General features: G+C 67.2%; 58 protein-coding genes, 1 tRNA gene and 2 riboswitches (1 of these 61 only partly in view). Of the genes, 14 read left to right on the top strand and 45 right to left on the bottom strand.

The genetic code is table 11. From position 1 onward, the window contains the following. From GLS40_RS14455 to GLS40_RS14435, 5 genes are all read right to left on the bottom strand, one after another. A protein-coding gene (locus tag GLS40_RS14455) for an SRPBCC domain-containing protein (protein ID WP_160383454.1) crosses the window boundary here: on the bottom strand, positions 1–269 show its 5' portion. The gene continues 211 nt to the left of window position 1, outside the view; only the first 269 of its 480 coding nucleotides appear in the window; the start codon lies at positions 267–269; the stop codon falls past the left edge of the window. Between the two features lie 16 nt (positions 270–285). Further along, a complete protein-coding gene (locus GLS40_RS14450) occupies positions 286–642 on the bottom strand; it encodes a VOC family protein (protein WP_160383453.1) in 357 nt (118 codons plus the stop codon). Positions 643–649: 7 nt separating this feature from the next. Next, a complete protein-coding gene (gcvH, locus tag GLS40_RS14445; RefSeq protein WP_160383452.1) occupies positions 650–1,009 on the bottom strand; it encodes a glycine cleavage system protein GcvH in 360 nt (119 codons plus the stop codon). A gap of 17 nt (positions 1,010–1,026) precedes the next feature. Next, positions 1,027–2,151 (bottom strand): glycine cleavage system aminomethyltransferase GcvT, encoded by a 1,125-nt coding sequence (gene gcvT, locus GLS40_RS14440; protein WP_160383451.1) that lies wholly within the window; start codon positions 2,149–2,151, stop codon positions 1,027–1,029. Between the two features lie 152 nt (positions 2,152–2,303). After that, positions 2,304–2,391: riboswitch (glycine riboswitch) on the bottom strand. 59 nt (positions 2,392–2,450) lie between these two features. Further along, positions 2,451–2,897 (bottom strand): RrF2 family transcriptional regulator, encoded by a 447-nt coding sequence (locus GLS40_RS14435; protein WP_160383450.1) that lies wholly within the window; start codon positions 2,895–2,897, stop codon positions 2,451–2,453. An 86-nt stretch (positions 2,898–2,983) separates the two neighbouring features. Here GLS40_RS14435 and GLS40_RS14430 point away from each other — a divergent pair, with 86 nt between their 5' ends. Beyond that, positions 2,984–3,547, top strand: coding sequence for a gamma-glutamylcyclotransferase family protein (locus tag GLS40_RS14430; RefSeq protein ID WP_160383449.1), 564 nt, complete (start codon positions 2,984–2,986; stop codon positions 3,545–3,547). An 11-nt stretch (positions 3,548–3,558) separates the two neighbouring features. On the opposite strand, the gene GLS40_RS14425 is transcribed toward GLS40_RS14430, so the two are convergent. The 13 genes from GLS40_RS14425 to trmB form a co-directional block, all read right to left on the bottom strand. Then, positions 3,559–4,008: a GNAT family N-acetyltransferase gene (locus GLS40_RS14425; protein WP_160383448.1), complete on the bottom strand. Its 450-nt coding sequence runs from the start codon at positions 4,006–4,008 to the stop codon at positions 3,559–3,561. After that, positions 3,999–4,643: a phosphoribosylanthranilate isomerase gene (locus GLS40_RS14420; RefSeq protein ID WP_160383447.1), complete on the bottom strand. Its 645-nt coding sequence runs from the start codon at positions 4,641–4,643 to the stop codon at positions 3,999–4,001. Before GLS40_RS14420 ends, GLS40_RS14425 begins: the two co-directional genes overlap by 10 nt. A 54-nt stretch (positions 4,644–4,697) precedes the next feature. Beyond that, positions 4,698–5,039: a LapA family protein gene (locus GLS40_RS14415; protein ID WP_160383446.1), complete on the bottom strand. Its 342-nt coding sequence runs from the start codon at positions 5,037–5,039 to the stop codon at positions 4,698–4,700. Positions 5,040–5,043: 4 nt separating this feature from the next. Continuing rightward, positions 5,044–5,325: an integration host factor subunit beta gene (ihfB, locus tag GLS40_RS14410; RefSeq protein ID WP_160383445.1), complete on the bottom strand. Its 282-nt coding sequence runs from the start codon at positions 5,323–5,325 to the stop codon at positions 5,044–5,046. Positions 5,326–5,674: 349 nt separating this feature from the next. Beyond that, a complete protein-coding gene (rpsA, locus tag GLS40_RS14405) occupies positions 5,675–7,363 on the bottom strand; it encodes a 30S ribosomal protein S1 (protein ID WP_328598913.1) in 1,689 nt (562 codons plus the stop codon). 235 nt (positions 7,364–7,598) lie between these two features. After that, a complete protein-coding gene (locus GLS40_RS14400; protein WP_160383443.1) occupies positions 7,599–7,760 on the bottom strand; it encodes a hypothetical protein in 162 nt (53 codons plus the stop codon). A 137-nt stretch (positions 7,761–7,897) separates the two neighbouring features. Beyond that, positions 7,898–8,632 (bottom strand): SDR family oxidoreductase, encoded by a 735-nt coding sequence (locus GLS40_RS14395; protein ID WP_160383442.1) that lies wholly within the window; start codon positions 8,630–8,632, stop codon positions 7,898–7,900. Continuing rightward, positions 8,629–9,951: an FAD-binding oxidoreductase gene (locus GLS40_RS14390; RefSeq protein WP_160383441.1), complete on the bottom strand. Its 1,323-nt coding sequence runs from the start codon at positions 9,949–9,951 to the stop codon at positions 8,629–8,631. Before GLS40_RS14390 ends, GLS40_RS14395 begins: the two co-directional genes overlap by 4 nt. Then, complete coding sequence (locus GLS40_RS14385; protein ID WP_160383440.1) at positions 9,948–10,361, bottom strand: GtrA family protein; 414 nt, start codon at positions 10,359–10,361, stop codon at positions 9,948–9,950. Before GLS40_RS14385 ends, GLS40_RS14390 begins: the two co-directional genes overlap by 4 nt. Then, positions 10,358–11,842, bottom strand: coding sequence for a UbiA family prenyltransferase (locus GLS40_RS14380; protein ID WP_160383439.1), 1,485 nt, complete (start codon positions 11,840–11,842; stop codon positions 10,358–10,360). Before GLS40_RS14380 ends, GLS40_RS14385 begins: the two co-directional genes overlap by 4 nt. Before the next feature lie 164 nt (positions 11,843–12,006). Continuing rightward, positions 12,007–12,621, bottom strand: a complete 615-nt coding sequence (locus tag GLS40_RS14375; RefSeq protein WP_160383438.1) for a (d)CMP kinase — start codon at positions 12,619–12,621, stop codon at positions 12,007–12,009. An 18-nt stretch (positions 12,622–12,639) separates the two neighbouring features. Continuing rightward, entirely contained in the window at positions 12,640–13,992 is a 1,353-nt protein-coding gene (aroA, locus tag GLS40_RS14370; protein WP_160383437.1) for a 3-phosphoshikimate 1-carboxyvinyltransferase, read from the bottom strand. A gap of 187 nt (positions 13,993–14,179) precedes the next feature. Next, entirely contained in the window at positions 14,180–14,893 is a 714-nt protein-coding gene (trmB, locus tag GLS40_RS14365) for a tRNA (guanine(46)-N(7))-methyltransferase TrmB (RefSeq protein ID WP_160383436.1), read from the bottom strand. A 167-nt stretch (positions 14,894–15,060) separates the two neighbouring features. On the opposite strand from trmB, the gene GLS40_RS14360 reads away from it, so the two are divergent. Beyond that, a complete protein-coding gene (locus GLS40_RS14360) occupies positions 15,061–15,480 on the top strand; it encodes a DoxX family protein (protein WP_160383435.1) in 420 nt (139 codons plus the stop codon). Between the two features lie 180 nt (positions 15,481–15,660). Here GLS40_RS14360 and metK read toward each other — a convergent pair whose 3' ends face one another. The 9 genes from metK to miaB form a co-directional block, all read right to left on the bottom strand. Next, positions 15,661–16,842 carry a methionine adenosyltransferase gene (gene metK / locus GLS40_RS14355; RefSeq protein WP_160383434.1) on the bottom strand — a complete coding sequence of 394 codons (1,182 nt, stop codon included), beginning with the start codon at positions 16,840–16,842 and terminating at the stop codon, positions 15,661–15,663. A 6-nt stretch (positions 16,843–16,848) separates the two neighbouring features. Further along, positions 16,849–16,897, bottom strand: a riboswitch (SAM-SAH riboswitch). Positions 16,898–16,929: 32 nt separating this feature from the next. Next, a complete protein-coding gene (gene lnt, locus GLS40_RS14350; RefSeq protein ID WP_160383433.1) occupies positions 16,930–18,486 on the bottom strand; it encodes an apolipoprotein N-acyltransferase in 1,557 nt (518 codons plus the stop codon). Then, entirely contained in the window at positions 18,479–19,399 is a 921-nt protein-coding gene (locus GLS40_RS14345; RefSeq protein WP_160383432.1) for a hemolysin family protein, read from the bottom strand. Before GLS40_RS14345 ends, lnt begins: the two co-directional genes overlap by 8 nt. A gap of 24 nt (positions 19,400–19,423) precedes the next feature. Further along, positions 19,424–19,948, bottom strand: a complete 525-nt coding sequence (gene ybeY / locus GLS40_RS14340; RefSeq protein WP_160383431.1) for an rRNA maturation RNase YbeY — start codon at positions 19,946–19,948, stop codon at positions 19,424–19,426. A 220-nt stretch (positions 19,949–20,168) separates the two neighbouring features. Then, positions 20,169–21,155, bottom strand: coding sequence for a PhoH family protein (locus GLS40_RS14335; RefSeq protein ID WP_160383534.1), 987 nt, complete (start codon positions 21,153–21,155; stop codon positions 20,169–20,171). A gap of 185 nt (positions 21,156–21,340) precedes the next feature. Then, positions 21,341–21,673, bottom strand: a complete 333-nt coding sequence (locus GLS40_RS14330) for a hypothetical protein (protein ID WP_160383430.1) — start codon at positions 21,671–21,673, stop codon at positions 21,341–21,343. Positions 21,674–21,687: 14 nt separating this feature from the next. Further along, entirely contained in the window at positions 21,688–22,155 is a 468-nt protein-coding gene (locus GLS40_RS14325) for an OmpA family protein (protein ID WP_160383533.1), read from the bottom strand. Positions 22,156–22,708: 553 nt separating this feature from the next. After that, positions 22,709–23,026: a hypothetical protein gene (locus tag GLS40_RS14320; RefSeq protein ID WP_160383429.1), complete on the bottom strand. Its 318-nt coding sequence runs from the start codon at positions 23,024–23,026 to the stop codon at positions 22,709–22,711. Between the two features lie 333 nt (positions 23,027–23,359). Then, positions 23,360–24,679, bottom strand: a complete 1,320-nt coding sequence (miaB, locus tag GLS40_RS14315) for a tRNA (N6-isopentenyl adenosine(37)-C2)-methylthiotransferase MiaB (protein ID WP_160383428.1) — start codon at positions 24,677–24,679, stop codon at positions 23,360–23,362. Between the two features lie 115 nt (positions 24,680–24,794). Between miaB and GLS40_RS14310 the strand changes: the two genes are divergently transcribed. Then, positions 24,795–25,664 (top strand): hypothetical protein, encoded by an 870-nt coding sequence (locus GLS40_RS14310; protein WP_160383427.1) that lies wholly within the window; start codon positions 24,795–24,797, stop codon positions 25,662–25,664. A 281-nt stretch (positions 25,665–25,945) separates the two neighbouring features. Here the strand turns inward: GLS40_RS14310 and GLS40_RS14305 are convergent, their stop codons facing one another. From GLS40_RS14305 to fabA, 3 genes are read right to left on the bottom strand one after another with little or no spacing between them, the layout of a single operon-like run. Beyond that, positions 25,946–26,734, bottom strand: coding sequence for an enoyl-ACP reductase FabI (locus GLS40_RS14305; protein WP_160383426.1), 789 nt, complete (start codon positions 26,732–26,734; stop codon positions 25,946–25,948). A gap of 10 nt (positions 26,735–26,744) precedes the next feature. Then, positions 26,745–27,974: a beta-ketoacyl-ACP synthase I gene (gene fabB, locus GLS40_RS14300; protein ID WP_160383425.1), complete on the bottom strand. Its 1,230-nt coding sequence runs from the start codon at positions 27,972–27,974 to the stop codon at positions 26,745–26,747. A gap of 37 nt (positions 27,975–28,011) precedes the next feature. After that, positions 28,012–28,521 (bottom strand): bifunctional 3-hydroxydecanoyl-ACP dehydratase/trans-2-decenoyl-ACP isomerase, encoded by a 510-nt coding sequence (gene fabA / locus GLS40_RS14295; protein WP_160383424.1) that lies wholly within the window; start codon positions 28,519–28,521, stop codon positions 28,012–28,014. A 202-nt stretch (positions 28,522–28,723) separates the two neighbouring features. On the opposite strand from fabA, the gene irr reads away from it, so the two are divergent. The 3 genes from irr (at position 28,724) to GLS40_RS14280 (ending at position 30,302) form a co-directional block, all read left to right on the top strand. Then, positions 28,724–29,140, top strand: a complete 417-nt coding sequence (gene irr, locus GLS40_RS14290; RefSeq protein ID WP_160383423.1) for a Fur family transcriptional regulator Irr — start codon at positions 28,724–28,726, stop codon at positions 29,138–29,140. Positions 29,141–29,145: 5 nt separating this feature from the next. After that, the gene (locus GLS40_RS14285; RefSeq protein WP_160383422.1) at positions 29,146–29,913 is read left to right on the top strand and encodes an autoinducer binding domain-containing protein; all 768 of its coding nucleotides are present in this window, start codon (positions 29,146–29,148) and stop codon (positions 29,911–29,913) included. Between the two features lie 161 nt (positions 29,914–30,074). Further along, on the top strand, positions 30,075–30,302 hold the full coding sequence (locus GLS40_RS14280) for a LuxR C-terminal-related transcriptional regulator (protein ID WP_235905944.1): 228 nt from the start codon (positions 30,075–30,077) through the stop codon (positions 30,300–30,302). A gap of 64 nt (positions 30,303–30,366) precedes the next feature. On the opposite strand, the gene clpB is transcribed toward GLS40_RS14280, so the two are convergent. Then, positions 30,367–32,985 (bottom strand): ATP-dependent chaperone ClpB, encoded by a 2,619-nt coding sequence (gene clpB / locus GLS40_RS14275; RefSeq protein ID WP_160383420.1) that lies wholly within the window; start codon positions 32,983–32,985, stop codon positions 30,367–30,369. A 206-nt stretch (positions 32,986–33,191) separates the two neighbouring features. Here clpB and GLS40_RS14270 point away from each other — a divergent pair, with 206 nt between their 5' ends. Both GLS40_RS14270 and pyrF read left to right on the top strand, forming a co-directional pair. Then, positions 33,192–33,509 (top strand): hypothetical protein, encoded by a 318-nt coding sequence (locus tag GLS40_RS14270; RefSeq protein WP_160383419.1) that lies wholly within the window; start codon positions 33,192–33,194, stop codon positions 33,507–33,509. A 107-nt stretch (positions 33,510–33,616) separates the two neighbouring features. Then, positions 33,617–34,336, top strand: coding sequence for an orotidine-5'-phosphate decarboxylase (gene pyrF / locus GLS40_RS14265; RefSeq protein ID WP_160383418.1), 720 nt, complete (start codon positions 33,617–33,619; stop codon positions 34,334–34,336). A 9-nt stretch (positions 34,337–34,345) separates the two neighbouring features. Here the strand turns inward: pyrF and GLS40_RS14260 are convergent, their stop codons facing one another. Continuing rightward, entirely contained in the window at positions 34,346–34,765 is a 420-nt protein-coding gene (locus tag GLS40_RS14260) for an NUDIX domain-containing protein (protein WP_160383417.1), read from the bottom strand. Between the two features lie 49 nt (positions 34,766–34,814). On the opposite strand from GLS40_RS14260, the gene GLS40_RS14255 reads away from it, so the two are divergent. Further along, a complete protein-coding gene (locus GLS40_RS14255) occupies positions 34,815–36,068 on the top strand; it encodes a DNA polymerase IV (protein WP_160383416.1) in 1,254 nt (417 codons plus the stop codon). A 203-nt stretch (positions 36,069–36,271) separates the two neighbouring features. On the opposite strand, the gene GLS40_RS14250 is transcribed toward GLS40_RS14255, so the two are convergent. Further along, entirely contained in the window at positions 36,272–37,135 is an 864-nt protein-coding gene (locus GLS40_RS14250; RefSeq protein ID WP_160383415.1) for an N-formylglutamate amidohydrolase, read from the bottom strand. Between the two features lie 159 nt (positions 37,136–37,294). Between GLS40_RS14250 and GLS40_RS14245 the strand changes: the two genes are divergently transcribed. Then, a tRNA-Val gene (locus tag GLS40_RS14245) sits at positions 37,295–37,369 on the top strand. 73 nt (positions 37,370–37,442) lie between these two features. Continuing rightward, positions 37,443–37,568, top strand: a complete 126-nt coding sequence (ykgO, locus tag GLS40_RS14240) for a type B 50S ribosomal protein L36 (RefSeq protein WP_075784404.1) — start codon at positions 37,443–37,445, stop codon at positions 37,566–37,568. Between the two features lie 343 nt (positions 37,569–37,911). On the opposite strand, the gene GLS40_RS14235 is transcribed toward ykgO, so the two are convergent. The 12 genes from GLS40_RS14235 to GLS40_RS14180 form a co-directional block, all read right to left on the bottom strand. Beyond that, on the bottom strand, positions 37,912–39,582 hold the full coding sequence (locus tag GLS40_RS14235; protein ID WP_160383414.1) for a peptidoglycan-binding protein: 1,671 nt from the start codon (positions 39,580–39,582) through the stop codon (positions 37,912–37,914). A gap of 38 nt (positions 39,583–39,620) precedes the next feature. Beyond that, positions 39,621–40,838, bottom strand: coding sequence for a phenylacetate--CoA ligase family protein (locus GLS40_RS14230; protein WP_160383413.1), 1,218 nt, complete (start codon positions 40,836–40,838; stop codon positions 39,621–39,623). 120 nt (positions 40,839–40,958) lie between these two features. After that, positions 40,959–41,816: an ABC transporter ATP-binding protein gene (locus GLS40_RS14225; RefSeq protein WP_160383412.1), complete on the bottom strand. Its 858-nt coding sequence runs from the start codon at positions 41,814–41,816 to the stop codon at positions 40,959–40,961. 84 nt (positions 41,817–41,900) lie between these two features. Next, on the bottom strand, positions 41,901–43,175 hold the full coding sequence (locus tag GLS40_RS14220; RefSeq protein ID WP_160383411.1) for an ABC transporter substrate-binding protein: 1,275 nt from the start codon (positions 43,173–43,175) through the stop codon (positions 41,901–41,903). 89 nt (positions 43,176–43,264) lie between these two features. Further along, a complete protein-coding gene (locus GLS40_RS14215) occupies positions 43,265–44,341 on the bottom strand; it encodes a branched-chain amino acid ABC transporter permease (RefSeq protein WP_160383410.1) in 1,077 nt (358 codons plus the stop codon). Beyond that, on the bottom strand, positions 44,341–44,592 hold the full coding sequence (locus GLS40_RS14210; RefSeq protein WP_160383409.1) for a hypothetical protein: 252 nt from the start codon (positions 44,590–44,592) through the stop codon (positions 44,341–44,343). The genes GLS40_RS14215 and GLS40_RS14210 overlap by 1 nt, the downstream gene beginning before the upstream one ends. Before the next feature lie 16 nt (positions 44,593–44,608). Beyond that, positions 44,609–44,863, bottom strand: coding sequence for a hypothetical protein (locus tag GLS40_RS14205; protein ID WP_160383408.1), 255 nt, complete (start codon positions 44,861–44,863; stop codon positions 44,609–44,611). 67 nt (positions 44,864–44,930) lie between these two features. Beyond that, entirely contained in the window at positions 44,931–45,917 is a 987-nt protein-coding gene (locus GLS40_RS14200; protein WP_160383407.1) for a branched-chain amino acid ABC transporter permease, read from the bottom strand. Continuing rightward, on the bottom strand, positions 45,917–46,504 hold the full coding sequence (locus tag GLS40_RS14195) for a hypothetical protein (protein ID WP_160383406.1): 588 nt from the start codon (positions 46,502–46,504) through the stop codon (positions 45,917–45,919). The genes GLS40_RS14200 and GLS40_RS14195 overlap by 1 nt, the downstream gene beginning before the upstream one ends. After that, positions 46,497–47,315 (bottom strand): ABC transporter ATP-binding protein, encoded by an 819-nt coding sequence (locus tag GLS40_RS14190; RefSeq protein ID WP_160383532.1) that lies wholly within the window; start codon positions 47,313–47,315, stop codon positions 46,497–46,499. Before GLS40_RS14190 ends, GLS40_RS14195 begins: the two co-directional genes overlap by 8 nt. 20 nt (positions 47,316–47,335) lie before the next feature. Next, positions 47,336–49,357, bottom strand: a complete 2,022-nt coding sequence (locus tag GLS40_RS14185; protein WP_160383405.1) for an AMP-binding protein — start codon at positions 49,355–49,357, stop codon at positions 47,336–47,338. A gap of 219 nt (positions 49,358–49,576) precedes the next feature. Continuing rightward, complete coding sequence (locus tag GLS40_RS14180) at positions 49,577–50,797, bottom strand: UbiH/UbiF/VisC/COQ6 family ubiquinone biosynthesis hydroxylase (protein WP_160383404.1); 1,221 nt, start codon at positions 50,795–50,797, stop codon at positions 49,577–49,579. A 115-nt stretch (positions 50,798–50,912) separates the two neighbouring features. Between GLS40_RS14180 and GLS40_RS14175 the strand changes: the two genes are divergently transcribed. From GLS40_RS14175 to GLS40_RS14165, 3 genes are all read left to right on the top strand, one after another. Then, positions 50,913–52,241 carry an amidase gene (locus GLS40_RS14175; RefSeq protein WP_160383403.1) on the top strand — a complete coding sequence of 443 codons (1,329 nt, stop codon included), beginning with the start codon at positions 50,913–50,915 and terminating at the stop codon, positions 52,239–52,241. A gap of 109 nt (positions 52,242–52,350) precedes the next feature. Continuing rightward, positions 52,351–53,532, top strand: coding sequence for an aminotransferase class I/II-fold pyridoxal phosphate-dependent enzyme (locus tag GLS40_RS14170; RefSeq protein ID WP_160383402.1), 1,182 nt, complete (start codon positions 52,351–52,353; stop codon positions 53,530–53,532). A 13-nt stretch (positions 53,533–53,545) separates the two neighbouring features. Next, a partial coding sequence (locus tag GLS40_RS14165) for a DNA translocase FtsK 4TM domain-containing protein (protein ID WP_202076190.1) occupies positions 53,546–54,285 on the top strand: 740 nt, incomplete at its 3' end.

The raw sequence follows: 54,285 nt of genomic DNA, 5'->3' as shown, positions 1-54,285 counted from the left end.
GCCAGCGTGCCGGGCCGGTCGAGCGTGACAAAGATGCCGTCGACCACATCGCTGTCCGCGGTCGATTTTCCGCCCCCCTCAGCGCCGTCCACATGGGTCAGCACGATGGTGAAGGCGCCCCCGGGGCGCGCCTCAAGCCGGCGCACCTCGCCCCGCAGGCCGTCGGGCGGCAGCCACAGGGCCAGGGCCGCCGGGTCGGTCCAGGCGTCGAAACAGGCCTCGGGCGGGGCGGCGATGGCGCGTTCGGCGCGGTGCGTCTGGGTGGTCAACTGGCGGCTCCCTGCCTCAGGTCACGTGGCTCAGCACGTTGATCAGATGTCCCGCCGGATCGCGGATGAATATCCGGCGCACGTTCCAGGGCTCGTCGACCGGGCCGTATTCGATCGGGATCGACTTCAGCCGCGCCCGGGCGATCACCCGTTCGATATCGTCCACCTCGATCGAGATGGCCGGCACCGGCGTACCGCCCCCGCCCTCCGAGGCAAAGGAGACCTGCGGCTGCTGCCGCCGGCCCGGCTCGTTCATCGTGACGATGAATCCCATCGACATCGCCACGTCGAGCCCGAAGAGGTTGCGGTAGAATGCCGCCAGCGCCTCGGGGTCGTCGCAGGCCAGGTTGGGAACGATGCGCAGGACCTTCATGCGGGCGTCATGAGATAAGGTCGTTATACTCTTCCTCGGACATGTAGTCGTCCATCTGGCTGGCGTCCGAGGGCTTGATCTTGAAGAACCAGGCATCCCCGGTCGGGTCGTCGTTGACCATGCCGGGGTTGTCGACCAGCGCCTCGTTCACCTCGACGATCTCGCCGTCGATGGGCGCCAGGATGTCCGAAGCGGCCTTGACGCTCTCGATCACCACGACCTCGTCGTCCTTGGTCACCTCGGTGCCCACCTCGGGCAGCTCGACAAAGACGATGTCGCCCAGCTGCTCGGCGGCATGTTCGGTGATGCCCACGACGATCACGTCGTCCTCGGGGCGCAGCCACTCGTGTTCTTCGGTGTATTTCATCGGCAGTTCTCCGGTTGTCATCGCTTGAAATTGGCCGGGACGAAGGGCAGCGCCGCAACCCGGGCGGGCAGACGTTTGCCGCGCACTTCGCCAGATAGTTCGGTGCCCGGCGCGGCAAGGGCGCGCGGAACATAGCCCATCGACATGGGCGCGCCCAGCGTCGGGCCAAAGGCGCCCGAGGTCACGGTGCCCAGGCCCTCGCCCCCCTCGGCCGCGGCAAAGAGCGGCGTGCCCTCGCGCATCGGCGCCCGCCCTTCGGGCAGCAGGCCCACGCGCAGGCGCGACGGCCCCTCGGCCAGCTCGGCCAGGATCCGGTCGGCACCGGGAAAGCCGCCCGCGCGGGCGCCGCCGGTGCGGCGGACCTTCTGGATCGCCCAGTTGAGCCCGGCCTCCACCGGGCTGGTGGTGGTGTCGATGTCATGGCCGTAAAGGCACAGCCCCGCCTCCAGCCGCAGGCTGTCGCGGGCGCCAAGGCCGATGGATTCGACCCGTTCGTCATCCAGCAGGGCGCGGGCCAGCACCTCGGCCTTTTCGGCGGGGACCGATATCTCGAACCCGTCCTCGCCGGTATAGCCCGACCGGGAAATCCAGCAGGGCACGCCCAGCAGGTCGGTGGTGATCACATCCATGAACCGCATCGTCGCGGTGGCGGGGGCGAAGCCTTCCAGCACCTCGCCGGCAGCGGGGCCCTGCAGGGCCAGCAGGGCGCGGTCGGTGACCTCACTCACCGTCACGCCGGGCAGGTTCGCGGTCATATTGGCGATATCGGCGGCCTTGCAGGCGGCGTTGACCACCATGAACAGGTGATCGCCCCGGTTCGCCAGCATCAGGTCGTCCAGCAGCCCGCCGTCAGGCGCGGTGAAGAAGCCATAGCGCTGCCGCCCCAGGCCCAGCCCGGCGACATCCACCGGCACCAGCGATTCCACCGCCAGCGCCACCGCCTCGTAGCTGTCGCCGCGCAGGATCACCTGACCCATATGGCTGACATCGAACAGACCGGCCGCCGTGCGGGTGTGCAGATGCTCCTTCATCACGCCAAGGGCGAACTGCACCGGCATCTCGTAACCGGCAAAGGGCACCATGCGGGCACCCAGTTCCTGATGCAAAGCGTGTAGCGGCGTTTTCTTCAGCGCGTCGGCCATCGTCCCTCCGGGTCCGTTGCCGAGCTGAGGAGTCTCATGCCGGCATCACATACGCGGACGGGCTCCCGTCCGCAGCAATGCCCCCTCTGTCCGTTCGCCTGAGATCGCTATCCCTTCGGCGGGCGCCGTCCGGCGCCTCTCTCCAGAGTTTCAGTACAGGGACGGTCCAGTGGCCTGAGAGTTTCCGGGGCGGTTGCTCCTTCGGCACCGGCACGTGGCCGGTTCTCCCGATCCTGTGCCCCGATGTTTATCAACGGCCCCGGATGTTGCAAGCGAAACCGCTCCACGAAGCGTCGCAATCAGGCGCGACAGGCCTCGGGTGTCAGCATTTCGATCAGCCGGTGATTGCCGCAGACCAGCTGATCCAGCGAAACCTCGTCCATCCGCCGGTAAAACGCCTCGATCGCATCGGCGATCGCGGGGCGCAGCAGACAGGCATCGATCAGCGGGCAGGTGTTTTCGTCATCGGCAAAGCACTCGGTCACCGGCACGCCGGTCTCGATGGCGCGAAACACGTCGCCAACCCGGATGTCGCGGCTGTCGCGCCCCAGGGTCAGCCCCCCGTTGCGGCCGCGTTGCGTCTGGACAAAGCCCAGTTGCCCAAGCCTGTTGATCACCTGCGCCAGGTGATTTTCCGAGGTGTTGCACCGCTCGGCGATTTCGGATTTGGTAACCAGACGCCCCATGTTCGCCGCGCAGTACATAAGGACGCGCATCGAGATGTTCGTTCGCTTCGTTAACCGCATGTTTCTGACCCTTGCATTTATGTAAGTGACATATACAAAAATGCATCTGCATACATGATCCAGATCAAATCTTTTTTCTCCAATTCATGATTGCGCCCTGTTTCTTCGGCTACGGCAGCCTGGTGAACCGCGCCACGCACAGCTATCCGGACGCGGTTCCGGCCACCGCGCGGGGCTGGCGCAGGCTGTGGCGGCACACCGCCGGACGGCGTACCGCGATCCTGACCGCGGTGCCCTGCCCGGGCTGCGATATCCAGGGGCTTGTCGCCTCGGTTCCCGGTGCCGACTGGGCCGCGCTGGACCGGCGCGAGGCCGCCTATGACCGGGTCGACGCCACGGCGGATGTGGTCCACGGGCGCGGCAAAGCCGAGGTGGCGATCTACACCATCCCGGCGGACAAACACCCGGCAGCCGACGCGCCGGGCCTGATCCTGCTGAGCTATCTCGACGTTGTCGTGCAGGGCTACATGGCCGAGTTCGGCACCGAGGGCGTGCTGAATTTCTTTGCCACAACAGATGGTTGGGACGCGCCGGTGCTGAACGACAGGGGCAATCCGGTCTACCCCCGGCACCAGATCCTGACCGCCGAGGAGCGCGGTCTGACCGATGCCGCCCTTGCAGAACGGGGCGCGCGGATCGTCACCGACTGACCCGCCGGGCCTCAGCCCAACGGCTTCTTGAAGCCCAGATGCGAGGGTTTGTAGCCCAGCCGTTCATAAAAGGCATGGGCCCGCAGGCGGGAGCTGTCGGTGGTCAGCTGCATCAGATCGCAGCCCGCGTCACGCGCCCGCGACTCGGCATCCGCCATCAACTGCGCCCCGATTCCGGAGCTGCGGAGCTCTGCATCGACCCGCACACTTTCGATCTGGCCGCGCCGCGCGGCGCTGAGCGACACGCCGTGAATCACCGCCAGCTGATAGGTCGCCACAACCCTGTCGCCCGCGACCCCGACAAAGAGGCGATTCGTACAGTTTTTTTGCATGTTTTCCCAGGAGCGCTGGAAAAGGGCCATGTCGTCAGAGGAAATCGTCACGTTCCGGGCGTCCTGGCGGATCAGCCGGATCACTTCCGGCAGATCATCGGCCGTCGCTTCGCGAAAGATCACGCGCATTTGGCCAGCGCCTCGGCAAAGGCCTGCATCAGCGCGTGATCCTTGACCCCGCGCGTGCTTTCGATACCGCTCGACAAATCGACCTGCCGCGCGCCGGTCAGGCGCACCGCCTCGGCCACGTTGTCCGCCGTCAGGCCGCCGGCCAGCAGCCAGGGCACCGGCCAGCGGCGCCCGGCGATCAGGCGCCAGTCAAAGGCCAGCCCGTTGCCGCCCGGCAGCTCGCCCCCCGGGGCGGGCTTGGCGTCCACCAGCAGCATGTCGGCCACCTTGCCGAAATCGTCCAGCGCGGTCAGGTCGGCCTCGCCCGCGACGCCGATCGCCTTCATCACCGGCAGGCCGAAACGCTGGCGCACCTCGGCCACGCGGTCGGGGCTTTCGCTGCCGTGCAACTGCAGGATGTCCAGCGGCACCTCGTCCAGCAGGGACTCAAGCTCGGCATCCGTGGCATTCACCGTCAGCGCCACCTTGGCCACACCCGGGGGCACCTCAAGCGCCAGCGCCCGCGCGGTGGCGGGCGAGATGTAGCGCGGCGATTTCGGGAAGAAGACAAACCCGACATAGGCGGCGCGCGCCGCAACGGCGGCGGCCACATCGGACGGGCGGCCAAGGCCGCAGAACTTGATGCGCACGGTCATGCAGATCGTCTAGGCCAGACGGGGACGAAAGAAAAGCGCCCCCGCATGGCCGGGTCAGTCGAGAAGGGCCAGGACCTCGTCCTTGCCCTGGTGCTTTTCGCCCTTCAGGCGCTTCACCTCGCGTTCCAGCTGGCCGGCCTCGCGCGTCTTGCGGCGCACCTCGACCCGGTGCTTGTGCTCGCGCAGCCATTCCCAGACGAAGCCGATCAGCAGGCCCGCCAGGATCCCGGCAAAGATCACCACGAACATCGGCAGCGAGATATCCGGGTTGAACCCGGCAATCCGCGCCAGCCCTTCGGGCAGCAGGGTCAGGGTGACCATGCCGCGGTTGGCCAGGGCAATGGAAACCAGCACCACCGCCAGGGCGGCGAGGAAGGCGTAGCGGATGTATCGCATGAGTTCAGTTCCCGTTCAGCCTGTCGCGCAGCAGCTTGCCGGTCTTGAAGAAGGGGACGTGTTTTTCCTCGACCTCGACGGCCTCGCCCGTGCGCGGATTGCGGCCCACCCTTGCATCGCGCTGTTTGACCGAGAATGCGCCGAAACCGCGCAGCTCCACCCGGTCGCCCCGCGACAGCGCCGAAACGATCTCTTCAAAGATCGTATTCACGATACGCTCGACGTCGCGTTGATACAGGTGCGGGTTCTCGTCGGCGATCTTTTGGATCAGTTCCGATCGGATCATGCTGGCAGCTCTCCCCGGACAGCTCTTATGACTCGTTCACACCTTCGCGACTATAGGTAGATTCCCCCGCAGCGGAAACAGAAAGCCCGGACAGGCACGCGGATTCCTGCGGGAATTTCCAGACCTTGGGTATGTTTCCATTAGGAAACTGCCCGGAATGGGGGCTTTGTCCGCCTTTCCGGGCATTGCTGCACCGCAGCGTCGTTCATCTTGATTCGCGCAGACGGCTGCCAGGCGCCCGGGATGCGATCCGGCAGGGTCCCGGGCCAAAGCAAAGGGCAGGCCCGCTGCCGGGCCTGCCCTTGTTGTCGTCTGGCTGCGGATGGCGCCGTGGCGCCACCCGGCAGGATCAGTTGTCGCCCTTGAGGGCGGCGCCCAGGATGTCGCCCAGCGACGCACCCGAGTCGGACGAGCCGTACTGTTCCACGGCTTCCTTCTCTTCGGCGATCTCGCGTGCCTTGATCGACAGACCCAGGCGGCGCGACTTGCTGTCGACGTTGGTGACGCGCACGTCCACGTGGTCGCCCACGGTGAAACGCTCGGGGCGCTGTTCGGAACGGTCACGCGACAGGTCCGACCGGCGGATGAAGGATTTCATGCCTTCGTATTCCACCTCGATCCCGCCGTCCTCGATCGCCGTCACGGTGACGGTGATGACCGAGCCGCGCTTCACGCCGCCGACGGCATCCGCGAACTTGTCGCCGTCCACACCCTTGATCGAGAGCGAGATACGCTCCTTGTCGGTGTCGACTTCGGAAACCACGGCCTTGACGATGTCGCCCTTGCGGTAGTTCTGGATCGCGTCTTCACCGCGCTCGTCCCACGACAGATCCGACAGGTGGACCATGCCGTCGATATCGCCGGGCAGGCCGACGAAGAGACCGAATTCGGTGATGTTCTTGACTTCGCCTTCCACGACGGTGCCCTCGGGGTGGGTCTCGGAGAAGACTTCCCACGGGTTGCGCATGGTCTGCTTGAGGCCAAGGGAAACGCGGCGCTTGGCCTGGTCGATTTCCAGAACCTTGACTTCGACTTCCTGGCTGGTCGAGACGATCTTGCCGGGGTGCACGTTCTTCTTGGTCCAGGACATTTCGGACACGTGAACGAGGCCCTCGACACCCGGTTCCAGCTCCACGAACGCACCGTAGTCGGTGATGTTGGTGACGCGGCCGGTGTGGACCGATTCCAGCGGGTACTTGGCGGCGACCAGGTTCCACGGATCTTCCTGCAGCTGCTTCATGCCGAGGGAGATACGGTGGGTTTCCTTGTTGATCTTGATGACCTGGACCTTCACGGTCTCGCCGATCGACAGGATCTCCGAGGGGTGGTTGACGCGGCGCCATGCCATGTCGGTGACGTGCAGCAGGCCGTCAACGCCACCCAGATCGACAAATGCGCCGTACTCGGTGATGTTCTTGACCACGCCGTCGACAGCCTGGCCTTCGGTCAGGTTGCCGATGACTTCGGCGCGCTGCTCGGCACGGCTCTCTTCCAGGATTGCACGACGCGAGACAACGATGTTGCCACGGCGACGGTCCATCTTGAGGATCTGGAACGGCTGCTTGAGACCCATGAGCGGGCCGGCGTCGCGCACGGGGCGCACATCGACCTGCGAACCGGGCAGGAAGGCCACGGCGCCGCCCAGGTCGACGGTAAAGCCGCCCTTGACGCGACCGAAGATCGCGCCTTCGACGCGGGCGTCGTCGGCATAGGCTTTTTCCAGACGGTCCCATGCTTCTTCGCGACGTGCCATCTCGCGCGAGATGACGGCTTCGCCACGGGCGTTTTCAGCGGCACGGAGGAAAACCTCGACTTCGTCGCCGACGCTGATGTCGGGCTGCTCGCCGGGGTTTGCGAATTCTTTCAGCTCGACGCGGCCTTCCATCTTGTAGCCGACATCGATGATGGCCTGGCCCGCTTCGATCGCGATGACCTTGCCCTTGACGACAGTGCCCTCATCGGGCGTGTCCATTTCGAAGCTTTCGTTCAGGAGGGCTTCGAATTCCTCCATGGATGCGTTTTGAGCCATGTGCTCTATCGGTTCCTTTACATCGGTTTGACTGGCCGCGCGGTTGTCTCCGCCGGTCTTGGTTTGGTCACTTGAGCCCCCGCAAACGAAAGAGGGCCGGTAGAGTCCGACCCCTGCTCTGTTCTTACGTCTGCGGCGTTTATCGCCTTGTCGACGCGCGCGTCCTACGCGGCGCCGGGCGCAAATGCAAGGGAAATGGGATTCTGGGCGCCCCGTCGGCAAGGTCCGGACGGGGCGGGGGCCGTCACTCGGCCGCGATGGCGGAGGGCGGCGTTTCGGTCTGTTCCTTGGCCTTGCAGGGGATCAGGCAGTCGGCGGCAAAGTCGTATTTGCGCCAGTTCTCTTCGACCTGGCGGGGCTGTGCTGCGGAGTCTGCGGGGGTGTTGTCCTTGGGGTCCTGAGTCATAGTTCCGGTCCGTTTCAATAGCTTTGTTGCAAAATGAACGGGTTCAGGATGCACGGGTTCCGGATTCGCGCAAAGTCACGAATTCCTGACCCGGCGGCTTCTGGCCCACGCCGTCAGGCGGCCTTGGGCGCAAGGCGTCAGATCGACAGCTTCTTGAAGATGCCTTCGGGGATGGCGCGGATGATCGTCATCACCAGCCGCCAGACGGGTTTCACATAGACCACGTTGCGCCGACGGGTCACCGCCGCGACGATGGCATCGGCGACCTGTCCGGGCTGGGCCGTCAGCTTGGCGGGCAGGTCCATATGGGCCGTCATCCGCGTGGCGACAAAGCCCGGCTTGACCGTGACCACATGCACGCCCTGCCTCGCCAGCCGGTTCCGCAGCCCCGACAGATAGGCCGTGAACCCCGCCTTGGCCGAGCCGTAGATGTAGTTCGTCGCCCGCCCCCGGTCGCCCGCGACCGACGAGACGCCGACGATGGTGCCCCTGCCGCGCGCCGCCATCTGGTTGGCGACACAGGCCAGCAGCACCGCGGGCCCCTCGTAATTCGCGCGCATGACGCGGATGGCATTCGCGTGGTCCTCTTCATCGGCATCCTGATCGCCAAGCGCGCCGATGACGCTGACCACGATGCCCGGCGCAGGCTCCAGCGCGGCGACAAAGTCCGCGTGCCCGGCGACGTCCAGCGCATCCAGCTCATGCAGGGTGACGGCCACGCGGTGGCGCAGCTCCAGGTCCGTCTTCTCGGGTTCCAGCGCGGCGGCATCGCGCGCGGCCAGCTGCACCGGGTGGCCCAGGGCGGCAAAGGCGTGTGCCGTGGCCAGCCCGATGTCCGAGCGACCGCCAAGGATCAGCACCGTATCCGTCATATCTTCAGCCTTTCCGATTGCCCCGAGGCAAAGGCCCGCGCCCGCCCCTCGCCCGCCCGCATGGCGGTGAAATCCGCGACCCGCGGGTCGGCGGCGCGCAGCGTCTCGCCCGACAGACGCGAATCCTTGGCCAGGTAGAACCGCCCGCCATGCTCCAGCGTGATCGCGTCCAGCCGGTCCATCAGCTTCAGCGAGGCCGGGTTGACCGGGAAATCCAGCGCCAGGGTGTAGCCCTCCATCGGGAAGGAAAACGCGCTCTCCTGCACGCCCAGCCGTTTCAGCACCGCCAGAAAGGACCCCTGCCCCGAGGCCGCGATGGCATCCAGCAGCGCCGTCAGCCCCTCGCGGGCCGAGATCAGCGGCAGCACGCACTGGAACTGCGCAAAGCCCCGCCGGCCATAGATCCGGTTCCATTCCAGCAGCGCGTCGAGCGGGTAGAAATAGCTGTCCCAGTCCACCAGCGACGGCCCCGCCTTGCGCGACCCGTTCCAGTGGTACAGCGCGTTGAACGCCCGCAACGTGTAACGGTTCAGCGCCACGGCGGGCGCATCCAGCGGCACCCGGCGTTTCGGCTTTTCCGGCACATGGAACGGGCGGTGGCGTTTGGACGAGGGCAGCTGATCCCGTTCGGCATGTTCGGCCAGCATCACCAGCGACCGGCCCAGCCGGTCCCCCCGGCCCAGGCAGTCGAACCAGGCGACGGAATAGGTGGCATCGCTCGTCTCGAAGATCTCCATCGCCTCGACCAGATTGGCGGCGGGGCGCATCTCTTGCGCGATCCAGCCCGAGGTGACGGGCCGCAGCCGGAACCCGGCGCGCAGGATCACGCCGGTCAGGCCCATGCCGCCCAGCGTCCAGCGGAACAGCTCGGAATTGTCGCGCGGGGTGCAGCGGTGCACCGCGCCTTCGCCGTCCATCACGTCGATCCACGCGACATGCCGCCCGAAGGAGCCGTCGTGGCGGTGGTTCTTGCCGTGGACATCCGAGGCCACGGCCCCGCCGATGGTGATCAGCTTGGTCCCCGGCGTGACGGCGGGAAACCAGCCGCGCGGCAGAAAGGCGCGGATCACGTCGCCCAGCATCACCCCGGCCTCGGCCTCGACCACCCCGGTGTCGGGGTCGAAGGCCAGCAGCCGGTTCAGCCCGCGCATGTCCAGCGTGCCCCGGGCCTGCACCGCGCTGTCGCCATAGCTGCGCCCGTTGCCGCGTGCGATCACCGGGCCGTTGCGCAGGGCATCGCGCACCGCGCCCTCGTCGCGCGGGCGCAGGACCTTTGCCTCGGTCACCGGAAAGCGGCCCCAGCCCGACAGCCGTGTCATGCGGCCTGCCCGGTGGCAAAGACAAAGCGGCGGTCGAGGTTGTACTTGACCACATAGCCCACGCCCAGGCCCAGCACCGCCCCCAGCTCGCGCATCGCGTCGCTGTGGAAGGCCAGCCAGAACGCGGTTTCCGTGCCCCAGAAGATCGCCGTCGTGACCACGCCCATCAGGGTATAGAGCGAGAACTTGCGCCCATGCGCCGCCGCGCCCCCCTCGCGGTCGTCAAAGATCCAGCGTTTGTCGAGGATGTACTTGATCACCAGCCCCACGCCCGTGCCGGCCAGCACGGCCAGGGCAAAGACCGCCGTCCCCTCGCCCGCCATCAGCACCAGCCGCTGCATGGCCAGGTTCGCCACCGTCGCCACCACGGCAAAGGCGGCGTAGCGCAGGACCAGCGCGCCGCCGGTCACAGCAGGCTGCCCGCCGTGAAAAAGCCCAGGATCACCACGAAAAGCACCCGGCTGACCCGGTCGCGCGCGGCAAAGACCACCGGATCGTCATGCATCTGGCCCCGGTGGGTGATGAAGACCATGCGGCTGAGCCAGTAAAGCAGCACGCCGCAGATCCCCCAGAGCATTTCGGGCGCGGTATAAAGCGCGGTCACGGCGGGCGAATTGACATAGAGCGCCATCACCATGACCGAAACATAGCCCGAGGCCGTGGCCATCATCGCCACCAGCGGCAGGTCGTCGACGCCATAGCCCCGCCCCGCCGCCTTGTCCCGGCCCGAGGCCAGCCCGTCGACCAGTTCGGCCTGCCGTTTCACCGCGGCCAGCGAGAAGAAGAAGAAGATCGAAAAGGCCAGCAGCCAGACCGACAGTTCGATCCCCGTGGCCGCCCCGCCCGCCGCGATGCGGACGGCGTAGAGCACGGCCAGGGTGCAGATGTCGATCACCGGCTGGCGTTTCAGCCAGAGCGAATAGGCGGTGGTCGTCAGGTAATAGCCCGCCATCACCGCCAGAAAGGCCGGCCCCAGCAGGGCCGCGATGGCCACACCCGCCAGCAGCAGGGCCGGCGCCATCCATGTCCCGTGCCGCAGCGGCAGCGCGCCCGAGGCGAAGGGCCGGAACCGCTTGCGCGGGTGCGCCCGGTCGGCGGCCAGATCCAGCAGGTCGTTCAGCACATAGACGGATGAGGCCACCAGACTGAAGGCCGCAAAGGCCAGCACCGCCTGTGTCAGCGTCGCCAGGCTCAGCGCGTGGCCCGCCAGAACGGGCAGGAAAATCAGGACGTTCTTGGCCCATTGATGCGGCCGCATCGCCTTGAGCGCCGGTTTCAGGATCGGCCCCGGCTGGCCCATATGGGCGGTCTGCGGCGCCCGCGCCTCGGCTGCCCGGCGCAGGTCGCCCGAGGCATTCACGGTGATCGCCTCTGCCGCGATCTCCCACACCGCCAGGTCGGCCCGGCTGTCGCCGATATAGGCAAAGCGGCGTCCGAACCGCTGTTCGAGAAAGGCCGCCTTGGCCGGACCCTTCAGGTTCCGGCTGCCGTCCGAGCCGTGGACCTCGTCAAAAATGCCCAGATGGGCCGCGACACGTTCGGCGATGCTCTGATCGGCGCCGGTGACCAGCGCCGTGCGCCCGCCCCGCGCGCGCCAGTCGCGCACCCGGTCGATCACCTCGTCCTCATAGGGCAGATCGGCCACCGCCACCTCGCCCGCGCCCGCCAGATGCGCCTTGAGCGCCGCCCGCCCCCGCATCAGCGCCCGCAGCGCCGGCAGGGGCGCGGACCAGTTGGCCGAAACCGCGGCCCAGAAGGTCTCGTACAGCATGTCGGTGCGGATCAGCGTGCAGTCCAGATCGCAGACCAGCGTGATCCCGTCGGCATCCGGCAATGCCGGTGCCGCATCATCCCCCCGCGGTGCCGCGGCGGCTGCCAAGTCGCGATGCATTGTGCCTGCATCCTTTCTGCTCAATGCCCTGGTCACGGTCCGGCTGTAACCGCCGATTGCGTGCAAAGCATGGCAAGAATAGGGGATCGCAGGTCACCCGGCAATCCGCAGGCCGCAGCGCCGGGCGGGGGCGTGGCCGATCCGCCGCGCCCGCGCCTTGGCGCTCAGCCCGCCGGCAGGCGCGCCTTGACGGCCCGGATCGCCGCATCGACCGCCTGGTCGATCGACATTTCCGATGTATCCAGCGCCAGCGCATCCGCCGCCGCCAGCATCGGCGCCGCATCGCGCGAGGCGTCGCGCGCGTCCCGCTCGCGCAGATCGGCCAGCACCTGCGCCTCGGTGACATCGTGGCCGGTCCCCGTCAGCTCCAGGAACCGCCGGTGCGCCCGCACCGCGTCGCTGGCGGTGACGAACAGCTTCACCTCGGCCGCCGGGCAGATCACCGTGCCGATGTCGCGCCCGTCCAGTACCGCCCCGCCCTCGCGCCGGGCGAAGCTGCGCTGGAACTCCACCAGGGCCGCGCGCACCTCGGGCAATGCGGCCACGCGCGAGGCGGCGCTTGCCACCTCCGGCGTGCGCAGACCCTCGGCTGCCAGATCCTCGGCCCGCAGATCGCGCGCGGCGGCCAGCGGGTCCTCTCCTCCCAGAACCCGCCGGCCGGTGGCGCGGTAGATCAGCCCGGTGTCCAGATGGGCAAAGCCGAAGGCCCCCGCCACCGCACGCGAGATCGTGCCCTTGCCCGCCGCTGCCGGCCCGTCGATAGCTACCGTGAAGATCATGCCGCTCCTTTGCGCCGCTCAGGCATTGGCCCGGTCGATCCGGGCGCCCAGTGCCGCCATCAGCCCCTCGAACACCGGGAAGGAGGTCGCAATCGGCCCCCCGTCATCGACCCGGACCGGCTGTGCCGAACCCAGCCCCATGCAGAGGAAGGACATGGCGATGCGATGATCCAGCCGGCTTTCCACCGTCGCGCCGCCCGGGACGCCGCCGGCGCCCAGCCCCTCGACGGCCCACCAGTCCTCGCCCTCGTCCACCGTCACGCCACAGGCGCGCAGGCCCGTGGCCATGGCGTCGATCCGGTCGCTTTCCTTCACGCGCAGCTCGCGCACGCCGGGCATCTCGGTCCGGCCCTCGGCAAAGGCGGCCACGACCGACAGCACCGGGTATTCGTCGATCATGCTCGCCGCCCGCTCCGGCGGAACCTCGATCCCCTTCATCGCGGGGGAATAGCGGGCGCGCAGATCCGCCACCGGCTCGCCGCCCTCCTCGCGCGGGTTCTCGTAGGTCAGATCGGCGCCCATGTCGCGCAGGGTCTGATACAGCCCCGCCCGCGTCGGGTTCAGCCCGATATTGGGCACCAGCACATCCGATCCCGGCACGATCAGCGCCGCGCAGACCGGAAAGGCCGCGCTGGAGGGATCGCAGGGCACCGCCACCGACTGGCCGCGCAGCTCGGGCTGGCCCTTGAGCGTGATCACCCGCCCCTCGGGCGTGACCTCGGTCGTCAGACTGGCGCCAAAGCCGGCCAGCATCCGCTCGCTATGGTCCCGCGTCGCCTCGCGCTCGATCACCACGGTTTCGCCCGGGGCGTTCAGCCCGGCCAGCAGCACCGCCGATTTCACCTGCGCCGAGGGCACCGGGGTCGCATAGCGCACCGGCACCGGGTCCTCGGCCCCCTGGATCGTCATCGGCAGCCGCCCGCCGCGCCGCCCCAGGGCCCGGGTGCCGAACAGCGCCAGCGGATCCGTCACCCGCGCCATCGGCCGCCCGTTCAGGCTGGCGTCGCCGGTGAAGGTCGCCACGATGGGCGAGGTCGCCATGCTGCCCATGATCAGCCGCACGCCGGTGCCCGAGTTGCCGCAGTCGATCACGCCCTCCGGCTCGGCAAAACCGCCGACGCCCACGCCCTCGATGCGCCACTCGCCCTCGCCCAGCCGTTCGACCCCGGCGCCGAAGGCGCGCATCGCCTTGGCCGTGTCCAGTACGTCCTGGCCTTCCAGCAGCCCCGTCACATGGGTCTCGCCGATCGACAGCGCCCCCAGGATCAGCGACCGGTGCGAGATCGACTTGTCCCCCGGCACCACCGCCGTTCCCACAAGCGCCGCGCCCTTGCGTGCCACCATCGGCACCGGCTGCCCATGCCCGCTCATTCCGCCACTCCCTGCAATGTCCCCGGCGTGATAGCGCAGAGCGCGCCCGCCGTCCATCGCGCCTGCCCCGGCTTCATCTCGTCAAAAATACTCCCCCCGGAGGGCCCGCCCCGAACCGGCGCCGCGCCCGGGACAAGGGCCCGCCCCCGGCCGTCTGCGCGACCGGGAGCGCCCCCCGAAAGCCGCGCTATTCCGCGCGCCGGAAGGTCAGGTAATGCGGCACCCGCCCCTCGCGCAGCGCCTTCTGCTCATAGCGGGTCGATATCCAGTCCCCCCAGGGCTGGCGCCAGTCCGACGGTCCCTCGGCCAGCCAGGTGAACCCGTGGCGCGGCACCTCCTCCAGCGTCTGGCGCACGTAATCGGGGATGTCCGTCGCCACGCGAAAGATCGCGCCGGGCTTGAGCACCCGGGCCAGCGGCTCCAGATGTTCGCCCGTCACGAAGCGGCGCCGGTGGTGGCGCTTCTTGGGCCAGGGGTCGGGGTAGAGCAGAAAGGCCCGCGCGATGCTGGCATCGGGCAGCACGTCGAACATGTCGCGCACATCGCCCGGATGCACGGCGACATTGTCGACCCCGGCCTCGCGGATCTTGCCAAGCAGCATGGCGACACCGTTGATGAAGGGTTCGCAGCCGATGATCCCGGCCCCGGGATTGGCGGCGGCCTGGTGCACCATGTGCTCGCCACCGCCGAAACCGACCTCCAGCCAGACCTCGCGCCCGCCAAACAGCGCGTCCAGATCCAGCGCTGTGCGGTCGGGGTTGGACTCCCAGTCCACCGCGCCCGGGGACAGGGCGGCAAGGTCCTCGTCCAGATAGGTCTTCTGGCTGTCACGCAGGGTCTTGCCCTTGAACCGGCCGTAAAAGTTGCGCCAGGGCGCGCCCGAGGGATGCTGTGTGCTCATGCCGGGCCGTTTAGCGGCGCCGCGCCGTCAAGGCAACGCCCCGGCCGTTCTGCGCGCCTGCGCAGAGCACCTGTCCGTTCATGGCGAATGGCACCCGGCACCTGGATTGGTAGATCTGGCGCCATCACGGCCCGCACCGGGCACTGCACCCTTTATCGGAGATCGAAATGACCAAATCCCTCGCATACCTCGCACCCGCCGGCCGCATCCTGCTGTCGCTGATGTTCATCACCTCGGGCTTTCAGAAGATCACCGGCTATGCCGGCACCCAGGGCTACATGGAGATGATGGGCGTTCCCGGCGCCCTGCTGCCGCTGGTCATCCTGGTCGAGCTGGTGGGCGGCATCGCCCTGCTGGTCGGCTTTCAGGCCCGCATCGCGGCCTTCCTGCTGGCGGGCTTCTCGCTGGTCTCGGGCCTGCTGTTCCACTACCTGCCCTCGCTGGGGATGGAGGGGATGGAAGCCCAGATGCAGATGATCGGCTTCATGAAGAACGTCACCATCGCGGGCGGCATGCTGATGGTCACCGCCTTCGGCCCCGGCCCGCTCTCCGTCGCGGGCAAACGCGACGCGGCGGTCACCGCCTGATCGCCGGGGCCTGCACGCCCCGCAAAAGGCTGGTTGCGCGCGCCTGCCGCCCGCAGCCGCCGCGCGGTGTCCCGCCCTTGCGGCGGGACCTCGCCGCGCCGGGTCCGTCCGGCCCGCCCGATCCCCAAACGCAAACGGCCCCGCCATCAGGCAGGGCCGTTTCATCATGTCAGAGCGGTCTCAGGCGTTCTTGGCCAGTTCCGTGGCCAGGTCCGTCTGTTCCCACGAGAACCCGCCGTCCTCGTCCGGCGCGCGGCCGAAGTGGCCATAGGCCGCCGTGCGCTGATAGATCGGCTTGTTCAGCTGCAGGTGGTTGCGGATGCCGCGCGGGGTCAGGTCCATCGCCTTGGCGACGGCCTGCTCGATCACGCTCTCATCCACCTTGCCGGTGCCGTAGGTGTCGGCATAGATCGACAGCGGCTTGGCGATGCCGATGGCATAGCTCAGCTGGATCGAACATTTGTCGGCCAGACCGGCCGCCACCACGTTCTTGGCCAGGTAGCGCGCGGCATAGGCTGCCGAACGGTCCACCTTGGTCGGATCCTTGCCCGAGAAGGCGCCGCCGCCATGCGGGGCCGCGCCGCCATAGGTGTCGACGATGATCTTGCGCCCGGTCAGTCCCGCGTCGCCGTCAGGGCCGCCGATGACGAACTTGCCGGTCGGGTTCACCCACCATTCGGTCTTGTCGGTCAGCCAGCCGTCGGGCAGCACTTCGCGGATATAGGGCTCGACGATGGCGCGGATGTCGGCGCTGGTCTGATCCTCGCCCGAATGCTGGGTCGACAGCACCAGCTGCGTGACCTCGACCGGCAGGCCGTTCTCGTAGCGCAGCGACAGCTGGCTTTTCGCGTCGGGGCGCAGCGTGGGCTCCTGCCCCGATTTGCGCACCTCGGCCAGCTTGCGCAGGATCGCGTGGGCGTACTGGATCGGCGCGGGCATCAGCGCTTCGGTCTCGTTCGTGGCATAGCCGAACATGATGCCCTGGTCGCCGGCGCCCTCGTCCTTGTCGTTGCCCGCGTTCACGCCCTGGGCGATATGCGCCGACTGCTCGTGCAGCAGGTTGGTGATCTCCACCGTCTGGTGGTGGAACTTGTCCTGCTCGTAACCGATGTCCCTGATGCACTCGCGTGCGATGGCATCGATCCGTTCCATGTAATCCTTGAGCTTGTCCTGATCAGACAGCCCGACCTCGCCGCCGATGACGACCCGGTTGGTTGTGGCAAATGTCTCGCATGCGACCCTGGCCTCTGGCTCCTCGGCGATGAACGCGTCGAGGACGGCGTCCGAAATCCGGTCGCAGACCTTGTCCGGGTGCCCTTCGGAGACGGACTCCGAAGTGAAAATATAGTTCTGTCTTGTCATTGAAGGTGCTCCGATAAAGTTTGCCTGCCACGTCAGGAAGCCGTTGTGGCAGGACCCCCTTGTGCCTAAGTGTCGGGCACCGGGGCGTCAATGGCTGTTCTTGCGGAACCGCGCCGACTGGTGCCCGAGCGCCACCAGAAGCATCACAATCACCAGTATTGTCACCGGCCACCCGCCAATCCGCGCATAGAGCGTGGGACCCGCCGCCGAGGGGCGTGCCATGTCGAGGTATCCGGCCTGTCCCAGGGGGATGGATCCCAGCACCTGGCCGGTCGCGTCGATGACGGCGGAAACACCGGTATTGGCCACGCGGATCATCGGCAGACCCTGTTCCACCGCGCGCAGGCGGGCCTGCGCCAGGTGCTGATAGGGGCCCGAGAAGGTGCCGAACCAGGCGTCGTTGGTGATCTGCAGCAGCAGGTCGGGCCGCTCCGGCGCGGCGGCGACATCGCGGGGAAAGACCGCCTCGTAGCAGATCAGCGGCAGGGCCTTGCCCGCTGCGCCCAGGTCGATCAGGTGGGGGCCCGGCCCGGGGGTGTAGCCGTTGCCCCGCCGCGCGGCGAGGGCCGAGATGCCGACCCGGTCGAACAGGTCGCCAAGCGGCATGTATTCCCCGAAAGGCACCAGGTGGTGCTTGTCATAGACGTCGCGGATGCCGCCGTCGGGGTTCAGCACGGCCAGCGTGTTGAACACCCGCTCGCCCTCGCCCCGCTGGATGCCGATCACGCTGAGCGCCCCCTGCGCCTGCCCGGCGATCACCGGCAGGAGCGCGGAATTCTCGTCCAGCCAGGCGGGAACCGAGGTTTCGGGCCAGATCGCCACGGCCGGCACCGGCGGTTCCGACGAATAGGCCAGCATCCGGTCGAGGAAGACGGGGATCATCCGGGGATCCCATTTCTCGCGCTGCGAGGCATTGGGCTGCATCAGCCGCAGCACCGGCGCATCGGGCGGCGTCGCGGGCGGGCGCGATGCCATCATCGGCGCGCTCCACAGCAGCCCGGCCCCCACCAGCAGCGCCACCGGCGCGGCGGGCAGCGGCGCCCGGGGGATGACGGCCAGAAGCGCGGCAAAGGAGAGCACCAGCAGGGTCAGCCCGTCCGGCCCGACCCAGGCGGCGGCCTGGATCAGCGGCGAGGGGATCAGCGCATGGCCCACCAGCGCCCAGGGAAAGCCGGTGAAGACCACCCCGCGCAGCATTTCGGCCAGGGTGAAGGCCGCAACCCAGGCGGGCAGGCGCATCGCCCCGCGCGGGGCCAGGGCCTGCGCCAGGGCGAAAGCGGCGGCCCAGAACAGCGCCAGCCCTCCGGCCATGAGGATCAGCGCAAAGGGCGCCATCCAGCCGTGCCGGGCGATGTCGACCAGGAACGGCTCGACGATCCAGGACAGGGCCGCGGCGAAATAGGCGGTGCCGGCGGCCCATCCCGTCCAGGCGGCGCTGCGCAGGTCGGGGGCGCGGTCGTAGAGCCAGGCCAGCAGGGCAAATCCCAGGATCGCCACGGGCCAGAGGTTCAGCGGGGCCTGCCCGCTTGCCGCCGCCAACCCGGCCGCAACCGCAAGCCAGAGCCCCAGGCGCGAGGCCGGGGGCCCGAAGCGCGCGCGCAGACGGCGCCAGCGGCCCGGCCCTGCACCGGGTGTGTCAGGCATCCGCCGGTTCGCGGTGGTTCAGTCGGACCCTCAGGCGCTTGATCCGGCGGGGATCGGCATCCACCACCTCGAATTCATGGCCGGCGGGGTGTTCGACCACCTCGCCCCGCGCGGGCACCCGGCCCGACAGCATGAAGACGAGGCCGCCGAGGGTGTCGATTTCCTCTTCGTCCACGCTTTCGTGTTCGGTCAGGGAAACACCCGTCTCGGCCTCGAAATCCTCAAGCGGGGCCTTGGCGAGGGCCAGCCAGGCGCCCGATTTCTCGCGCGTCCAGAGCTTGTCCTCGTCCACGTCATGTTCGTCCTCGATCTGGCCGATGACCTGTTCGATCAGATCCTCGATCGTGACCAGCCCGTCGACCCCGCCGTATTCGTCGATCACCAGCGCCATGTGACGGCGTTCGGTCTGCATCTTTTGCAGCAACACGCCGATCGGCATCGAGGGCGGCACGAACAGCAGCGGGCGCAGCAGGTTCTTGAGCGAATACCGGCCACCGGATCCGTTGAACCCGTGCTTGAGCGCAAAATCCTTGAGGTGGACCAGCCCGACGGGCGTATCCAGCGTCCCCTGATAGACCGGAAGGCGCGTCATGCCCGAATCACGGAACACCTTGACCAGCTCGTCCCGGCTGATCGTGGAGGGCACGGCGACGATATCGGCCTTGGGCACGCATACGTCCTCGACCCGCATGCGGCGCAGGTTCACCAGCCCGTGGGTTGGCCGTGGGGCCGATACCGGGTTTGGCGCCGTGCCCCCCTCGGGCCGGGCCGGTTCGCTCCGACGCTTGAAAATACGGGAGAAAAAGCTGTCGCGCGGCGTTGCGGGCGGATTGCCCGTGCCCGCTGCGCTGATCTGGCCTTGCGGCAGCGCGCCCTGCGCTGCGGTCAAAGACCCGTCGGTGGTGTCGCCCATCGGTCCCTTCCGGTGCCGCCGGCCCTAAACGTCCGGCATTGGTGCATATGGGTCGTGCAGACCCATCTTGCCAAGTATGGCCGTTTCCAGCGTTTCCATCAAAGTGGCATCTTCGTCACGCTCGTGATCGTAGCCGAGAAGATGCAACACGGCATGAACGATCAGGTGGGTTGCGTGATCGCCAAGTGCAAGACCCCCGGCCTGCGCTTCGCGCAGACATGTGTCGTAGGAGATCGCGATATCGCCCAGCTCGGCCGGCTCGCCCGGCATGGCGTCCTCGGGGTCGGGCGGGTCGGGGGTGGCGCCCGGCTCTTGCGCCGCGCGGTCGTCCGAGGGCCAGGACAGCACGTTGGTGGGCACCGGCTTGCCGCGAAATTCGGCGTTCAGCACCGCGATGCGCGCATCGTCGCAGGCCAGCAGCGAAATCGCCCAGTCGTCGGGATCCAGCCCCGCGCCCGCCAGCGCGGCCCGCGCCGCGGCCTCGGCCAGGGGTTCCAGCCCCGCCGCGTCCCAGCGGGGATCTTCCGTCAGGCAATCAACCAGTGTCATGGCCCGCGCATATCATCGGGCCGCATCGCGCGCCATCGGGATAAGCCTTGCCCGTGCAAGGCGCGGAGTGCGCGATGCCCGAAGGGCAGGCCGTTGCCGTGCCCGAGGCGCGGAACCGGCACGGCGGCCTTTCCCGGACCGGCAGAAACGCAAATCCCCGCGACGGTCCGGGGGATCATCGCGGGGCTTGTCGTGACACTCATGGGCCGGGCGCGATGCCTCAGGCTGGGGCGTCGGCGTCGTAGGCTTCGATGATCGCGGCCACCAGCGGGTGGCGCACGACATCCTTGGCGGTGAAATAGTTGAAGCTGATCCGGGGGATGGCCTTGAGGATCCGCTCGGCATCCGACAGGCCCGAGGAGACGCCGCGCGGCAGGTCGACCTGGGTGCGGTCGCCGGTGATCACCATGCGCGACCCCTCGCCCAGGCGGGTCAGGAACATCTTCATCTGCATCGTGGTCGCGTTCTGCGCCTCGTCGAGCACGACAAAGGCATTCGACAGCGTCCGCCCCCGCATGAAGGCCAGCGGCGCGATCTCGATGGTCTTTTCCTCCATCATCTTCTGCAACTGCTTGCCGGGGAGGAAATCGTTCAGCGCGTCATAGAGCGGCTGCATGTAGGGATCGACCTTGTCCTTCATGTCGCCGGGCAGATAGCCCAGCTTTTCGCCCGCCTCGACGGCGGGACGGGACAGGATGATCTTGTCGACATGCCCCTCGATGAACATCGACACGCCCACGGCCACGGCGAGGTAGGTCTTGCCGGTGCCCGCCGGGCCGATGCCAAAGCAGAGCTCGTTCTGGAACAGGTTCTGGACATAGGCCTTCTGCGCCTCCGTCCGGGGCTCGACCATCTTCTTGCGGGTCTTGATCTCGACCTGGCCGGCCGAGAACATCTCGAACTGGTTCCCGTCACGGGTGGGGCGCTGAGGTTCCGGCGCGTTCATCCGCAGCTCGCGGTCGATATCGGCCGATCCGACCTCGCGCCCGGCCTCAAGGCGGGAATAGAGCGACTTGAGCAGGGCAATCGTGCGATCCGCCGCATCCTTTTCACCGATGGCCACCAGGTGATTGCCGCGCCTGAGAATCTGGACCGAGAGCTTCTGTTCGATCTCGGCAAGATTGCGGTCGTATTCGCCGCACAACGCGATCAGCAGGAAATTGTCTGGAAAGTCGATCTGGACTTCGCTGAGTGCAGTATCGTCCATCGGCGGGGGCAGCACTGTGGTGGCCAATCAGTTCTCCTTGCACCTGGTTGGGGTGAGCGTGCCAAGCGCGGCCGCGCCGTGCAAGTCACATTGCGGTAACAGTCCCGAATCGGCATGAAAAATGCCGCAGGCGTTTCCCCCTGCGGCATCCTTGTTCGATATGTCGCGCCTCACGCGCCGTCGCCTCAGCCCGAGGTCTTCTTCACCGTGCCCGACGAGGGGTCGGTGATCGACCCGGCCCGCTTGAACGGACCGTTGGCGGTGTTCGGCGGGGCCACGCCCGAGCAGACCGGCTTGCCATAGGGGTCGAGCCGCTGCGACAGGTAGCCTTCGAGGCCGTCGTCGATGATCCAGTGATCGCAGCCGTTCGGGTCGACCCAGATGCCGGCTTTCATGGTGCTCAGGTGGTGGCTGTTGAAACCGTAGTCGCGGCTCTTGTCGCCCGGCACGGGCACCGGGTGGCACGCGGCAATGGAGCCGATGAGGCCGACACCCGCGATGGTCTTGACGATGTTCATTGGGTGGTCCCCTCTCAGCGGATGCAGATGATTTCGACGCGGCGGTTCTGCGCCATGCCGGCCGCGGTGCCATTGGAGGCGCGCGGCATACGCTCGCCATAGCCGCGCACGTCGGCGATCTTGGCGCCGGTCGATGCGGCGACCTTGGCCACGGCATTGGCGCGGTTGTAGCTGAGCTTCATGTTGTATTCGTCCGAAGCCCGGCTGTCGGTGTGACCCACGATGATGAACGAGGTCGCATTGGCCGATTTGAAGAACTGTGCCAGGCGCTGCTGGTTGGCCGGGCTGATCCAGTATTTATCGGTGGCAAAGAACTGGTCGGTGTTCATCACGCCGCAGACGTTGCCCCGGCGGCAGACCGGGATCCCCTGGCGGTTGACATGCGGGGTCATGTACCCCTCGGCACCGTCATCCATCGCCCAGTGTTCGCAGCCATCGGGATCGACCCAGATGGTGGGAATATAGGGCTCGCTCTGCGCCATTGCGGGCGCCGAGCTGACGAGGGTTGCGAACACGGCGGCTGCCACAGCACCCGCGACGCTCGAAATGGTTCTGAAGAGCAGTTTCGCCACGGCGGTAATCCTTTGTCGGTCCCCCGGACCCGCGCGAGACCGCCGATGACAGCGATGCGGGTCCAAATGATTTTAGTCTGATTGATACCTTACCGCCTAATGCCACAAAGTGAAGGATATTTCACCACATATTGTGTCGCAGATCGAACCAGAGACCTTGGTTTGATAGCATTGTTCCCGAAACACCATGCTATCGGCCGGTTTCGGGGCTTTCCCCGATCCGGCGCTGGTAAGATTTTGGCAATTTTTATGACTTAATCGCCGGTTCATGGCGATTGCATGGCGAAAATATGATTCTCGCCCGTGGCGTTTTCAGGCGCCTGGCCTGTCGTCCTGCCGTTCAGCGGGTGCCCCCACCCATACGCCCGGCTGTGACGCTGCCCGCGCGGATTGTCTGCGCGGCCGTGGTATTGCGGCGACCAGTGCCGCCCCCGGAGGGACCGGCCCGGTCGACGTGCCCGTATCAGCTCTTGCTGACGGGCGAGCTCATGTAGATCCGCTTCATCGTGGCCTTCAGGCCTTCGGGATCGAAGACGAGGTTCTGGTCACGGCAGATCCGGTTGGCAATCGCTTCCGACGTCGGGAAGTCATAGCCGATGGCCACCAGGCTATCGATGAACTTGGCGTTCGGGTGATCCCAGATCACCTGTTTCCAAGGGCCGCGATAGCAGCTGACCACGATGACGTGGTTCGAAGGTTGGAACGTGTAGGCATAGTCGTGTGCAGGCGCCTCGGTCGCCAGTCCGGCGACCGCAAGCGCGGTCAGGATCGCTAGTTTCATGTCAAGCCCCCCAGGCTTATGTGATGACCCAGTCTTGACGGAAGACACACCCGGCCCATCAGTGCCGGGGCATGTTCATCACAGCCCCGACAGCGCTGTGTCAGGTCATGCCAGTCCATCGGATGACATGAGCCCCACTCGCGGAAAGTCGCCTGCCGCAAAGCCAGACTCATGACGTGATGAACATAAGCCCGCCAGAGAATTTGTCAAAACCTTGTCAAGAATGCAGCTTTGCAGAGCCACCTTCGGGCGGCCCCGGCCCGGTCCGGATGTCCGCGCAGGGTGTGGTTGCCGAAAAACCGTGCGCGGCGCTCCGGCGCCGGGCGAGTAGGTTCAGATGCACTCGCCCAGAAGCGAATTGGGATGGCTTGCAAGGATTCGCACCCGCGACAGCGTGCCCGCCTCGGGCGCCGGCCCGTCGACCACAACGGAATGCAGGTAATCCGACTTGCCGATCATCTGCCCGGGCATACGCCCCGGTTTCTCGAACAGCACGCCGACCTCGCGCCCGACCATGCCATCCTGCGCGGCGCGCTGCTGGCGGGTGATCAGGGCCTGCAGCCGCTGCAGGCGCTCGTCCTTCTCGGCCTCCGCGACCTGGGGGCGTTCCGCCGCCGGCGTGCCCGGCCGGGTCGAATACTTGAAACTGAAGGCGCTGCCGTAGCCGACCGCCTCGATCAGATCCAGCGTGGCCTGGAAATCCGCCTCGGTCTCTTCCGGAAAGCCGACGATGAAATCGCCTGACAGCAGGATATCCGGGCGCGCCGCCCGGATGCGCTCCACCAGCCGCAGATAGCCCTCGGCCGTGTGCTGCCGGTTCATCCGCTTCAGGATCCGGTCAGACCCGGATTGCACCGGCAGGTGCAGATAGGGCATCAGCTTGTCGCACTCGCCATGCGCCGCGATCAGGTCGTCGCCCATGTCATTGGGATGACTGGTGGTGAAGCGGATGCGCGCCAGCCCGTCGATCCGGGCCAGTTCGCGGATCAGCCGCGCCAGGCTCCAGTCGCCATCGGGCCCGGCGCCGTGATAGGCGTTGACGTTCTGGCCCAGCAGGGTGATCTCGCGCACGCCACGGTCGACCAGGTCGCGCGCCTCGTCCAGGATGCGGCTGGCCGGGCGGCTGACCTCGGCCCCGCGGGTATAGGGCACCACGCAGAAGGCACAGAACTTGTCGCAGCCCTCCTGCACCGTCAGGAATGCCGCGGGCCCGCGCTTCGCCTTGGGCCGGGCCTCGAGCTTTTCGAACTTGTCCTCTTCGGGGAAATCGGTGTCCAGCACCTTGGCCCCCTGCCCCGCCTCGCGCTCCATCTCGGGCAGGCGGTGATAGCTCTGCGGCCCGACGACCAGGTCCACCATCGGCTGGCGGCGCATGATCTCGGCCCCCTCGGCCTGGGCCACGCAGCCGGCGACACCGATCTTCAGATCGGGGCGCGCCAGCTTCAACTCGCGCATGCGGCCCAGCTCGGAATAGACCTTTTCGGCCGCCTTTTCGCGGATATGGCAAGTGTTCAGCAGGATCATGTCGGCCTCTTCGGGGCTCGACACCTCGACATAGCCGTTCCCGCCCAGGGCCTCGGCCATGCGCTCGCTGTCGTAGACGTTCATCTGGCATCCATAGGTGCGGATGTAGAGCTTTCTCGCCTCGGCCATGGGCAGGTCCCTCACAGGTTCAGGGCGCTTACCTATACCGAAAGCGCCCCGCCTTGCAATCATCGGCCATTGCACCCAATCTCCGCGGGGCACAGGCGAAACGACCGGGACAACGATGCGATTTCCAAACCTCAACAGCTTCCTCAAATCCAGCGAGCCATGCCTGTCCAAGGGGCCCGTCGCCCTGATCTTTGCCGAGGATGACGTCGAACTGGACACCACCCTGCGCCACCACCGCGTGGCGGGCTTTGCCGAGGTGATCCTGTTCGCCCATCCCGCGTTCAAGCTGCCCGACGACCTGGAACACCTGTGCTGGCGGATCGACTACGACATGACCCGCGAGGGCGCGCTGGAATCGGCGGTGAACGCCGTCATCGACGCGGCCAACGGCATCTGGCTCTACTACTGCTACAACGCGGAATACCTCTACTTCCCCTTCTGCGAGACACGGTCGGTCGGCGAGCTGCTGACCTTCCAGACCGAGGAACGGCGCGCCTCGATGCTGACCTATGTGGTCGATCTCTACGCCGGCGATCTCGAGTCCTGCCCGAACGCGGTCTCGACGCAGCAGGCCTTTCTCGACAAGTCGGGCTATTACGCCCTCGCCCGCCGCGACCCGGCCAATCACAACCACCCCAAGGAGCGGCAGCTGGATTTCTTCGGCGGCCTGCGCTGGCGGTTCGAGGAACATGTGCCCGCCAACCGCCGCAAGATCGACCGGATCTCGCTGTTCCGCGCCCGCGCCGGGCTCAAGCTGCTGCCCGGCCATGTCTTCAACGAGGAAGAGTACAACACCTACGCCTGTCCCTGGCACAACAACCTGACCGCGGCGGTCTGCTCCTTCCGGACCGCCAAGGCGCTCAAGCGCAACCCCGGCTCGTCCTCCGACATCCCGACCTTCCGCTGGCACAACTCGGCGCCCTTCGAATGGCACTCGCGCCAGCTGCTCGACCTCGGGCTGATGGAACCGGGCCAATGGTTCTAGGGCAAGTCCCCCGGCGACCCCGGCCCGGGTCCCTGCCCCGCGATGCGGATCTCGCCGGCCCGCGGGAATGACAGCCGCGCCTCCCCGCACAGGGCGCCCCCATCCCCGACGTCCGGCCCAAGGCGCCTCCCGGCCCCTTCCTCTGGCCCAAAATATCCCGGGGGAGTCCGCGCGCCAGCGCGGACGGGGGCAGAGCCCCCCAAACCTGCCCGAAGGGCACAGGCATCGTGTGCGCCGCCCGCGGGGCGGCGCTCCGCTGGATCAGGATCGGCCCGGAAGGGTCAGAGGTGCTCCGGCTGCGGCATGCCCAGCACATGGTAGCCGCCGTCGACGCGGATGATCTCGCCCGTGGTGCAGGCCCCGGCATCCGACAGCAGATAGACCGCCGTCCCGCCAACCGCTTCCAGCGTGGCGTTCGCGCGCAGCGGCGCGTTCGCCTCGGTCTGGCGGAAGGTCTTGCGCGCGCCGGAAATCGCGGCCCCGGCCAGGGTCTTCATCGGCCCCGGAGAGATCGCGTTCACCCGGATCCCGTCGGGGCCCAGGTCGTTCGCAAGGTAGCGCACCGCGGCCTCCAGCGCCGCCTTGGCCACGCCCATCACGTTGTAATAGGGCGTCACCCGGGTCGAGCCCTGGTAGGTCAGCGTCAGGATGGTTCCGCCGTTCTTCATCATCTTCTCGGCCCGCCGCGACACGTCGATCAGCGAGTAGCACGAGATATCCAACGAATTCTTGAAATTCTGCCGCGAAGTGTTGATGAAGCGCCCGGCCAGCTCGTCCTTGTTGGAATAGGCGATGGCATGGATCACGAAATCCAGCCCGTCCCAGTGCTTGCCCAGCTCGGCGAAGGCACGGTCGAGCGAGGCATCCTCGGTCACGTCGGCATCGATCAGGATCGTCGATCCGAGCGAGGCCGCCAGCGGTTCGACCCGCTTGCCGAAGGCCTCGCCCTGGTAGGTGAATGCCAGTTCGGCCCCCTCGGCGGCCGCGGCCCTGGCGATCCCCCAGGCAATCGACCTTTCGTTGGCCACACCCATGATCAGGCCACGCTTGCCCTTCAGAAGATCGCCCATATGCCGGTTCCTATCCGTTGTACCGCGACAGCAGCATCGACCCGTTGGTCCCGCCGAAGCCGAAGGAATTGGTCATGACGGTGTCCAGCCCGGCGCCCTCGACCAGGGCGGTGGCGATCTCGTCGGGGTGCAGTTCGGGATCGAGCGTCTCGACATTGATCGAGGGGGCGATGAAATCCCGGTCCAGCATCAGCAGGCAGAAGATCGCCTCCAGGGCCCCGGCCGCGCCCTGCGCATGCCCCGTCATCGACTTGGTGGACGAGATCGGCGGCACCTGGCCCTCGCCGAAGATGCGCCGCACCGACTGCACTTCGCCCACATCGCCCACGGGGGTCGAGGTGCCATGCGCGTTGATATAGCTGATCTTGCGCCCCTCCGGCAGGGTCTGCAGCGCCAGGCGCATGGCGCGTTCGCCGCCCTCGCCCGAGGGCGCAACCATGTCATGCCCGTCCGAGGTCGCGGCGTAGCCCGTCACCTCGGCATAGATCTTGGCGCCGCGCGCCCTGGCCCGCTCCAGCTCTTCCAGCACGACGATGCCGCCGCCGCCCGAGATCACGAACCCGTCCCGCGTGGCGTCAAAGGCGCGCGAGGCCTTGGCCGGCGTGTCGTTGTATTTCGAGGACATGGCGCCCATGGCGTCGAACAGGCAGGACAGGGTCCAGTCGAGCTCTTCCCCGCCGCCGGCGAACATCACGTCCTGCTTGCCCATCATGATCTGCTCGGCCGCATTGCCGATGCAGTGCAGCGAGGTCGAGCAGGCCGAGGTGATCGAATAGTTGATGCCCTTGATCCGGAAGGCGGTCGACAGGTTGGCCGAGATCGTCGAGGACATGCATTTGGGCACGGCAAAGGGCCCGATCCGCTTGGGGCTGCCCTTTTCCAGCACCGTCTGATGCGCCTGGAACAGGGCGCTGGTCGACGGCCCGCCGGACCCGGCCACCAGCCCGGTGCGCGGATTCACGATGTCGCCTTCCTCCAGCCCCGCATCCGCGATGGCCTGCTGCATGGCGATATGGGCATAGGCCGCACCCGGCCCCATGAAGCGCAGGGCCCGCTTGTCGACATGGTCGGCCACATCGATGTCCAGCGTACCGGCGACCTGGCTGCGGAACCCGCGCTCGACCATCTCGGGCACCCCGGTGATACCGGATCGCCCGGCCTTGAGCGATGAGACGACTTCGGTTTCGTTGTTCCCGATCGAGGATACGATCCCCAATCCCGTGACGACGACGCGGCGCATGGCGCTTTCTCCCTGGTTCGGCCTCTGCCGCTGCCCCTCAAGAGGCGACAGCCAGGCCGACCTTCATGTTCTGGACGTTGTAAATCTCTTCGCCGTCCGCCAGCACCCGGCCGTCCGCCACGCCCATCTTGAGCTTGCGGTCGATGACCCGGGTGAAATCGACGATATAGGTCAGCATCTTGCGCGCCGGCGTGACCATGCCCTGCAGCTTGACCTCGCCCACGCCCAGGGCAAAGCCCTGCCCCAGCATGCCGCGCCAGCCCAGGTTGAACCCGGTCAGCTGCCACAGCCCGTCCAGGCCCAGACAGCCCGGCATCACCGGGTTGCCGGGAAAGTGGCACTTGAAGAACCACAGATCCGGGTGGATGTCGAATTCCGCCACCACGTGCCCCTTGCCGTTGGCCCCGCCATCGGCACTGATCTCGGTGATGCGATCCATCATCAGCATCGGCGGCTCAGGAAGCTGCGCATTGCCGGGGCCGAACAATTCGCCCCGGGCACATTTCAGCAGATCTTCCTTGTCGAAACTGCTTGGATACCCTGCCATGCAGGCACGCCTCCCTTCGAGACCTACGCTTTCAAACTGCGCCCCCTCTATCACCGGGCCAAGCTGCCTTGCAAGCCTGCGGCACCTTGGGGACAGTTACGGGGTTTGACCCGGTTGCCGACCGCCTGGCAGGCAAAGCTCATTGAAACCGGAGCGCTTTCCCCATTATATTGTGGACCGACGAAAGGGAAACAAGCCACAGATGACACCCGAAGCCACGAACCGAGGCTCCCGCTGGCTGCACAAGGGCGGTCTGCGCCCGACGCGGCAACGCGTAGCACTGGCTGCATTGCTGGTCGGAGACGGCCAGAACCGTCATGTCACGGCCGAAAGCCTCTATGCCTCGGCCATGTCGAACGGGCAGCCCGTCTCGCTGGCCACCGTGTACAACACCCTGCGCGCCTTTTGCGATGCCGGCATCATGCAGGAAATCACCGTCGACGGGTCGAAGAGCTATTTCGACACCAACATGCACGATCACCCGCATTTCTTCTGGGAAGAGGACGGCACGCTGACCGACGCCCCGGCCGACGAACTGGAGATCACGCGCCTTCCCAATGCCCCCGCGGGTGCGGAGGTATCGAAAGTGGACGTGGTCATCCGCCTGCGCCGCAGATAGGTCCGATGGACGGAGGCAAGCAGACCCGACCCGGTCAACTGGACCTCCTGGCAGACCGTTTCTCGTCCGCGACCGACTCCGAGGGTGTCTTCAAGGTCTTTTCCGAAGAGATCGCCCGCCTCGGCTACACGTCATATTTCTACGCACAGCTGCACGCCACGCCCGAAGGCGAGATGGTCGGCGTCGCGTCGCACACCTCGATGAACGATGACTTCGTCGCCGGGTACATGGATGCGCGGATGTACGAGGCGGACGTGATCGTCAAGCACTGCATCAACGCAAACAGGCCGATGCTGTGGTCCGAGCTCGAACGCTCGCGAAAGGGTGCCGTCCTGTCCCGACGGGAGATCGAGCTCATCGACTACGTCTTCGACAACGGGTACCGCGCCGGTACGGCCCTTGCGATTTCGCGCGGAAACGGACCCTTGGGCAAGACGATGACCGGTATCAGCCTGATCCAGGACAAGGATACCGACCGCGCGGAACACGAAAGGGAATTCGTCGAGACCAGCGGCACGGTCAAGGACATCCTCGGCTTTCTGTCCGCCTGCATCGACGCGCAGGAGGTTTCGGACAACCATTTCGGGCTCACCGAGATCGAGCGCCGCATACTGGTCCGGCTTGCCCGGGGCGACCAGGGCCAGCAGGTGGCCGATGCGCTGCTCATGCCGGACCGGACCGTCGCCTGGCACATGCGCAACCTGCGCCGCAAGCTGCGGGCGCGGACCAATGCGCAGGCGGTGGCGTTGGCGATCCTGCACAACCAGATCTGACCCCCCCAGATCCGACCCCCCGAAAGGGGTATTGCGTCAGCGCACCGGCCTCTGGAAAACTATGCAGTACGCGCGGCTGGCCGGGTCAGATATGGCGGGCCGCACTGGACGACGGGTGTGGGGAGCGCCCGGTAACATGCAGGGGGACGCTGGTGAAGGGGATGCACCAGTCGGAACAGCCGGATCAGGCTGCATTCGAAGAACTCATTGAAATCGAACGAATCTTGCTGCGCCGCCTTGCGCTCGGGGACCAGTCCCAGCAGATGGCGGATCGCCTCGGCATGCCGGACCGGACATTGGCCTGGCACCTGAAGAACATGCGCCGCAAGCTCAAGGCCCGCACCAACGCCCACGCGGTTTCCATCGCGGTGTCGAACGGGCTGATCTAGCCCCTGCACAGGAAAACGGCCCGCCGGTGGGGCGGGCCGTTCGTTGCGTTCAGCTGCCGGGCCGTCAGTGGACGGTGGCGTCCCGCGGCTTGTCGCGGTTGGTCGCGCCGACCCGGTCGCCCAGGATCAGCCCCTCGACCCCGGCCGTAACCGGGACCACAGCGCCGTCCATGACATCGCCGGCCAGGATCAGCTCGGCCAGCGGGTCCTGCAGGGCCTTCTGGATCACCCGCTTCAACGGGCGGGCGCCGAACACCGGGTCATAGCCTTCGTCCGCCAGCCAGCGATGCGCGCTGTCGTCCAGCTCCAGCCGGATCTTGCGGCTGGCCAGCCGCTTGAGCAGCCGACCCATCTGGATGTCGACAATGGCGTCCATGTCCTGCCGGGCCAGCCGGTCGAAAACGATGATCTCGTCCAGGCGGTTCAGGAACTCGGGCCGGAAATGCGCCCGCACGGCTTCCATCACGTCGCGCTTGGCCTCGCCGGCATCCGCCCCTTCGGGCAGCCGGCTCAGGGCCTGGGCCCCCAGGTTCGATGTCAGCACGATCAGCGTCTGCTTGAAGTCGACCTTGCGGCCCTGGCCATCGGTCAGGACACCGTCGTCCAGCACCTGCAGCAGCACGTTGAACACGTCGGGATGCGCCTTTTCGACCTCGTCGAACAGCACGACCTGATAGGGCCGCCGCCGCACGGCTTCGGTCAGCACGCCGCCCTCGTCATAGCCGACATATCCCGGAGGCGCGCCGATCAGCCGCGCCACGGAGTGTTTCTCCATGAACTCGGACATGTCGATCCGCACCATCGCGTCGTCATCGTCGAACAGGAACTCGGCCACGGCCTTGGTCAGCTCGGTCTTGCCGACACCCGTCGGGCCGAGGAAGAGGAAGCTGCCGAGCGGCCGCCCCTCGTCGTTCAGCCCGGCGCGCGCCCGGCGCACCGCATTGGACACGGCACGCACCGCCGCGTTCTGGCCGATGACCCGCTTGTGCAGGCCGTCTTCCATGCGCAGCAGCTTGTCGCGCTCGCCCTCCAGCATCTTGGCGGTCGGGATCCCGGTCCAGCGCTCGACAACCTGGGCGATCTGCTCGGGGCGCACGGCCTCTTCGACCATCACGCCTTCGGCTTCCTGCTGCTCGGCCTCGTTCAGCTGCTTTTCCAGCTGCGGGATGACGCCATAGGACAGCTCCCCCGCCTTGGCCAGGTCACCCGAGCGCTTGGCGATCTCCAGGTCGGCGCGGGCGCGGTCCAGCTGTTCCTTCAGCTCGCGGGCCGAGGCCAGCTTGTCCCGTTCCGCCTGCCACTTGGCGCTCATCTCGTCCGAGCGGTCCTGCAGGTCGGCCAGTTCCTTCTCGATCCGTTCCAGCCGGTCCTTCGAGGCGGTGTCGTCCTCTTTCTTCAGGGCCTCGGCCTCGATCTGCATCTGCAGGATCTGCCGGTCGAGCTGGTCCAGCTCCTCGGGCTTGCTGTCGACCTCCATCCGCAGGCGGCTGGCGGCCTCGTCCACCAGGTCGATGGCCTTGTCGGGCAGGAAACGGTCGGTGATATAGCGGTTCGACAGGGTCGCCGCCGCCACCAGGGCCGCGTCGCTGATCCGCACGCCGTGGTGCAGCTCGTATTTTTCTTTGATGCCGCGCAGGATCGAAATCGTGTCTTCCACGGTCGGCTCTTCGACCATCACCGGCTGGAACCGGCGTGCCAGCGCGGCGTCCTTCTCGACGTATTTGCGGTATTCGTCCAGCGTGGTGGCCCCGATGCAGTGCAGCTCTCCGCGGGCCAGCGCGGGCTTGATCAGGTTCGCCGCATCCATCGCGCCGTCGGTCTTGCCGGCGCCCACGAGCGTATGCATCTCGTCGATGAAGAGGATGATCTCGCCGGCGGCGCCCTCGATCTCCTTCAGGATGGCCTTCAACCGTTCCTCGAACTCGCCCCGATATTTCGCACCGGCGATCAGCGCGCCCATGTCGAGCGCGAGCAGCCGCTTGTTGCGCAAGCTCTCGGGCACGTCGCCATTGATGATACGCAGCGCCATGCCCTCGGCGATCGCCGTCTTGCCGACGCCGGGTTCACCGATCAGCACCGGGTTGTTCTTGGTCCGCCGCGACAGCACCTGCATCGAGCGGCGAATCTCGTCGTCGCGCCCGATGATCGGGTCGATCTTGCCTTCCTCGGCCGCCTTGGTCAGGTCGCGGGCGTATTTCTCCAGCGCCTCGAAGGTGTCTTCGGCGCTCGACGTGTCGGCGGTGCGGCCCTTGCGGATGTCGTTGATCGCCTCGTTCAGCTTCTGCGCCGTGACGCCCCCGGCTTCCAGCGCTTCCTTGGCGGGGCTCTTGACCAGTGCAAGCGCGGTCAGCAGCCGTTCCACGGGGACAAAGCTGTCCTTGGCCTTCTGGGCGATCTTCTCGGCCTCGGCCAGCACCTTGACGGTCTGCTGGTCCATGTAGGTCTGGCCGGAATCGCCGCTCACCTTCGGGATCTTGTTCAGCGCGAGGGCAAGCTGCTGGACCACGCGCGCGGGATCGCCGCCCGCCTTGCGGATCAGGTTGCTCGCCAGTCCCTCGCCATCATCCATCAGTGCCTTCAGCACATGTTCGGGGGCCAGCCGCTGGTGGTTGTCCCGAATCGCGATCGTCTGCGCCGCCTGGATGAAGCCGCGCGACCGCTCCGTGAACTTGCTCAAGTCCATGGGTCATTCTCCTTTTCACAAGCGTCCCTGTGGCCGCCACCCTGCATCAGGCATGGCCGCCGGAACCTTGCTCCCGACATGGGGAGAAACGCCCGCCGTTCAAGCACTCGCCGGAACGTGAATGGAACTTTTTGACGCGATAGAGCGTTATTGAGGAAATCGTAACCGGTCGCCGCCAGGCTCCGGTTCGTCCACAGGAGGCTGTTATGGTCACTCAGAAAACACGCATATCCCAAGTCGCCTACAACCCCGCCGCCCGGTGTTTCGAGGCTTCCGTCACCCTGTTCGAAGGGGACGAGGCCTTTACCTACCCGGTGTCGCTGCCGGCGCCGCTGGACCTCGGCTATGCCGATGTCTCCAAGGCCGTGCTGGACCGCGCGGTCAAGCGCCACAACGCCGATCGCAAGGGGATGCGCAGCCGCCGCCCCGCCGGTGACCTGTCGATGCCGATCATCGTGCCCCCCTCGGTGCGCGAGGCGACCGTCGGCCTCTGGGACCGCCTGCTGGGCAACCGGGCAGCCTAAACGGCCAGCGACGGGGCAATTTGCGGCGCATTGCGCGCCACCGCCCGGTTCAAAGCTTGACCTGACGGCCCGTTCGCCGCATGACCACCGAAACCCCGGAGGATAGCATGGCGGACGACAGGCTCATCGTCGCACTGGACGTGCCGAACGCGGTTGCCGGCCTCGACATGGCCGCCCGCATCGGCGACGCGGTCTCTTTCTACAAGATCGGCCTTGGAATGCTGACCGGCGGCGGCCTCGCCCTCGCCAACGAGCTGAAGCAGGAACAGGGCAAGCGCATCTTCCTCGACATGAAGCTGTTCGACATCCCCGCCACGGTGGAAAACGCGGTGCGCGGCCTCGTCCAGTACGAACTCGACCTGCTGACGGTGCATGGCGACCCCTATGTCGTGCGCGCCGCCAAGGAGGGCGCGGCCGGCTCGCAGACCAAGATCATGGCGGTCACCATCCTCACCTCGCTGGAACGCGCCAATCTTGACGAGGCGATGATCCGCGAGGGCGACCTGCGCGAGATCGTGATCGAACGGGCCGAACGCGCCTTCGAGGCAGGGGCCGACGGCGTCATCTGTTCCGCGCAAGAGGCCGCTGCGATCCGCGCCCTGCCCGCGTCGGAGGGGCGCCTGATCGTCACCCCCGGCATCCGCCCCTATTCCGCGCTGGACGACGACCAGAAACGCATCGCCACGCCCCGCACCGCGATCCGCGACGGGGCCGATCACATCGTGGTCGGCCGCCCGGTCTGGCGCAACGAGGATCCGCGTGCGGCCGCCGAATCGATCCAGAATGAAATCCGCACCGCCTGGCAGTCGAACTCCAGCTTCGCCTGACGCCGCGGGCTAGGCCCCGGCGCTCGCCAGATAGTCGCGCAGCCGGTCGGCGAAATGCGGGATCGCGTCGGGATGGCCCAGATAGGCCTCGGGCCGCATCAGCCCCCAGCCCTGCCCCTCCTCGCCAAAGACGACCTGCCCGCGCCGCTCCGCCGGCAGGCGGCAGGCAAAGAACCAGACCGGCCCCGCCCTATCGACATAGCGCCGCCGCCAGCTCAGCTCTGCGGCGGCCAGGTCCAGGCCGACCTCCTCCCTCGTCTCGCGCAGCACGCAATCCTCGGGTGTCTCGCCCGCCTCGCGCCCGCCGCCGGGGAAATCCAGATATCCGGGCCAGGGAATCGGCTTGTGCGCATCCCGGCGGATGACCAGCAGGTCCGCCCCCAGGAACAGCGCCACCTTGGCGCCCGCAAATGCACTGTCATCGCCCATGGCGGATATGTATGATGCAATCCCGCAGGTTTCCACGAGCGACAGCGAAATGGCCGCACTTTGCCGCGATTGCCTGACCGAATTCGACGCCGGTGCCCGCTGCCCGGCCTGCCGGTCGCCGCGCGTCGTGGCCCATGACGAGCTCAACAGCCTGTCCATCGCCCATATGGATTGCGACGCCTTCTATGCCTCGGTCGAGAAACGCGACAATCCGGCCCTGGCGGACAAGCCCGTGATCATCGGCGGCGGCCGGCGCGGCGTGGTCTCCACCGCCTGCTATGTCGCGCGCATCCGGGGCGTGCGCTCGGCCATGCCGATGTTCCAGGCCCTGAAACTCTGCCCCGAGGCGGTGGTGATCAAGCCGCGCATGTCGGCCTATGTCGAGGCCTCCCGCGCCATCCGCGCGATGATGGAAGAGCTGACCCCGGTGATCGAACCCCTCTCGCTCGACGAGGCCTTCCTCGACCTCACCGGCACCACCCGCCTGCACGGCCACGCCCCCGCGCATATGCTGGCCCGGCTGGTGAAACGCATGCGGGACGAGCTGGGCCTGTCCGGCTCCATCGGCCTGTCGCACAACAAGTTCCTCGCCAAGGTCGCCTCCGATCTCGACAAGCCGCACGGCTTTTCGGTGATCGGCCGGGCCGAAACGGCGGATTTCCTGCGCGACCGCCCGGTGCGGCTGATCTGGGGCGTCGGCAATGCGGCCCAGGCCTCGCTCGACAAGGCCGGCATCCGCACCTTCGCCGACCTGCTCCGCTGGGAGCGGCGCGACCTCGCGGACCGGTTCGGCAACATGGGCGACCGGCTCTGGCACCTCGCCCGGGGCGAGGACCGCCGCCGCGTCTCGGCCAATGCCCCGGTCAAGTCGATCTCGAACGAGACGACCTTTCACGACGACACAGCCGACCCCGACATCCTCGACGGCCATATCTGGCGCCTGGCCGAAAACGTCTCCGACCGCGCCAAGGCCCGCGACCTTGCCGGCCGGGTTGTCACGCTGAAACTGAAACGCGCCGATCACAGCGCCCTGACCCGCCGCGCCGCCCTGCGCGAACCGACGCAGATGGCCGATGCCATCTACCGCCGCGCGCGCAGCCTGTTCGATCAGGTCGGCGCCCAGGGGCCCTACCGGCTGATCGGCGTCGGCATCTCCGATCTTGTCCCCGATGGCGATGCCGACCGCTCCGGCGACCTGCTCGACCCCGACGCCCGCCGCCGCGGCCAGGCCGAACGCGCCACCGACGCCATCCGCAAACGCTTCGGCAGCGACGCCATCGTCAAGGGCCGCGCCCTGCGCTGAGGGCAGCGCCGCGCCCAGCCCGCAAAAAGACCCATCCCGGCCAGACCGCACCCGGGCCCCCGGCCCGCCGCAGCGCACGCCCCGCCCGCTTCCTCTGGCCGGAAATATCCCCGCCGGAGGCTTCGCGACCGATGGCTCCCCGCAGGGGGGCCTGAGGTCGCGAACTCCCGCGCGATGCCGCAGGCAGCGCAACCCGCCCGGGGCTACTCCGCCGCCAGCGGCAGATCGCTGCGCCGCCCGATATCGGCAATCCGTCCGACCACCTGCCGCAGCACCGCCCGCATCGCGTCGAAATCCGGATTCGGCACGATCCGCGCCTCATCCATGTAAAGCGAGCGGTCGATCTCGATCTGCACCGCATGCTGCCGCCGCGAGGGCCGCCCGTAGTGCTGCGCGACATAGGCCCCGGCAAAGGGCGCATTGCGCACCACATGCAGCCCGGCGGCGGTAAAGGCATCCTCGATCCGGTCCACCACCCCGCCGTCCGAAGAGGCGCCGAACCGGTCGCCGATCACCACGTCGGGCCGTTTCGCCCCGGCCCGCGCGATACAGTCCACCGCCTCGTGCGGCATCGAATGACAATCGACCAGGATCGCCTCCCCGAACATCCGGTGCGTGGCGTTCAGCTGTGCTTGCAGCGCGGTGTGATAGGGCCGCCAGCAGCGGTCTATCCGGGCATGGGCCTCGGCCAGGGTCAGCTTGCCGCGATAGATCGCGCGCCCGTTGGCCACCACCCGGGGAATCACGCCCAGGCCGGAGGTGATGCGCGGGTTATGCGCGCTGCGCCGCACGCCCTCCACCAGCGCGGGGTCCATCTCGTCGGCGCTGCGGTTCAGATCGACATAGGCGCGCGGCACCCGCGCCCTGAGCAGCGGCGCCCCGAATTCCAGCGCCGAGGCAAACAGATCGTCGACAAAGGCGTCCTCGGACGAGCGGATCGAGCTTTCGTCCAGCACCGAGACCCTGAGGAAATCCTCGGGGTAGTCGCGTCCGCTGTGCGGAGAGGCGAAGACCACGCTGGTGGTCTGCCGTTCGGGGGACAGGATCTCATAGGACATGGACGTCATGGGCACTCCCTCTTACGGCAATGATAGCGCGAAATATTTGCGGCCCAAAAGCCCCTTGATCCCGGTTTCGACTCCTTTTATAGACCTGCGAACCGGCGCGGACCTCCCGCGCCCCTTTTGTTGGGGCGGTGCAACGGATCGGGGACGCAAGGGTTTCATGGGCGGTTAGCTCAGCGGTAGAGCACTACGTTGACATCGTAGGGGTCACTGGTTCGATCCCAGTATCGCCCACCATGAATTCACCGGCCCCCTCAGGGGCCATACGGCAACCTAGGCGCTCGCAGCGCCGCGACATGAGGAGAAGGCCATGAAGGTTCGTAACTCGCTCCGCTCGCTGAAGCAGCGCCACCGGGATTGCCGGGTCGTGCGCCGCAAAGGCCGCGTCTACGTCATCAACAAGACGCAGCGCCGCTACAAGGCCCGCCAGGGCTGAGGCAGCGATACCGCGCCCATCGGCGCGGGTCCAACGACAAGGCCGCCCAAGGGCGGCCTTTCTCGTTTCCGGCTGCGCGTGCAAAATCCAGGCGCGCCCCGTACCCGGCCCCCGCTCCGCACCCGGCCTGAGCCGGACCCGGTCCGCCCCGTACCTTGCCCCCGCCCCGCACCCGGCCCGAGGCGGACCAGCCCACAGGCAGGCGGCGCGGCACCAGCCGTGGCCCGAGCCGGATCGGCCAGTGTCCGGAAAGGACCGGATCGACCCACGCCCGGCCCCATGCTTGACCAGGTCCCGGTAAAGGGCCCGGGACGGATCGCTCCACCCCCGGGCCCGGGCCGGATCAGAAGGCCAGCAGCCGCACCATCGTGTCCTGGGTGATAAAGCCGGTTTCCGGTATCCCCTGTTCGCGCTGGAACCGGCGGATACCGCGCCGCGCGGCCTCGTCCAGCGCGCCGTCGGCGGCCCCGATGTCATACCCCAGCTGCTGCAGCCGCTTCTCGGCCAGCAGGCGGGTCACCTGGTTGCCCGCGATCCGGGCCTCTTCCTGTTCGGCGGCCTGCATCGCGGCGGCATTCTGTTGTTCCTGCTGCAGCTGCTGGATCCGGGCCTGGGCGGCCTCGGCAAAGCCCGATTGCGGATAGGCCTCCAGGAACTGCTGATATGCGGCGACCTGATCCTGTGCCTGCGCCTGATCCCAGGCCTGCATCTCGGCGCCCTGGGTCTGCTGGCGCTTCTCGGCCTCGATCGCGGCCAGCCGCTCGTTGGCGACATCGGCGAATTGCCCTTCCGGGTAGCGCTTGAGATAGGCCCGCAGGGCGGCCTCGTCCTGGCCCTGGCCCACGTCCTGCCAATAGGCGCGGTCGGCGGCCTCTTCGGCCTCGCGGCGCTGGCGGGCCTGCTCTTCCAGCTTCTGCGTCTCGATGGCCGCCTGTTCCTGCAGCCGGTCGACCTGCGGCCCGGTCAGATAGGTGGTGGCCTCGAAATTGTTCGCCCCCTGCCACTGGCCGATGGCGGCGCGCGAGCCGGGGCCGAAGATGCCGTCGATCCCCTTGGGATCGAAGCCCACCAGCGACAGGTTGCGCTGCACCGTCCGCCGCTGATCGCGGCTGAGGCTCAGCGCCTCCTCCCCCGCCTGGGCCTGCCGGAGGGGGGCCTGTTTCAGATCCTCGATCATCCGGCGCGCGTCACCGGCGAACTGACCCTCGGGATAGCGGTTGAGGTAGGATTGCAGCGCATCGGCGGTGCCCATGTCCTGCGCGGCGTTCCAATAGGCCAGCTCGCCCGTATCGACCTGCGGGTCCGGTGCAGGAGCGGGAGCCGGGGCCGGGGCCATCGCCTGATCGGCGCCGGGCAGCAGCCCGGTGACGGGCGAGACGAAGCCGCCGAGACGGACAGCCCGCCCGGCCTCGCCGGACAGTCCGGAATAGGACATGCCGGGCACCAGCACCGCATCGCTCAGCAGGTCGGCCAGGTCCGAGACCGGGCCCTGCACCAGCGTCACGCCCTGCGGTGCCGTGATGGCTTGCACCTCGGCCAGCAGGCCCCGGCCCAGTTCGGCGTTTCCGGGGGTGTCGGCGATCATCACCACGGCCTGGCCGGGCGCGGTGGCGGCGATCTGGGCCAGCGGGGCCACCGGCAGGGCAACGCCGCCCACGCCAAAGGCATCGGGCGCCTCGGCCTCGGTTCCCAGCAGCCAGGGGCCGCCCGCGCCCTGCGCCATATGCCCGGAGAGGACCACCACAATGCGGTTGTCGCCCCCCTCTTCCACCGCCTGGGCGAATTCGGCGGCGAGCTTCTGCATGCCCGGCCCGGTTGCGTCACGGCCCGCGAATACGCGGAAGCCCGCATCCTCCAGCGCGCCCTCAATGGTTTCGGACAGACCGCGCACGCGGATATCGGGTTCGGCCCCGTACTCGCCATTGACCACGACAAACGCCAGATCGGCCGCCGCCAGGGGGGCAGCCGCCGTCATCGCCAGCACCATGCCGGCCGTCAGTTGAAATCGCTTCATTCAAACCTCCCGCCCGGGGCGGGAGTCGCGCCCGGGGCCTAGTCGTAACTGCGCAGATCCTCGATCACCTTGCCGTCATTGGGCAGCGAGCCCGGCGGCACGATCTCGATCCGGCCCTTCATCTTCAGCAGGTCAACCACCGAAGGCAGATAGTGTTCCCCGGATCCGTCGGCGGATTCGATCTTCACAATCATAACATCCATCTCGCCCTCGCGCTGCGCGATGACGCGGGCCTTCGAGATCTCGGCATGTTTGGCCACCAGCGCGGCCACCTGTTCGGGGCGCACGAACATGCCCTTGATCTTGGTCGTCTGGTCGGCCCGGCCCATCCAGCCCTTGATCCGCATGTTGGTGCGGCCGCAGGGGCTGGTGCCTTCCATCACCGCGCTCATATCGCCGGTGGCAAAGCGGATCAGCGGGTAATCGGGGTTGAGCGAGGTCACGACCACCTCGCCCACCTCGCCCGGTTTCACCGGCAGGCCGGTGCCTGGGGTCACGATCTCGACGATGACGCCCTCGTCGACGATCATCCCCTCCATCGCCGGGCTTTCGTAGGCGACATTACCCAGATCCGCCGTGGCATAGCACTGCAGGCAGGAGATGCCGCGATCGACATACTCCTGCCTGAGCGACGGGAAGAGCGCGCCTCCGCCGACCGCCGCGCGGGTGATCCTCAGGCCCAGCCCCATCTCCTCGGCCTTGTCCAGGATCACCTTCAGGTAGTCGGGCGTGCCGGCATAGGCGGTCACTCCCACGTCATGCGCGGCCCTGGCCTGCAGCTCGGTCTGCCCGGTCCCCGCGGGCAGAACGGCCGCACCGACGGCACGCGCACCATTCTCGAATATCATTCCCGCCGGCGTCAGGTGGTAGCCGAAGCAGTTCTGCACGATATCGCCCTTGCCGATGCCGCAGGCATGCAGGAACCGGCCCATGCGCCACCAGTCATGCCCCGTGCCGCCCGGTTCGTAGATCGGTCCGGGGGACTGAAAGACATGGGCGAAGCCGCTCACCGGCAGCGTGGTCAGCCCGCCAAAGGGGGCCGCGGCCTGCTGCCCTGCCACCAGGTCCGACTTGCGCAGCACCGGCAGCGCGGCCAGCGCGCCGGGCGAGGTCACGGAGGCGGCATCGACATCGGCGAGCGAGGCGTAACCCGGCAGCCTTTGCGCGGCGGCGATCTGCATCGGCAGGTCGCGCGCGATGGCGTTTGCGCGTTCGTCCGCGCTGCGGGTTTCGGCCGTGTCGAAATAGGTGCTCATGGCTCCGTCTCCACATCGGGCGCGGCCCGGGTTCAGGCGCGCAGGTCGTACAGGCCGCCGGCGGCGGTCACTGGGTTGCAGGATCCGGGCGGCGCCCTTCGCGCCGCGCCGGCAGGGGCCTCAGCTCAGCCAGCGCTTGCGGCGCCGGTAGGACCGGACATCGCGGAACGACTTGCGCCCCTCGTCCGACATGCCGAGGTAGAATTCCTTGACGTCCGGGTTCTCGCGCAGGTCCTTGGCGGGTCCGTCCATCACGACGCGGCCGGATTCCAGGATGTAGCCGTAATGCGAATACCGCAGCGCCACGTTGGTGTTCTGCTCGGCCAGCAGGAAGGTCAGGCCCTCGTTCTCGTTCAGGCTTTTCACGATCTCGAAGATCTGTTCGACCAGCTGCGGGGCCAGGCCCATCGAAGGTTCGTCCAGCAGGATCATCTCGGGCCGGGCCATCAGGGCGCGGCCAATGGCCACCATCTGCTGTTCCCCGCCCGAGGTATAGCCGGCCTGCGACCGGCGGCGTTCCTTGAGGCGGGGGAAATAGTCGTAGACCATGTTCAGGTCGGCGTCGATTTCCCCGCGCGAGGCCCCGCGCGTGTAGGATCCGGTCAGCAGGTTCTCTTCCACCGTCAGGTGTTCGAAGCAATGCCGCCCCTCCATCACCTGCACCACGCCGCGCTTGACCAGCTCCGACGGGCTCAGCCCGTAGATCTGTTCGCCGCGATACATGATCTGGCCCTTGGTGACCTCGCCGCGCTCCGAGCGCAGCAGGTTGGAAATCGACTTGAGCGTGGTCGTCTTGCCCGCGCCGTTGCCGCCCAGCAGGGCGGTGATGCCGCCCTTGGGCACGGCGAGCGAGACGCCCTTGAGCACGAGGATGACGGAATTGTAGATCACCTCGATATTGCTCACCTTCAGCAGCGCCTCGCCGGTATCGGGGGCCTCTGCGGGTGCGGTCGGGGTGATGGTCTCTGCCTGGCTCATCTCGTCCTCGGGTATCCTGTCGGGCGCATGGCCCGGGTGGGGGTGCCGGGGCCCGAAGGCCCCGGCGGTGTCACGTCGCGGAGATCAGTTGCACTCGCGCGGGGTGATGTTGTTCTCGGCGGCATAGGCCATCGAGTCTTCCTCGATCAGCGGGTCGACCACTTCGAAGTCCGGCTCCATGAAGTCGCTGACCATGGTCCAGGTCTTGTCGGTCGCGTTCCACTGCTGGATTGCGCCCAGGCGGGGCGAGGAGTGCCGCGCACAGGTCACCTGGAACGCCGCGGTGAAGCCGGGGAAGCCCAGCTCGGTCCAGCGCTCGTCGGTCATGCCCAGGGTCTCCATCGCGTCACGCATGCTCGACGGCGTCACGTCGCCCATGGTCTTGGCGTGGCGCAGGGCCTCGGCGACAACGGCGGCGGCATAGACGCCCCGGTTGTAGCCCACTTCGCCCCATTTGGACCCGTCGCCGGCGTTCTTGCCCGCGTCGATGACCTTGGTCTTGATCTCCTGCAGAGCCGGGAAATCGGTGCCCGCGCCATGCCAGGTGATCGACTTGTAGCCGTCGGCGCCTGCGCCCACGGGCACCACGTCACCTTCGGAGCCCGACCACCACACGCCGATGAAGTGATCCATCGGGAAGCGGATGTTGGAGGCCTCCTGAACGGCGACCGAGTTCATCACGCCCCAGCCCCACATGAAGACATAGTCGGGACGCTCGCGGCGGATTTGCAGCCACTGCGATTTCTGCTCCTGGCCCGGATGGTCGACCGGCAGCAGCGACAGTTCAAAGCCGTGCTTCTCGGACAGCTTCTCCAGCGTGCGGATCGGCTCCTTGCCATAGGCGGAGTTGTGGTAGACGAGCGCGATCTTCTTGCCTTCGAGCGAACCGCCCTCCTGCTCCATGGCGTATTTCACCATGATCGAGGCGGCATCCCAGTAAGTGGCGGGCAGGTTGAAGACCCATTTGAACACCTTGCCGTTCACGGCCGAGGTGCGCCCGTAGGCCACCGACCAGATCGGGATCTCGTCAGCCGAGGCCTTGGGGATCAGCTGATAGGTGATCCCGGTGGATTGCGGGATGTAGATCAGCGCGCCCTGGCCCTTGGTCTGCTCGTAGCATTCCACGCCCTTCTCGGTGTTGTAGCCGGTTTCGCATTCCAGCACTTTCACCATTTCGCCGTCGATGCCGCCGTTTTCGTTGACCAGCGTCATGTAGTCGGAAAAGCCGTCGGCATAGGGAATGCCCGAGGGGGCGTAGGGTCCGGTCCGGTAGTTCAGCGCGGGAATGACGAGTTCCGCCATCGCCGGGCTGACCGCCATCATGGTCGCGGCGACGGCCGCAAGCAGTTTCAGTTTCATAAGTGACTTCCTCCCATTGGGTTCTCTTACGGTTACTTGCCCGGCCGCGGGTTCTCCTCTTGCCCGCGGTCTGGTGTCGGCCTCCCCGCTCAGTGCGGGAAGGGCCAGAGCCTCAGTTTCTCTTTCGAGACCCGCCAGAGCTGTGCCAGCCCGTGCGGTTCGAGGATCAGGAAGGTCACGATGAGACCTCCCAGGATCATGATTTCCAGATGCGCCGCCAGGTCGGTCGCCCAGCCCAGGCCGCCGACCAGCACGTTCTTCAGGAACACCGGCAGCAGCACGATAAAGGCCGCCCCCGCGAAGGACCCGAAGATCGAGCCGAGCCCCCCGATGATGATCATGAAGAGCACCAGGAACGATTTCTGGATGCCGAAGACCTCGCCCACCTCGACCGCGCCGAGATAGACGCTGAAGAACAGCGCCCCGGAAATGCCCACGAAGAACGAGCTGACGGCAAAGGCGGTGAGCTTGGAGGCCAGCGGGTTCACCCCGATGATCTCGGCCGCGATATCCATGTCGCGGATCGCCATCCACTTCCGCCCCACCGAGCCGCGCGTCAGGTTGCGCACGATCCAGGCCGAGGCGACGAGGAAGCTGAGACAGACGAGGTATTTCACCGCGGGCGTGGCCACCGGCCCGGTCACGGCCAGGCCGATCACGGTGCGTTCCGGCGCGCTGATCTGGCCCGAGGCCGAGTAGTTGTAGAACCAGCCCACCTTGTTGAACAGCCAGACCAGGAAGAACTGCGCCGCCAGTGTCGCCACCGCCAGGTAAAAGCCCTTGATGCGCAGCGACGGCAGGCCGAAGAGCACGCCGACCAGCGCCGTGATCCCGCCGGCCAGCACCACATGGACCAGGATCGACACCTCGGGGAACGTGGTCATCAGCTTGTAGCAGGCATAGGCCCCCACAGCCATGAAGCCCCCGGTCCCCAGCGAGACCTGCCCGCAGAACCCGGTCAGCACGTTCAGGCCAAGCGCGGCGATGGCATAGATGAGGAAGGGCAGCAGCACGGCGCTGGCCCAGTAATCGTTGATGACCAGCGGCACCGCGATGAAGGCGATCGCGAGGATCGCGTAATATCCCCACCGGTCCATCTGGATCGGGAATGTCTGGCTGTCGTCCTTATAGGAGGTCTTGAAGTCCCCCGCCTCACGGTAAAGCATCAGACGCCCTCTCCCTTGTTGTCCTCGAATGTCGGCAGGCCCCGTATCGGCGCCACCGCATACCCTGTCTGTTCCGATGGCCGCACCAGCCGGAGATGGGCCCAGAGCCCGATCGCGCCCCCAAGCGCCGCCAGCAGAGTCGCCGTCACCATCTGGCCCGCGTCCTCGACATGCGCCGACAGCGCGAGATAGCCGAAGGCCCAGAACCCGGACCATGCCACCACGTTCACCACCGCAATCGCCTTGTGCATCCGTCCGTCCTCCCTCTCAGGCCATGCCCCAGCGGCGGCAGAGCCAGCGCTCGGTCGTCGCGCTCAGCGCGACCATTGCAACCGCGGGTCCGCCGATCCGCAGCCATGCCGCCAGCTGGCCGCCGGTGGTGCGGGCCTCCTCGCCCAGATCGGCGCCGCCCTCGACCGCCTGCCGCGCGATGCCCAACCCGGCGATGCTGGCGAAGGTGGCGATGATCGACATCCCCAGCACGATCCGCAGGATCAGCAGTATGGCCTTGTGCAGCAGCAATCCTCACACCCTCCCGAGGGTCTGACATCCGGTCATCGCCTGCCCCCGGTCGCGAGGCATGGCAGGGTCATACGCGCTCAATGATCTTGTCCCCGAACAGGCCCTGCGGCCGGAAGACCAGGAAGACCAGCGCCAGCACATAGGCGAACCAGTTTTCGGTCGCGCCGCCGATCATCGGGCCGATGGCGAATTCGAACAGCTTCTCGCCCACGCCCACGATCAGCCCGCCGACGATGGCGCCCGGGATCGAGGTGAAGCCGCCCAGCATCAGCACCGGCAGCGCCTTGAGCGCGATCAGCGAGAGCGAGAACTGCACCCCGGATTTCGAGCCCCACATGATCCCCGCGACCAGCGCGACGAAGCCCGCGACCGACCAGACCATGACCCAGATGAAGTTCAGCGAGATCCCGACCGACAGCGCCGCCTGGTGATCGTCGGCCACGGCGCGCATCGCGCGGCCCTGCTTGGTGTACTGGGCAAAGACCACCAGCGCGACCACCAGCAGCGCCGCGACGACCGAGGCGACGATGTCGAGGTTGTCGATGAAGAAGCCGTAGCCAAGCGCGTTGAACGTGGTCTCGTCGATCCAGCTGTTCAGGCCCTGCGGCAGGCCCACGTCCAGGTTCTTGATGTCCGACCCCCACATCAGGTCGCCGAAGCCTTCCAGGAAATAGGCCAGGCCGATGGTGGCCATGAACAGGATGATCGGCTCCTGGTTCACCAGGTGGCGCATGACGAACTGGTTCACCGCCCAGGCCAGCGCGACCATGATCATCATGGTGATGACGATGGCGATCAGGCCGGGCACATGCCAGCCGAAATGGTGGATCTCGGTGCCGAAGATGGCGTTGATCAGATGTCCGAAGGGCACCTGCCCCTCCATGATCCCCACCAGGGTCAGCGCGGCGAACAGGGCCATGACCCCCTGGGCATAGTTGAAGATGCCCGATGCCTTGAAGATCAGCACGAAGCCGAGGGCGACCAGCGCGTAGAGCACGCCCGCCATCAGGCCGTTCAGCGTGACCTCCATCGCGAAAAGCAGTTGTTCAGGCATCAGCTTGTCTCCTTCGGGCAGGGGGTCGGGTCGGCCAACGGCATGCATGCCGAGAAAAAGATGCCCCCGCCCGGGAAGCGCACCACATAGCGGCTGCCGTTCCAGGCGCATCCGGTCAGACGGTCGGGCAGGCCGGTGGCGGGCGGCCAGGTCTTTGCCGGGGCCCCGTCGCCTAGGGCCGTCATCCGGCCCTCGGCCACCTGCACCGCGGCCCAGTCGATAAGAGGCTGCATCTCGCCCACGGTCATTTCCCCATCCATCGCCGTCTGGTTGCCACAGGCGAAATCGGCGATGCCGTCGGCAATCGGCCCGCTCTGCCGCGCGATCCGCAACAGCATCCCTTCGGCCCCGGCCGCGCGCCCGGCAAAGATCATGTCGCTGCCCTCGCAGGCCCCGGGGGCGCAGGCCCGGCCTTCCGCGTCGGCCACCTCCCAGTCCGGCGCGGCGGGCCGCTTGCCGGTCTCGAACATGGCAAAGCAGGCCTCCATCGTCCGGATCATCGCCCCGATGTCCGCCCGCTTGCCCGCCCCGGCGGTGGCCGCGGCCGGCATCAGCGCAAGCGCCAGGACCGCCGCCAGCCTAGTCATGCGCGACCCCCAGATAGGCGTCGATGACGTCCTGGTTGCTGCGCACCTCGTCGGGCGTGCCGTCGCCGATCTTCTTGCCGTAATCCATCACGACCACCCGGTCGGACAGGTCCATCACCACGCCCATGTCATGTTCGATCAGGGCGATGGTGGTGCCGAATTCGTCGTTCACGTCCAGAATGAAGCGGCTCATGTCCTCCTTCTCCTCGACGTTCATGCCGGCCATCGGCTCGTCCAGCAGCAGGATCGAAGGTTCCGCCGCCAGCGCGCGGGCCAGTTCCACGCGCTTCTTCAGCCCGTAGGGCAGCCGCGACACCGGCGTCTTGCGGATCGACTGGATTTCGAGGAAGTCGATGATCCGCTCGGCCACCTCGCGGTTGGCGACCTCTTCCTTCTGCGCCTTGCCCCACCACATGGCCTGCTGCGCCAGGTTGGTCTTCATGTAGTTGAGCCGCCCGGTCATCACGTTGTCCAGCACGGTCATGCCCTCGAACAGGGCGATGTTCTGGAACGTCCGGGCGATCCCCTGGCGGGCGACCTCGTAGGGTTTCATCGGCGGGCGACGCGATCCCTTGTAGATCATCTCGCCTTCCTGCGGGTGGTAGAAGCCGCTGATCACGTTCAGCATCGAGGACTTGCCCGCGCCGTTAGGCCCGATGATCGCGCGGATCTCGCCCTCGCGGATGTCAAAGCTGATGTCCTTGATCGCCACCACGCCGCCAAAGCGCAGGGTGATGTTCTTCATCTCCATGATCACGCCGCCGATCTTGCGGCCATCCGCGGTCACGTACCCGTCCTGTCCGTCCTGCATCGTCGTGCTGCCGTCCATCGTCATTCCGCCGCCACCTGTTTCGGGGCGCCCGCCGGCACCGTTTTCGCCTCGCGCACTTCCAGCGTGGCCGAGATGTAGCCCTTGCGCCCGTCCTCATAGGTCACTTCCGTCCGGGTCGAGACCGCCTTGGACCCGTCGTAGAGCGCGGTCAGCAGGTCGTGGTATTTCTCTTCGATGGTCCGGCGGCGCACCTTGCGGGTGCGGGTCATCTCGCCGTCGTCGGCATCCAGCTCCTTGTGCAGGATGACGAAGCGATGGACCTGGCAGCCCGACAGCATCTCGTCCTCGGCGACCGAGCGGTTCACCTCTTCGACATGTTCCTGCACCGTGGCCATGACCTTGGGATGGCCCGCCAGTTCCTGATAGCTGGAATAGGCGATGTTGTTGCGCTCGGCCCAGTTGCCGACCGCCGCCAGGTCGATGTTGATGAAGGCGGTGCATTCCGACCGCCCGTTGCCAAAGACCACGGCCTCCAGGATGTTGGGATAGAACTTCAGCTTGTTCTCGACGAACTTGGGCGCGAACAGGCTGCCGTCGGCCATCTTGCCCACGTCCTTGGCCCGGTCGATGATCCGCAGATGCCCGGTGTCCGGCTCGATGATGCCGGCATCGCCGGTGGCCACCCAGCCCTCGGCATCCTTGGTCGAGGCGGTGCTTTCCTCGTTCTTGTAATAGTATTCGAAGACACCGGGCGAGCGGTAGTAGACCTCGCCATTGTCGCCGATCTTGAGCTCCACCCCGGGGCTGGCAACGCCCACCGTGTCCGAGCGCACCTCGCCATCCGGCTGCTGCGCGATGAAGACCGAGGCCTCGGTCTGCCCGTAGAGCTGTTTCAGGTTGATCCCCAGCGAGCGGTAGAAGTCGAAGATTTCCGGCCCGATGGCCTCGCCCGCCGTGTAGCCCACCCGCACCCGGCTGAAGCCGAGCGCGTTCTTCAGCGGCCCGTAGACGAAGATGCCGCCCAGCCAGTACTTGAACCGGTCCCAGGCGCCCACCGGCTTGCCATCGAGGATCGCGCCCCCGACCTTGCGGGCATGGGCCATGAAGGTGCGGAACAGCCACTTCTTCATCCGGGTGCTGTCCTCCATCCGGATCATGACGGTGGTCAGCTGCCCCTCGAACACCCGGGGCGGGGCGAAGTAATAGGTCGGCCCGATCTCGCGCAGGTCGCTGTTCAGCGTGTCCTCGCTTTCCGGGCAGTTCACGCAGAAGCCTGTCCAATAGGCCTGCCCGATCGAGAAGATGAAGTCGCCCACCCATGCCATCGGCAGGTAGGCCAGTACCTCGTCACCCGGGTTCAGCTTGTCGAACTCGCTGGAATTCTTGGATGTTTCGATGATGTTGCGGTTCGACAGAACCACGCCCTTGGGCTTGCCCGTGGTGCCCGAGGTATAGAGCATCACGCAGGTGTCGGCCGGGGTGATCGCGGCCTTGCGCGCTTCCAGCTCGGGGCGCAGCGCCTCGGCCTTCGACCGCCCGGTCGCCTGGACCTTGGAAAATTCGTGCAGCTTGGCATGGTCGTATTTCCGCATCCCGCGCGGGTCGAGGTAGATCATCTGCTCGAACTGCGGCAGGCGATCCTGCACGTCGAGCACCTTGTCGACCTGCTCCTGGTCCTCGGCCATCACGAAGCGCGCGCCGCAGTGGTCCAGCACATAGGCCATCTCTTCGGCCGCGCTGTCCTGATAGACGGGCACCGGCACCGCGCCGATCATGTTGGCGGCGGGCACGACCCAGTAGAGGTGCGGGCGGTTCGATCCGATGATGGCGATGAAATCGCCTTTCTGCACCCCCAGGTCGATCAGGCCGAGGGCAAGCGCCTCGATCTCTTCCCTGGCTTCGGCCCAGGTCCAGCTTTGCCAGATGCCGAATTCCTTTTCCCGATAAGCGGTCTTGCCGGCGAACGCCTGCGCGTTGCGGTCCAGCAAGGCGGGAATGGACGGAAAACCGCCCGCGTCCTGGGACGTAGGTGCCAAATCGATTCCTCCCTTGCGCCGCCTTGCCGGCGGGCTTTTCCGCATCTCTCCCGTGATGCGGTTCGGTGACTGTGACCGAGGAGTCTTTCCCGATCATTTCCCAATTCTAACGAATTGTAACAGCTCTGGCGCGGGCCGTCGCGGTCCTCCTTCGACTGTCCGGAGATGCTGCAACGCGGCAGCAGGCGCCCTGGCGCGGCAGAGGCCGATGGCCGTCCGACAGGCCCGGCGCGGGCCGCTGTGGCGGCGCGTCTGGCGTGGGGTTCAGCGCATCAGGTCGGGCAGATCGCCGGTCAGCCCGGCCGCCTCGCGCACGAAGCCGCGGCGCAGGCCGGGCAGCGCGTTGATCGCGCCCATGCCCAGATCCCGGCCCAGACGGACCAGGGGATTGTCGTTGGAAAACAGCCGGTTGCTGAGGTCCGTCACCATGGCGAGCGAGGCCGTGTCGAACCGCCGCCATTGCTGGTATCTGTCCAGCACATCCGGAGCGCCGATATCCTCGCCCCGCTGCGCGGCCTCGCTCAACACCTGCGCCAGCGCCGCCACGTCGCGCAGCCCCGCGTTCAGCCCCTGCCCGGCGATCGGGTGCAGGCCATGTGCCGCGTCGCCCACCAGGGCCAGGCGCGGCGCGGTGAAGGACTGCGCCAGCGACAGGCCCAGAGGGTACGAGAAACGCGCGCCCGCCAGGGAAATCTGTCCCAGGAAATCGCCAAAGCGCGGGCGCAGGACCGACAGGAAATCCGCGTCCCCCAACCGGGCAATGTCGCGGGCCGCGGCGGTTGTCTCGCTCCACACGATGGAGGAGCGGTTGCCCGGCAGCGGCAGGATCGCCAGGGGCCCGGCGGGCATGAAGAACTGATGCGCCACCCCGTTGTGCGGCAGCTCATGCGCGATGGCGCAGACCAGCGCCACCTGATCGTAGCCCCAGCCGGTGCGCCGGATCCCGGCCCGCGTGGCGGTGCCGCTGCTGCGCCCGTCGCAGCCCACCAGCACCCGCCCGCTCAGCACCCGGCCCGAGGCCAGCGTGACCTCGGCCCCGGTTGTTGCGGCCTGCTGCGCCGTCACCACCTCGCCCGACAGATGGGTGATGCCCGGCGTCGCGCTCATCGCGTCAAGGAAGGCGCGGCGCAGGAAGCGGTCTTCCAACATGTGGCCCATCGGGCCTTCCTCGATCTCGGCATGGTCGAAATGCATGAAGAAAGGCGACGCGCCCCGCCCGGCATGGCCATCGGTGACCTTGATCTCGAACATCGGCTGGCTCTCGCCCGCGACCCCGTCCCAGATGCCGATGGCGCGCAGCAGACGGACCGAGGCCAGCGCCAGCGCATAGGCCCGCCCGTCGAAGCCGGGATCGGCCCGGTCGGGCAGCGGCAGCGCGTCGATCACGGTCACCGACAGCCCCGCGCGGGCCAGCGCCAGGGCCAGGGCCGGGCCGTTCAGCCCGCCGCCGACGATCAGGATGTCACTGTCGATTTCACCTGTCATGGCGCGATCCCCTTTGCGGGCAATATGGATACGCGGCCGGGATTGTCCATGCGCCCGACCGCCGCTACCGTCGCGCGGCAACACTTGGCGGCAACACTTGGGCGGAGGGCGCGCGATGCAGGACTGGCTTTGGATGAGTGCGGCGGATCTGGGCCGCGGCATCGACAGCGGAGAGATCGACCCGCTGGCCCTGACGCAGGCCTATCTCGACGCGATCGACGCCCATCCGGCGCGCGACCGGATCTATTCCGTCGTCACCCGCGAGCGCGCCCTGGCCGAGGCCGGGGCGGCATCGGAACGCGCGCGCCTTGGGCTGCGCCGCTCGGCCCTGGACGGGGTGCCGGTGTCGTGGAAGGACCTGTTCGACAGCGCCGGCACCGCGACCGAGGCCGGGACCGCCCTGCTGAAGGGCCGCGTGCCCGATGCCGACGCGGTGGTGCTGCAGCGCGCAACGGCCCTGGGGCTCGTCTGCCTGGGCAAGACCCATATGTCCGAACTGGCGTTTTCCGGCATCGGACTGAACCCGGTCACCGCCACCCCGCCCAATGTGAACGACCCCGAGGCGGTGCCGGGCGGGTCCTCCTCGGGCGCGGCGGCCTCGGTCGCCTTCGGGCTGGCGGCGGCGGGCATCGGCAGCGACACCGGCGGGTCCGTCCGCATCCCCTCGGCCTGGAACGACCTTGTGGGGTTCAAGACCACCGCGGGGCTGATCACGCTGGAGGGGGTCGTGCCGCTCTGCAAGCGGTTCGACACCATCGGCCCGCTCTGCCGCACGGTCGAGGACGCGGCGCTGCTTTATGGCGTGCTGCAGGGCGTCACCGCGCCCGACCTGCGCGGCGTCTCGGCCAAGGGGTTGCGGATCGGCGCGCTGCAGACGCTGGCCTTTGACGATATCCGCCCTGAGCCGCTGGCGGGCTTCACCGCCGCGCGCGACCGGCTGGCGGCGGCGGGCGCGGTGATCGAGCCCTTCGACGCGCCCGAGGTGGTCGAGGCCAACAGCTATTCCGGCACCCTCTTCGCGCCCGAGGCCTATGGCACCTGGAAAGACGTGATCGAGGCCAATCCCGACGTGATGTTCCCCGAGATCCTGCAACGTTTCCGCGGCGGCGCGGCGGTCAAGGCGGCGGATTTCGTCGCCGGCTGGGAGCGGATCGAAGAGCTGCGCGCCATCTGGGCCGCCCGGGTCGCCGGATATGACGCGGTGATCGTGCCGACCGCCCCGATTCTGCCGCCCCATGCCCAGCGGATGCTGGACGATCATGACTATTACGTGACCGAGAACCTGCTGGCCCTGCGCAACACGCGGATCGGCAACATGCTGGGCCTGTCCGCCCTGACACTGCCCACCGGCACCCCCTCGTGCGGGATCATGCTCCTGGGCCGGGCCATGGGCGAGGCGGCTTTGCTGCGAGTCGGAGCGGCGGTGGCGAAGGCATTGTCCTAAATGCCACAAATCCCCGGCGGGGGTCGCCGGGGAACTGGACGAAACCCCCGGTCTTGGCTACCTTTCCGGCAACGGGACGCCAACGATCCCGACCCAGAGGCAGTGCACTATGTTCCCCGAACGGTTTGCGAACCTACCGGCTTATGCGTTCCCGCGTCTGCGGGCGTTGCTCGACCACCTTCCGGCGGGCGGCCCTGTCACGCATATGACCATCGGCGAGCCCAAACATGCCTTTCCCGAATGGGTCACACAGGTGATCGCCGAGTCTGCCGAAGGATTCGGCGTCTATCCCCCGAACGACGGCACGCCCGAGATGCTGGATGCCATCGGCAGCTGGATCGGCCGCCGCTATGGGGTCACGCTCGACGGGCAGAGCCAGGCGATGGCGCTGAACGGCACGCGCGAGGGGCTTTACAACGTCGCGATGGCCCTGATGCCCGAGCACAAGCGCGGCAAGCGGCCCGTGGTGCTGATCCCGAACCCGTTCTATCAGGTCTACATGATCGCCGCGATTTCCGTGGGGGCCGAGCCGGTATTCGTGCCCGCCACCCGGCAGGGCGGCTTTCTGCCCGATTACGGCGCGCTGCCTGACGAGATCCTGGACCGCACGGTTGCCGCCTACATCTGCTCGCCCGCGAACCCGCAGGGCGCGATTGCCGACAGCGGCTACTGGAAGGACCTGCTGGCCCTGGCCGAAAAGCATGATTTCCAGGTCCTGTCCGACGAATGCTATTCCGAGATCTACCGGGGCGACACCGCCCCGCTGGGCGCGCTGAGCGCCGCGGCCGGGGCCGGGACCGACCCGGAACGCGTGCTGCTGTTCCAGTCGCTGTCCAAACGGTCGAACCTGCCGGGCCTGCGCGCGGGCTTTGTCGCCGGGGGGCCGGAGTCGATCAAACGCATCCGCACCCTGCGCTCCTATGCCGGCGCGCCGATCCCCCTGCCCCTGCAGAAGGTGGCGGAACGGGCCTGGTCGGACGAGGCCCATGTGACACAGAATCGCCAACTTTATCAGGAAAAATACGCGGCGGCGGATGACGTGCTGTCCGGCGTCCCGGGCTACAGGGGCCCGGACGGCGGGTTTTTCCTGTGGCTGCCGGTGCAAGACGCCGAAGAGGCAGCCGTGAGACTCTGGACCGAGACCGGCGTGCGGGTTCTGCCCGGCACCTACCTTGGCCGCGATGCCGACGGAGACAATCCGGGCAGGACATATATCCGGGTCGCCATGGTGGCCCCAAAAGAAGAGATGGTGCAGGCGCTGACCCGCCTGCGCGACTGTCTCTACAACTGAGGGAAAGAGCGAGATGGCATATCAGGCGCGGAACCGGGATCCGCTATTCGACAGTGACATGCAGGCCGCGATCGAGCGGCGTGGCAAGGAACTGGCGGGCGTCCTCCTGATGGTGCTGGGCGCGTTGATGATGCTGTCGTTCTGGTCCTATTCGCCGGACGATCCGTCGTGGATGTCGGCCACCGACGCGCCGGTGCAGAACTGGCTGGGCCGGATCGGCGCCGGACTGGCCGCGCCGGTCTTCATGGTTGTCGGCTGGGGCGGTTGGGCGCTGGCCTTCCTCGTCTTCGGCTGGGGCCTGCGCTTCGCCACCCACAACGGCGAGGACCGCCTGGTCTCGCGCCTGATCTTCGCTCCGGTCCTGATCGCGGTTGTCTCGCTCTTCGCCGCGACCCTGACCGCCGGCGATGCCTGGAGCCATTCCTTCGGCCTCGGCGGCCTGTTCGGCGACACCGTGCTTGGCACCGTGATCGGCGTGGCGCCGGACGGCTCGGTCGGCATGAGCACCCTGTCCCTGGGGGTCGGCCTGGGGATGATGGTGCTGGGCCTCTTCGTCCTGGGCTTCACCCGGTGGGAACTGGGATACCTGGCGCGCTATGCGCTCTACCTGGCCGTTGTGGCCTATGTCTGGGCGATGCGGACCTTCGTGCGGGCGGTCAACGGCAGCTATGCCGCCGCTGCCGCGATGCGCGCCCGCTCGCGGGAGCGCGCCGAACGCCGCCGGGCCGAGGCGGCCGAGGTCGCCGCCCTGCG

It is taken from the genome of Pseudooceanicola pacificus, assembly GCF_009789075.1.
GTDB lineage: Bacteria > Pseudomonadota > Alphaproteobacteria > Rhodobacterales > Rhodobacteraceae > Pseudooceanicola > Pseudooceanicola pacificus.
The sequence above is the reverse complement of the archived record's forward strand: the minus strand, read 5'-3'. Positions and strand labels throughout refer to the sequence as shown.

Excerpts from the sequence above, each read along its gene's own strand:
- GLS40_RS14250 (WP_160383415.1), bottom strand. The coding sequence starts at position 37,135 with ATGACGTCCATGTCCTATGAGATCCTGTCCCCCGAACGGCAGACCACC.
- GLS40_RS14450 (WP_160383453.1), bottom strand. The coding sequence starts at position 642 with ATGAAGGTCCTGCGCATCGTTCCCAACCTGGCCTGCGACGACCCCGAG.
- GLS40_RS14415 (WP_160383446.1), bottom strand. The coding sequence starts at position 5,039 with ATGCGATACATCCGCTACGCCTTCCTCGCCGCCCTGGCGGTGGTGCTG.
- GLS40_RS14310 (WP_160383427.1), top strand. The coding sequence starts at position 24,795 with ATGCGATTTCCAAACCTCAACAGCTTCCTCAAATCCAGCGAGCCATGC.
- GLS40_RS14380 (WP_160383439.1), bottom strand. The coding sequence starts at position 11,842 with ATGCATCGCGACTTGGCAGCCGCCGCGGCACCGCGGGGGGATGATGCG.
- GLS40_RS14325 (WP_160383533.1), bottom strand. The coding sequence starts at position 22,155 with ATGGCGCAGAGCGAGCCCTATATTCCCACCATCTGGGTCGATCCCGAT.
- gcvT (WP_160383451.1), bottom strand. The coding sequence starts at position 2,151 with ATGGCCGACGCGCTGAAGAAAACGCCGCTACACGCTTTGCATCAGGAA.
- GLS40_RS14335 (WP_160383534.1), bottom strand. The coding sequence starts at position 21,155 with ATGGACGATACTGCACTCAGCGAAGTCCAGATCGACTTTCCAGACAAT.
- gcvH (WP_160383452.1), bottom strand. The coding sequence starts at position 1,009 with ATGAAATACACCGAAGAACACGAGTGGCTGCGCCCCGAGGACGACGTG.
- GLS40_RS14345 (WP_160383432.1), bottom strand. The coding sequence starts at position 19,399 with ATGGGCGACACCACCGACGGGTCTTTGACCGCAGCGCAGGGCGCGCTG.
- GLS40_RS14195 (WP_160383406.1), bottom strand. The coding sequence starts at position 46,504 with ATGACTAGGCTGGCGGCGGTCCTGGCGCTTGCGCTGATGCCGGCCGCG.
- GLS40_RS14235 (WP_160383414.1), bottom strand. The coding sequence starts at position 39,582 with ATGAAGCGATTTCAACTGACGGCCGGCATGGTGCTGGCGATGACGGCG.
- GLS40_RS14425 (WP_160383448.1), bottom strand. The coding sequence starts at position 4,008 with ATGCGCGTGATCTTTCGCGAAGCGACGGCCGATGATCTGCCGGAAGTG.
- GLS40_RS14360 (WP_160383435.1), top strand. The coding sequence starts at position 15,061 with ATGACCAAATCCCTCGCATACCTCGCACCCGCCGGCCGCATCCTGCTG.
- trmB (WP_160383436.1), bottom strand. The coding sequence starts at position 14,893 with ATGAGCACACAGCATCCCTCGGGCGCGCCCTGGCGCAACTTTTACGGC.
- GLS40_RS14400 (WP_160383443.1), bottom strand. The coding sequence starts at position 7,760 with ATGACTCAGGACCCCAAGGACAACACCCCCGCAGACTCCGCAGCACAG.
- GLS40_RS14430 (WP_160383449.1), top strand. The coding sequence starts at position 2,984 with ATGATTGCGCCCTGTTTCTTCGGCTACGGCAGCCTGGTGAACCGCGCC.
- GLS40_RS14175 (WP_160383403.1), top strand. The coding sequence starts at position 50,913 with ATGCAGGACTGGCTTTGGATGAGTGCGGCGGATCTGGGCCGCGGCATC.
- GLS40_RS14215 (WP_160383410.1), bottom strand. The coding sequence starts at position 44,341 with ATGCTTTACCGTGAGGCGGGGGACTTCAAGACCTCCTATAAGGACGAC.
- GLS40_RS14220 (WP_160383411.1), bottom strand. The coding sequence starts at position 43,175 with ATGAAACTGAAACTGCTTGCGGCCGTCGCCGCGACCATGATGGCGGTC.
- GLS40_RS14390 (WP_160383441.1), bottom strand. The coding sequence starts at position 9,951 with ATGACACGGCTGTCGGGCTGGGGCCGCTTTCCGGTGACCGAGGCAAAG.
- GLS40_RS14375 (WP_160383438.1), bottom strand. The coding sequence starts at position 12,621 with ATGATCTTCACGGTAGCTATCGACGGGCCGGCAGCGGCGGGCAAGGGC.
- miaB (WP_160383428.1), bottom strand. The coding sequence starts at position 24,679 with ATGGCCGAGGCGAGAAAGCTCTACATCCGCACCTATGGATGCCAGATG.
- GLS40_RS14170 (WP_160383402.1), top strand. The coding sequence starts at position 52,351 with ATGTTCCCCGAACGGTTTGCGAACCTACCGGCTTATGCGTTCCCGCGT.
- GLS40_RS14200 (WP_160383407.1), bottom strand. The coding sequence starts at position 45,917 with ATGCCTGAACAACTGCTTTTCGCGATGGAGGTCACGCTGAACGGCCTG.
- GLS40_RS14180 (WP_160383404.1), bottom strand. The coding sequence starts at position 50,797 with ATGACAGGTGAAATCGACAGTGACATCCTGATCGTCGGCGGCGGGCTG.
- fabB (WP_160383425.1), bottom strand. The coding sequence starts at position 27,974 with ATGCGCCGCGTCGTCGTCACGGGATTGGGGATCGTATCCTCGATCGGG.
- GLS40_RS14255 (WP_160383416.1), top strand. The coding sequence starts at position 34,815 with ATGGCCGCACTTTGCCGCGATTGCCTGACCGAATTCGACGCCGGTGCC.
- clpB (WP_160383420.1), bottom strand. The coding sequence starts at position 32,985 with ATGGACTTGAGCAAGTTCACGGAGCGGTCGCGCGGCTTCATCCAGGCG.
- ykgO (WP_075784404.1), top strand. The coding sequence starts at position 37,443 with ATGAAGGTTCGTAACTCGCTCCGCTCGCTGAAGCAGCGCCACCGGGAT.
- GLS40_RS14305 (WP_160383426.1), bottom strand. The coding sequence starts at position 26,734 with ATGGGCGATCTTCTGAAGGGCAAGCGTGGCCTGATCATGGGTGTGGCC.
- GLS40_RS14285 (WP_160383422.1), top strand. The coding sequence starts at position 29,146 with ATGGACGGAGGCAAGCAGACCCGACCCGGTCAACTGGACCTCCTGGCA.
- GLS40_RS14260 (WP_160383417.1), bottom strand. The coding sequence starts at position 34,765 with ATGGGCGATGACAGTGCATTTGCGGGCGCCAAGGTGGCGCTGTTCCTG.
- aroA (WP_160383437.1), bottom strand. The coding sequence starts at position 13,992 with ATGAGCGGGCATGGGCAGCCGGTGCCGATGGTGGCACGCAAGGGCGCG.
- GLS40_RS14230 (WP_160383413.1), bottom strand. The coding sequence starts at position 40,838 with ATGAGCACCTATTTCGACACGGCCGAAACCCGCAGCGCGGACGAACGC.
- GLS40_RS14185 (WP_160383405.1), bottom strand. The coding sequence starts at position 49,357 with ATGCGGAAAAGCCCGCCGGCAAGGCGGCGCAAGGGAGGAATCGATTTG.
- pyrF (WP_160383418.1), top strand. The coding sequence starts at position 33,617 with ATGGCGGACGACAGGCTCATCGTCGCACTGGACGTGCCGAACGCGGTT.
- GLS40_RS14190 (WP_160383532.1), bottom strand. The coding sequence starts at position 47,315 with ATGCAGGACGGACAGGACGGGTACGTGACCGCGGATGGCCGCAAGATC.
- GLS40_RS14435 (WP_160383450.1), bottom strand. The coding sequence starts at position 2,897 with ATGCGGTTAACGAAGCGAACGAACATCTCGATGCGCGTCCTTATGTAC.
- ybeY (WP_160383431.1), bottom strand. The coding sequence starts at position 19,948 with ATGACACTGGTTGATTGCCTGACGGAAGATCCCCGCTGGGACGCGGCG.
- ihfB (WP_160383445.1), bottom strand. The coding sequence starts at position 5,325 with ATGATCCGATCGGAACTGATCCAAAAGATCGCCGACGAGAACCCGCAC.
- metK (WP_160383434.1), bottom strand. The coding sequence starts at position 16,842 with ATGACAAGACAGAACTATATTTTCACTTCGGAGTCCGTCTCCGAAGGG.
- irr (WP_160383423.1), top strand. The coding sequence starts at position 28,724 with ATGACACCCGAAGCCACGAACCGAGGCTCCCGCTGGCTGCACAAGGGC.
- GLS40_RS14395 (WP_160383442.1), bottom strand. The coding sequence starts at position 8,632 with ATGACGGATACGGTGCTGATCCTTGGCGGTCGCTCGGACATCGGGCTG.
- GLS40_RS14210 (WP_160383409.1), bottom strand. The coding sequence starts at position 44,592 with ATGCACAAGGCGATTGCGGTGGTGAACGTGGTGGCATGGTCCGGGTTC.
- fabA (WP_160383424.1), bottom strand. The coding sequence starts at position 28,521 with ATGGCAGGGTATCCAAGCAGTTTCGACAAGGAAGATCTGCTGAAATGT.
- GLS40_RS14270 (WP_160383419.1), top strand. The coding sequence starts at position 33,192 with ATGGTCACTCAGAAAACACGCATATCCCAAGTCGCCTACAACCCCGCC.
- GLS40_RS14320 (WP_160383429.1), bottom strand. The coding sequence starts at position 23,026 with ATGAAACTAGCGATCCTGACCGCGCTTGCGGTCGCCGGACTGGCGACC.
- lnt (WP_160383433.1), bottom strand. The coding sequence starts at position 18,486 with ATGCCTGACACACCCGGTGCAGGGCCGGGCCGCTGGCGCCGTCTGCGC.
- GLS40_RS14280 (WP_235905944.1), top strand. The coding sequence starts at position 30,075 with ATGCACCAGTCGGAACAGCCGGATCAGGCTGCATTCGAAGAACTCATT.
- GLS40_RS14330 (WP_160383430.1), bottom strand. The coding sequence starts at position 21,673 with ATGAACATCGTCAAGACCATCGCGGGTGTCGGCCTCATCGGCTCCATT.
- GLS40_RS14420 (WP_160383447.1), bottom strand. The coding sequence starts at position 4,643 with ATGACCGTGCGCATCAAGTTCTGCGGCCTTGGCCGCCCGTCCGATGTG.
- GLS40_RS14225 (WP_160383412.1), bottom strand. The coding sequence starts at position 41,816 with ATGAGCCAGGCAGAGACCATCACCCCGACCGCACCCGCAGAGGCCCCC.